Origin of the sequence: Pseudomonas sp. LjRoot277 (assembly GCF_964253845.1) — a bacterium.
Lineage (GTDB): Bacteria > Pseudomonadota > Gammaproteobacteria > Pseudomonadales > Pseudomonadaceae > Aquipseudomonas.
The window spans coordinates 4,364,543-4,419,593 of record NZ_CAXURI020000001.1 but is presented as its reverse complement, the minus strand read 5'-3'; the positions used below and the strand labels follow the sequence as shown (position 1 = coordinate 4,419,593).

54 protein-coding genes and 2 pseudogenes (2 of these 56 cut by a window edge) are annotated in these 55,051 nt (G+C 56.1%); 26 read left to right on the top strand and 30 right to left on the bottom strand.

The annotated features are described in order from the left end of the window. Nucleotides 1–275: the final stretch of an HlyD family secretion protein gene (locus tag ACSQ87_RS20805; protein ID WP_436274283.1), read on the top strand. Its footprint begins 823 nt before the window's first position; only the last 275 of its 1,098 coding nucleotides appear in the window; its start codon lies off the left edge, out of view; the stop codon is at nt 273–275. Then, nucleotides 272–1,867, top strand: a complete 1,596-nt coding sequence (locus ACSQ87_RS20800) for an MFS transporter (RefSeq protein WP_436274282.1) — start codon at nt 272–274, stop codon at nt 1,865–1,867. Before ACSQ87_RS20805 ends, ACSQ87_RS20800 begins: the two co-directional genes overlap by 4 nt. 8 nt (nt 1,868–1,875) lie before the next feature. On the opposite strand, the gene ACSQ87_RS20795 is transcribed toward ACSQ87_RS20800, so the two are convergent. Continuing rightward, complete coding sequence (locus tag ACSQ87_RS20795; protein ID WP_436274281.1) at nt 1,876–2,730, bottom strand: LysR substrate-binding domain-containing protein; 855 nt, start codon at nt 2,728–2,730, stop codon at nt 1,876–1,878. 147 nt (nt 2,731–2,877) lie between these two features. On the opposite strand from ACSQ87_RS20795, the gene ACSQ87_RS20790 reads away from it, so the two are divergent. From ACSQ87_RS20790 to ACSQ87_RS20775, 4 genes are read left to right on the top strand one after another with little or no spacing between them, the layout of a single operon-like run. Beyond that, nucleotides 2,878–3,930 carry an agmatine deiminase family protein gene (locus ACSQ87_RS20790; protein WP_436274280.1) on the top strand — a complete coding sequence of 351 codons (1,053 nt, stop codon included), beginning with the start codon at nt 2,878–2,880 and terminating at the stop codon, nt 3,928–3,930. Nucleotides 3,931–3,934: 4 nt separating this feature from the next. Beyond that, nucleotides 3,935–4,843, top strand: coding sequence for an N-carbamoylputrescine amidase (gene aguB, locus ACSQ87_RS20785; RefSeq protein ID WP_436274279.1), 909 nt, complete (start codon nt 3,935–3,937; stop codon nt 4,841–4,843). A gap of 1 nt (nt 4,844) precedes the next feature. Beyond that, the gene (locus tag ACSQ87_RS20780) at nt 4,845–5,948 is read left to right on the top strand and encodes an extracellular solute-binding protein (RefSeq protein WP_436274278.1); all 1,104 of its coding nucleotides are present in this window, start codon (nt 4,845–4,847) and stop codon (nt 5,946–5,948) included. A gap of 29 nt (nt 5,949–5,977) precedes the next feature. Next, nucleotides 5,978–7,099 (top strand): agmatine deiminase family protein, encoded by a 1,122-nt coding sequence (locus ACSQ87_RS20775; RefSeq protein ID WP_436274277.1) that lies wholly within the window; start codon nt 5,978–5,980, stop codon nt 7,097–7,099. 38 nt (nt 7,100–7,137) lie between these two features. On the opposite strand, the gene phnE is transcribed toward ACSQ87_RS20775, so the two are convergent. The 4 genes from phnE to ACSQ87_RS20755 are packed head-to-tail and all read right to left on the bottom strand — an operon-like array spanning nt 7,138 to nt 10,368. Beyond that, the gene (gene phnE / locus ACSQ87_RS20770) at nt 7,138–7,905 is read right to left on the bottom strand and encodes a phosphonate ABC transporter, permease protein PhnE (protein ID WP_436274276.1); all 768 of its coding nucleotides are present in this window, start codon (nt 7,903–7,905) and stop codon (nt 7,138–7,140) included. Continuing rightward, entirely contained in the window at nt 7,902–8,729 is an 828-nt protein-coding gene (locus ACSQ87_RS20765; protein WP_436274275.1) for a PhnE/PtxC family ABC transporter permease, read from the bottom strand. Before ACSQ87_RS20765 ends, phnE begins: the two co-directional genes overlap by 4 nt. After that, entirely contained in the window at nt 8,723–9,520 is a 798-nt protein-coding gene (locus ACSQ87_RS20760) for a phosphonate ABC transporter ATP-binding protein (RefSeq protein WP_223430459.1), read from the bottom strand. The genes ACSQ87_RS20765 and ACSQ87_RS20760 overlap by 7 nt, the downstream gene beginning before the upstream one ends. Continuing rightward, nucleotides 9,517–10,368, bottom strand: coding sequence for a putative selenate ABC transporter substrate-binding protein (locus ACSQ87_RS20755; RefSeq protein WP_223430458.1), 852 nt, complete (start codon nt 10,366–10,368; stop codon nt 9,517–9,519). The genes ACSQ87_RS20760 and ACSQ87_RS20755 overlap by 4 nt, the downstream gene beginning before the upstream one ends. Nucleotides 10,369–10,659: 291 nt before the next feature. On the opposite strand from ACSQ87_RS20755, the gene ACSQ87_RS20750 reads away from it, so the two are divergent. Next, the gene (locus ACSQ87_RS20750) at nt 10,660–10,968 is read left to right on the top strand and encodes a panthothenate synthetase (protein ID WP_223430457.1); all 309 of its coding nucleotides are present in this window, start codon (nt 10,660–10,662) and stop codon (nt 10,966–10,968) included. A 45-nt stretch (nt 10,969–11,013) separates the two neighbouring features. On the opposite strand, the gene ACSQ87_RS20745 is transcribed toward ACSQ87_RS20750, so the two are convergent. From ACSQ87_RS20745 to ACSQ87_RS20735, 3 genes are all read right to left on the bottom strand, one after another. Further along, nucleotides 11,014–11,265 carry a hypothetical protein gene (locus tag ACSQ87_RS20745; RefSeq protein WP_436274274.1) on the bottom strand — a complete coding sequence of 84 codons (252 nt, stop codon included), beginning with the start codon at nt 11,263–11,265 and terminating at the stop codon, nt 11,014–11,016. 62 nt (nt 11,266–11,327) lie between these two features. Next, nucleotides 11,328–12,131 (bottom strand): 2OG-Fe(II) oxygenase, encoded by an 804-nt coding sequence (locus tag ACSQ87_RS20740; protein ID WP_223430455.1) that lies wholly within the window; start codon nt 12,129–12,131, stop codon nt 11,328–11,330. Between the two features lie 84 nt (nt 12,132–12,215). Next, nucleotides 12,216–13,025 (bottom strand): glycosyltransferase family 2 protein, encoded by an 810-nt coding sequence (locus tag ACSQ87_RS20735; RefSeq protein WP_223430454.1) that lies wholly within the window; start codon nt 13,023–13,025, stop codon nt 12,216–12,218. 1,124 nt (nt 13,026–14,149) lie between these two features. Here ACSQ87_RS20735 and ACSQ87_RS20730 point away from each other — a divergent pair. After that, the gene (locus ACSQ87_RS20730) at nt 14,150–14,611 is read left to right on the top strand and encodes an anti-virulence regulator CigR family protein (RefSeq protein WP_150656189.1); all 462 of its coding nucleotides are present in this window, start codon (nt 14,150–14,152) and stop codon (nt 14,609–14,611) included. A gap of 50 nt (nt 14,612–14,661) precedes the next feature. On the opposite strand, the gene ACSQ87_RS20725 is transcribed toward ACSQ87_RS20730, so the two are convergent. Beyond that, a complete protein-coding gene (locus ACSQ87_RS20725; protein WP_223430453.1) occupies nt 14,662–15,096 on the bottom strand; it encodes a GFA family protein in 435 nt (144 codons plus the stop codon). Between the two features lie 42 nt (nt 15,097–15,138). Further along, nucleotides 15,139–16,080, bottom strand: a complete 942-nt coding sequence (locus ACSQ87_RS20720) for a carbon-nitrogen hydrolase family protein (RefSeq protein WP_436274273.1) — start codon at nt 16,078–16,080, stop codon at nt 15,139–15,141. A gap of 103 nt (nt 16,081–16,183) precedes the next feature. Here ACSQ87_RS20720 and ACSQ87_RS20715 point away from each other — a divergent pair, with 103 nt between their 5' ends. Further along, the gene (locus ACSQ87_RS20715; RefSeq protein ID WP_436274272.1) at nt 16,184–16,867 is read left to right on the top strand and encodes a winged helix-turn-helix transcriptional regulator; all 684 of its coding nucleotides are present in this window, start codon (nt 16,184–16,186) and stop codon (nt 16,865–16,867) included. 93 nt (nt 16,868–16,960) lie between these two features. After that, nucleotides 16,961–17,494, top strand: a complete 534-nt coding sequence (locus tag ACSQ87_RS20710; protein WP_436274271.1) for a hypothetical protein — start codon at nt 16,961–16,963, stop codon at nt 17,492–17,494. Nucleotides 17,495–17,913: 419 nt separating this feature from the next. Here ACSQ87_RS20710 and chrA read toward each other — a convergent pair whose 3' ends face one another. The 8 genes from chrA to ACSQ87_RS20670 form a co-directional block, all read right to left on the bottom strand. Beyond that, a complete protein-coding gene (gene chrA, locus ACSQ87_RS20705; RefSeq protein ID WP_223430449.1) occupies nt 17,914–19,272 on the bottom strand; it encodes a chromate efflux transporter in 1,359 nt (452 codons plus the stop codon). Next, nucleotides 19,265–20,209, bottom strand: coding sequence for a chromate resistance protein ChrB domain-containing protein (locus ACSQ87_RS20700; RefSeq protein WP_223430448.1), 945 nt, complete (start codon nt 20,207–20,209; stop codon nt 19,265–19,267). The genes chrA and ACSQ87_RS20700 overlap by 8 nt, the downstream gene beginning before the upstream one ends. Before the next feature lie 351 nt (nt 20,210–20,560). Continuing rightward, complete coding sequence (locus ACSQ87_RS20695) at nt 20,561–22,276, bottom strand: arylsulfatase (protein WP_223430447.1); 1,716 nt, start codon at nt 22,274–22,276, stop codon at nt 20,561–20,563. Between the two features lie 211 nt (nt 22,277–22,487). Beyond that, a complete protein-coding gene (locus tag ACSQ87_RS20690; RefSeq protein WP_436274270.1) occupies nt 22,488–23,147 on the bottom strand; it encodes a MarC family protein in 660 nt (219 codons plus the stop codon). Nucleotides 23,148–23,274: 127 nt separating this feature from the next. Further along, a complete protein-coding gene (locus ACSQ87_RS20685) occupies nt 23,275–23,733 on the bottom strand; it encodes a glycine zipper 2TM domain-containing protein (protein ID WP_223430445.1) in 459 nt (152 codons plus the stop codon). A gap of 14 nt (nt 23,734–23,747) precedes the next feature. Further along, nucleotides 23,748–24,176 (bottom strand): hypothetical protein, encoded by a 429-nt coding sequence (locus ACSQ87_RS20680; protein ID WP_436274269.1) that lies wholly within the window; start codon nt 24,174–24,176, stop codon nt 23,748–23,750. 63 nt (nt 24,177–24,239) lie between these two features. Next, on the bottom strand, nt 24,240–24,917 hold the full coding sequence (locus ACSQ87_RS20675; RefSeq protein WP_223430443.1) for a DUF3313 domain-containing protein: 678 nt from the start codon (nt 24,915–24,917) through the stop codon (nt 24,240–24,242). Nucleotides 24,918–24,966: 49 nt separating this feature from the next. After that, nucleotides 24,967–26,235, bottom strand: coding sequence for an OmpP1/FadL family transporter (locus ACSQ87_RS20670; RefSeq protein ID WP_436274268.1), 1,269 nt, complete (start codon nt 26,233–26,235; stop codon nt 24,967–24,969). A gap of 253 nt (nt 26,236–26,488) precedes the next feature. On the opposite strand from ACSQ87_RS20670, the pseudogene ACSQ87_RS20665 reads away from it, so the two are divergent. Both ACSQ87_RS20665 and ACSQ87_RS20660 read left to right on the top strand, forming a co-directional pair. Continuing rightward, a pseudogene (locus tag ACSQ87_RS20665) lies at nt 26,489–27,061 on the top strand (transporter); the annotation flags it as partial. Nucleotides 27,062–27,079: 18 nt separating this feature from the next. After that, nucleotides 27,080–27,362: pseudogene (locus ACSQ87_RS20660) on the top strand (methyl-accepting chemotaxis protein); the annotation flags it as partial. Nucleotides 27,363–27,382: 20 nt separating this feature from the next. Here ACSQ87_RS20660 and ACSQ87_RS20655 read toward each other — a convergent pair. The 3 genes from ACSQ87_RS20655 to gfa all read right to left on the bottom strand — a co-directional run bounded on the left by ACSQ87_RS20655 (nt 27,383) and on the right by gfa (nt 30,123). Continuing rightward, nucleotides 27,383–28,123, bottom strand: coding sequence for a Mut7-C ubiquitin/RNAse domain-containing protein (locus tag ACSQ87_RS20655; protein WP_223430440.1), 741 nt, complete (start codon nt 28,121–28,123; stop codon nt 27,383–27,385). Between the two features lie 70 nt (nt 28,124–28,193). Continuing rightward, nucleotides 28,194–29,210: an acyltransferase family protein gene (locus ACSQ87_RS20650; protein ID WP_436274267.1), complete on the bottom strand. Its 1,017-nt coding sequence runs from the start codon at nt 29,208–29,210 to the stop codon at nt 28,194–28,196. A gap of 334 nt (nt 29,211–29,544) precedes the next feature. After that, nucleotides 29,545–30,123, bottom strand: coding sequence for an S-(hydroxymethyl)glutathione synthase (gene gfa / locus ACSQ87_RS20645; RefSeq protein ID WP_436274266.1), 579 nt, complete (start codon nt 30,121–30,123; stop codon nt 29,545–29,547). Nucleotides 30,124–30,474: 351 nt separating this feature from the next. Between gfa and ACSQ87_RS20640 the strand changes: the two genes are divergently transcribed. Continuing rightward, a complete protein-coding gene (locus tag ACSQ87_RS20640; protein WP_150656170.1) occupies nt 30,475–30,819 on the top strand; it encodes a cupin domain-containing protein in 345 nt (114 codons plus the stop codon). 11 nt (nt 30,820–30,830) lie between these two features. Here the strand turns inward: ACSQ87_RS20640 and ACSQ87_RS20635 are convergent, their stop codons facing one another. Continuing rightward, entirely contained in the window at nt 30,831–31,469 is a 639-nt protein-coding gene (locus tag ACSQ87_RS20635) for an FMN-dependent NADH-azoreductase (RefSeq protein ID WP_436274265.1), read from the bottom strand. A 106-nt stretch (nt 31,470–31,575) separates the two neighbouring features. Here ACSQ87_RS20635 and ACSQ87_RS20630 point away from each other — a divergent pair, with 106 nt between their 5' ends. Beyond that, a complete protein-coding gene (locus tag ACSQ87_RS20630; RefSeq protein ID WP_436274264.1) occupies nt 31,576–32,430 on the top strand; it encodes a LysR substrate-binding domain-containing protein in 855 nt (284 codons plus the stop codon). Nucleotides 32,431–32,847: 417 nt separating this feature from the next. Here ACSQ87_RS20630 and ACSQ87_RS20625 read toward each other — a convergent pair whose 3' ends face one another. After that, on the bottom strand, nt 32,848–33,120 hold the full coding sequence (locus ACSQ87_RS20625; protein ID WP_436274263.1) for a hypothetical protein: 273 nt from the start codon (nt 33,118–33,120) through the stop codon (nt 32,848–32,850). Between the two features lie 823 nt (nt 33,121–33,943). Here ACSQ87_RS20625 and ACSQ87_RS20620 point away from each other — a divergent pair. From ACSQ87_RS20620 to ACSQ87_RS20610, 3 genes are read left to right on the top strand one after another with little or no spacing between them, the layout of a single operon-like run. Further along, nucleotides 33,944–35,119 carry a nucleoid-associated protein gene (locus tag ACSQ87_RS20620; RefSeq protein WP_436275110.1) on the top strand — a complete coding sequence of 392 codons (1,176 nt, stop codon included), beginning with the start codon at nt 33,944–33,946 and terminating at the stop codon, nt 35,117–35,119. Nucleotides 35,120–35,152: 33 nt separating this feature from the next. Next, nucleotides 35,153–36,826 (top strand): AAA family ATPase, encoded by a 1,674-nt coding sequence (locus ACSQ87_RS20615; protein WP_436274262.1) that lies wholly within the window; start codon nt 35,153–35,155, stop codon nt 36,824–36,826. Further along, nucleotides 36,819–37,982: a hypothetical protein gene (locus ACSQ87_RS20610; RefSeq protein ID WP_436274261.1), complete on the top strand. Its 1,164-nt coding sequence runs from the start codon at nt 36,819–36,821 to the stop codon at nt 37,980–37,982. The genes ACSQ87_RS20615 and ACSQ87_RS20610 overlap by 8 nt, the downstream gene beginning before the upstream one ends. A 400-nt stretch (nt 37,983–38,382) precedes the next feature. On the opposite strand, the gene ACSQ87_RS20605 is transcribed toward ACSQ87_RS20610, so the two are convergent. Further along, nucleotides 38,383–40,218 carry a retron Ec67 family RNA-directed DNA polymerase/endonuclease gene (locus ACSQ87_RS20605; RefSeq protein ID WP_436274260.1) on the bottom strand — a complete coding sequence of 612 codons (1,836 nt, stop codon included), beginning with the start codon at nt 40,216–40,218 and terminating at the stop codon, nt 38,383–38,385. A 350-nt stretch (nt 40,219–40,568) separates the two neighbouring features. Here ACSQ87_RS20605 and ACSQ87_RS20600 point away from each other — a divergent pair, with 350 nt between their 5' ends. The 4 genes from ACSQ87_RS20600 to ACSQ87_RS20585 all read left to right on the top strand — a co-directional run bounded on the left by ACSQ87_RS20600 (nt 40,569) and on the right by ACSQ87_RS20585 (nt 44,668). Further along, the gene (locus tag ACSQ87_RS20600) at nt 40,569–41,927 is read left to right on the top strand and encodes an MATE family efflux transporter (protein WP_046046668.1); all 1,359 of its coding nucleotides are present in this window, start codon (nt 40,569–40,571) and stop codon (nt 41,925–41,927) included. A 95-nt stretch (nt 41,928–42,022) separates the two neighbouring features. Then, nucleotides 42,023–42,718 carry a phosphoribosyltransferase gene (locus ACSQ87_RS20595; protein WP_436274259.1) on the top strand — a complete coding sequence of 232 codons (696 nt, stop codon included), beginning with the start codon at nt 42,023–42,025 and terminating at the stop codon, nt 42,716–42,718. Nucleotides 42,719–42,798: 80 nt separating this feature from the next. Then, nucleotides 42,799–43,539, top strand: coding sequence for a transporter substrate-binding domain-containing protein (locus tag ACSQ87_RS20590; RefSeq protein ID WP_436274258.1), 741 nt, complete (start codon nt 42,799–42,801; stop codon nt 43,537–43,539). An 88-nt stretch (nt 43,540–43,627) separates the two neighbouring features. Then, a complete protein-coding gene (locus tag ACSQ87_RS20585; RefSeq protein WP_436274257.1) occupies nt 43,628–44,668 on the top strand; it encodes an NAD-dependent epimerase/dehydratase family protein in 1,041 nt (346 codons plus the stop codon). Here ACSQ87_RS20585 and ACSQ87_RS20580 read toward each other — a convergent pair. The 5 genes from ACSQ87_RS20580 to ACSQ87_RS20560 all read right to left on the bottom strand — a co-directional run bounded on the left by ACSQ87_RS20580 (nt 44,595) and on the right by ACSQ87_RS20560 (nt 48,043). After that, the gene (locus ACSQ87_RS20580; protein ID WP_436275109.1) at nt 44,595–45,002 is read right to left on the bottom strand and encodes a MerR family transcriptional regulator; all 408 of its coding nucleotides are present in this window, start codon (nt 45,000–45,002) and stop codon (nt 44,595–44,597) included. The two genes, ACSQ87_RS20585 and ACSQ87_RS20580, sit on opposite strands and share 74 nt — an antisense overlap. A gap of 63 nt (nt 45,003–45,065) precedes the next feature. Next, nucleotides 45,066–45,617, bottom strand: coding sequence for an NADPH-dependent FMN reductase (locus tag ACSQ87_RS20575; RefSeq protein ID WP_436274256.1), 552 nt, complete (start codon nt 45,615–45,617; stop codon nt 45,066–45,068). Between the two features lie 37 nt (nt 45,618–45,654). Then, a complete protein-coding gene (locus tag ACSQ87_RS20570; protein WP_436274255.1) occupies nt 45,655–46,206 on the bottom strand; it encodes a cupin domain-containing protein in 552 nt (183 codons plus the stop codon). A 69-nt stretch (nt 46,207–46,275) separates the two neighbouring features. Continuing rightward, on the bottom strand, nt 46,276–47,391 hold the full coding sequence (locus ACSQ87_RS20565; protein ID WP_436274254.1) for an alcohol dehydrogenase catalytic domain-containing protein: 1,116 nt from the start codon (nt 47,389–47,391) through the stop codon (nt 46,276–46,278). A gap of 70 nt (nt 47,392–47,461) precedes the next feature. Further along, nucleotides 47,462–48,043, bottom strand: coding sequence for an amino acid synthesis family protein (locus ACSQ87_RS20560; RefSeq protein ID WP_436274253.1), 582 nt, complete (start codon nt 48,041–48,043; stop codon nt 47,462–47,464). 128 nt (nt 48,044–48,171) lie between these two features. Here ACSQ87_RS20560 and ACSQ87_RS20555 point away from each other — a divergent pair, with 128 nt between their 5' ends. The 3 genes from ACSQ87_RS20555 (at nt 48,172) to ACSQ87_RS20545 (ending at nt 51,374) form a co-directional block, all read left to right on the top strand. Next, nucleotides 48,172–49,023: a fumarylacetoacetate hydrolase family protein gene (locus ACSQ87_RS20555; RefSeq protein ID WP_436274252.1), complete on the top strand. Its 852-nt coding sequence runs from the start codon at nt 48,172–48,174 to the stop codon at nt 49,021–49,023. Nucleotides 49,024–49,063: 40 nt separating this feature from the next. Beyond that, a complete protein-coding gene (locus tag ACSQ87_RS20550; protein WP_436274251.1) occupies nt 49,064–49,624 on the top strand; it encodes a VOC family protein in 561 nt (186 codons plus the stop codon). 103 nt (nt 49,625–49,727) lie between these two features. Next, entirely contained in the window at nt 49,728–51,374 is a 1,647-nt protein-coding gene (locus ACSQ87_RS20545; RefSeq protein ID WP_436274250.1) for a bifunctional 3-(3-hydroxy-phenyl)propionate/3-hydroxycinnamic acid hydroxylase, read from the top strand. Between the two features lie 80 nt (nt 51,375–51,454). On the opposite strand, the gene ACSQ87_RS20540 is transcribed toward ACSQ87_RS20545, so the two are convergent. Continuing rightward, nucleotides 51,455–52,144 carry a GntR family transcriptional regulator gene (locus tag ACSQ87_RS20540; protein WP_046056764.1) on the bottom strand — a complete coding sequence of 230 codons (690 nt, stop codon included), beginning with the start codon at nt 52,142–52,144 and terminating at the stop codon, nt 51,455–51,457. Between the two features lie 465 nt (nt 52,145–52,609). On the opposite strand from ACSQ87_RS20540, the gene ACSQ87_RS20535 reads away from it, so the two are divergent. Continuing rightward, on the top strand, nt 52,610–54,262 hold the full coding sequence (locus ACSQ87_RS20535) for a DUF1302 domain-containing protein (RefSeq protein ID WP_436274249.1): 1,653 nt from the start codon (nt 52,610–52,612) through the stop codon (nt 54,260–54,262). Between the two features lie 24 nt (nt 54,263–54,286). After that, on the top strand, nt 54,287–55,051 hold the 5' portion of the coding sequence (locus tag ACSQ87_RS20530; protein ID WP_223433281.1) for a DUF1329 domain-containing protein. The gene runs 588 nt beyond the window's last position; the window shows 765 of its 1,353 coding nt (coding positions 1–765); the start codon lies at nt 54,287–54,289; the stop codon falls past the right edge of the window.

Below are 55,051 nucleotides of genomic sequence, written 5' to 3'. Positions count from 1 at the left end.
AGGAAACCCAGCTCGAACAAATCCGCCCCGGTCAGCGCGTGCGAGTCACGGTCGACGGCTACCCCAGCGGGGCACTTGAAGGCGTGGTCGACAGCTTTGCACCGGGTAGCGGGTCGGCGTTCAGCTTGCTCCCCACCGACAACGCGACCGGCAACTTTGTGCGTGTCGTGCAGCGCGTTCCGGTGAAGATCCGGCTTGTCCACAACCCGTTGCCGGGCCGCATCGTGCCGGGCTTGTCCGCCCGTGTCGAGGTTGCGCATGGGGAGGGATCATGAACGCGGATGCCAGCGCGACGCGGAGCAACACCAGCGCTACGACCGGTGTCTTGCTCATGGTGGGCATCGTGCTTGCCACGCTGACGGAAGCGATCGCCAGCACCGTTCTGTCGCTCGGACGCGGCGACATCATCGGCGATACCTATGCAACGCCTGATGAGTTCGCCTGGCTGGATATCGGCTACACCGCGCTCAAGCTGATCGGGTTCATGACCGCGCCTTGGCTGCTGACGCGTTTTAATCCGCGGCACGTGTTCATCGGCTCAACCCTGGCCATGGGCATGGCATGCGGCATTGCCGCCATCACCGCTCGGCTGGACCTGCTGATCGCGCTTCGAATTATTCAGGGCTTCGCTGGCGGCACCCTGCTGGTCGGGGGGCAGACGATCATATTTCGTGCCTTTGCGCGATCCCGCCAACCCATCCTTCAAGCCCTGTTTGCCATGGGCGCCGTTGTCGCGTCCGCAACGCTCGCCCCGGCCCTTCAAGGGTGGTTGATCGATAGCCAGTCCTGGACATGGATTTTCTTCAGCGTTGTTCCGGTGGCCCTGGCGGCGACCGGATTTCTGCTGATCGCAGACGGTCCGATGCCAGCCAAGGTCCGGCACCGTCCATTTGACTGGGTCGGCTTCGCGCTGATCGCTGCCACGCTGTTCTGCTTCACCTACGTTCTTAGCCAGGGCAGTCGATGGGACTGGTTCGAAGAGCCTCGCATCCTCTGGCTGAGCGTGATCGGCTCAGCCGCGCTGCTGGCATTTCTCGGCCAACAAGTGTTGGCCAAAGGCCAAGGTCTGTTCGACTTCACCCTGTTCGAATCGAGTGATTTTTGCTTCGCCTTTATCGTCAGTTTTGTCGCCGGCGCCGCCTTGTTTGGCAGCGCGTTTTTGATCCCGGCATTCGCCCTGTCGGTCCTCGCGTTCACGCCTACCGATGCCGGCCTGCTCCTGTTGCCCAGTGGCGGGTTTTTTATCGGCGGACTCCTCATATCGGCTTATCTCATGCAGGTCCGCCGCGTTCCGCCGGTCGCCACCGTGCCCTTTGGAATCCTGATGATCATGGTTGCGATGTGGATGCTGTCCGGTTCGACCAGCGAAAGCGGCACGGACGACATGATGGCGGCCATCCTGTTGCGCGGTCTGGGCCTTGGCTTCCTCTTTCTGTCGATCACGCTGATCGCGTTCAGCGACCTCAACAGCCGCAACCTCGCCTGCGGAATAGGCCTCTTCAATACGGGGCGCCAGTTGGGCGGTCTTATGGGTGTCGCAGGACTTCAGACACTGATCGACCATAACGTCGTCGCCAATGCCGTGGTCCTCGGCGCCAATGTCACTCCGGGAGGGGCCGCGGTCATCGAACGGCTGACGACCACGACAGCCATGCTGTCGGTGAAAGGGATGGATGCAGCGGCTGCTGGCCGGGCAGCGGTGAGTCTCCTGGGCCGGGTCGTGTCAGGTCAGGCCACTGTGATTGCCTTCGACACAGCGTTCATCGCTGTTGCCCTGCTTTTTGTAGTCGCCGCGCCCATGCTGGTTGGCATCAAGATCGGACTCTCGAAATACGCGAAAGTACGCGCTGCGCGAACCGTAGTGTGAGGCTTCACTCAGTCCAGGTTACCCAGCAGCCACTCACTGAAGCTTCGCGCCAGCACATTATTCTCACTGTCACGATGGGTCAGCATGGCCCAGTTCGGGCCGCGAATGGTTTGCTCCACCAAGGGTTGCAACAATCCTTGGGTGCGCGCCTGCCGACTCAATAACTGGCTGACCAGGGCGATACCGAGCCCCGCGCACGCGGCGTCCAGCAGCAGGCCGGGGTCGGAGAAATTCAGCCCCTGATCCTTCTGGCCGACATCGATGCCAGCTTCCACCGCCCAGTGACTCCAATCCATTTCCCGCTCGCCATGAAGGGTTGTGCGCTGTTCCCGTGGCAGTGCCAACAAGCTTGGGTGACACGCCGGGTAGAGGCGGTCGGCGTGCAGCACCTTGAAGCTGCACTCGGCTTGGGAACTGATGTCATCGCGCACTGCGAGGTCGATGGTCTGGGTGGTCATGTCCGGGACTTCATCGGTACTGAAAATCCACAGGTCAACGTCCGGATGCTCGCGGCGAAAATCCCCCAAGCGTGGCAGCAGCCAGTGACGGGCGAACGCCGGGGTGGTGTTGAGGACCAGTTGGTTGGGTTTCTGGTATTGCCCAAGACGGCGAATGCCGACGGCCAGTTGTTGCAGCAACGCCTGGGTGGTGCTGAGCAGGTCATGACCGGCATCGGTCAGGCTGACGCTGCGTCCACTGCGAAAGAACAAGGGTTGTTCGAGGTACGCCTCAAGGCTGCGGATCTGCTGACTGATCGCCGATTGGGTGAGGTGCAACTCGGCGGCCGCCTTGTGGAAACTGCCCAGCCGGGCGGCGGCTTCAAAGCCGCGAAGGGTGCTGAGTGGCGGCCAGTGTTTGAGCATATTGATAAGTTCCTCTAATCATTTGTCCGCTAAATCCATCGTTTGTTTGCCTGATTTTACGGCCGTAGCATGCATGCCAGGAACACCCAAGCAGTTTTGTTGAACACAATGGCTTAACTAAAAGGGCTTTTTATCATGCAGCATGTCATGCAGCAGAATGAAATTCGAAACAGCGGTTGGATGATGCCGGCCGAGTGGGTCAGGCACGCCGCCACCTGGATGGTCTGGCCGCACAACACAGCACTCTGGGAGTCCGGTTGGGGCGTGACATTGCCTCTGGTGCAAGAGGACTTCGCTCGCGTGGCCAACGCCATCGCTCGTTTCGAACCGGTGAAACTGGTCGTCGACCCTTCTGCTATCGCCAGTGCCAAAGCGTTATGTGGGCCGAACATCGAATTGATCGAGCTGGCGGTGAACGACAGCTGGTGCCGGGACTCCGGTCCGAGCTTCGTCTGCCATCCGCAACATGGCCTGGCCGGGGTGAGCTGGCGTTTCAACGCGTGGGGCGGCAAGTCGGCCCATGATCTGGACGAAAGCCTGGCTCGTCGTGCACTCAATCATTTGGGCGTGGAGTGCTTTGGTACCGCGCTGAGCAATGAAGGCGGAGCCATCCATGTGGACGGCGAGGGCACGCTGATCACCACCGAGTCGGTGTTGCTCAACCCCAATCGCAACCCGGGCATGAACAAGGCGGAGATGGAGGAAATCTTCACGCGTCTGCTGGGTGTGAAGAAGACGATCTGGCTGCCGGGTGATCCGGACTACGTGACCGGCGATATGACTGACGGCCATGTCGATGGCGTATGCGCGTTCGCTCGCCCCGGGGTTTTGCTGGTGGACGCCACCCGCGACCAGCACTCGGTGTATGCCGAAGTAGCCCGCGAAAACCGTCGTGCCCTGGAGCTGGCCACCGATGCCCAAGGCCGACAGTTCGAGCTGATCGAATTGTATGAAGCCAGCGATGCCGTGGACACCGAAGCTGAAGTGTTCTGTGCCTCCTACACCAACTTCTACATCGCCAACGACGCCATCATCATGCCGGCCTACGGCATTGATGCCGACAACGTCGCGGCCACCGTACTGCGGCAGGCATTCCCGGGACGCGAAGTGGTGCCGGTGCGGATCAATCACCTGGCCCACGGTGGTGGCGGTGTGCATTGCATCACCCAGCAACAGCCCGCCTGGCCGGTGGAGGGTTGATACCATGACGCTTCTGACCATCGCCACCACCCAGATGCCCTGCACCTGGGACCTGCAACACAACCTCGATCAGGCCGAGCTACTGGTGCGCGAAGCCGCGGCCAAAGGCGCCCAGGTCATCCTGTTGCAGGAGCTGTTTGCCACGCCGTATTTCTGCATCGAGCAAAGCCACAAGCACCTGGAGCTGGCCGCCGAATATCGATACAGCCCTGTACTCAAGCGCTTTGCCGCATTGGCCCAAGAGTTGGGTGTGGTGCTGCCGCTGAGTTGGTTCGAGAAGGCCGGCAATGCCTACTTCAATTCCTTGAGCGTGGCCGATGCCGATGGGCGATTGCTGGGTGTGTATCGCAAGACCCACATTCCCAACGCCATCGGCTATCAGGAGAAGGAATACTTCAGCCCCGGCGATACCGGTTTTCGTGTCTGGGACACGGCGTTCGGGCGCCTGGGTGTGGGGATCTGCTGGGATCAGTGGTTCCCCGAAACCGCGCGCTGCCTGGCGTTGATGGGCGCTGAAGTCCTGCTGTTTCCCACCGCCATCGGTTCTGAGCCTGGCTGCGCGGCGCTGGATTCCCGTGACCACTGGCAGATGACCATGCGCGGCCACGCCGCCGCCAACCTGCTGCCGGTGGTGGCGGCCAATCGCGTCGGCCGAGAGGCGGCGACCACCGATCCGACCTTGCAGATGAGCTTCTACGGCTCATCCTTTATCTGCAATCACAAGGGCAAGTTGCTCGCCGAGGCCGACCGTGACAGCACCGGCGTGCTGGTGCAAAGCCTGGACCTGGCCGCGATGCGCGAAGAGCGCTTGAGCTGGGGCATTTACCGCGATCGCCGTCCGGACATGTACGGCGCGCTGTTGACTCAGGACGGTCGTCACACCCATGCACGCTGGAAGACTCAAGAGGTTTGATATGCACTCGATCAAAAAGCTGTTGAGCGGTGCCTTGGGCCTGGCGCTGGGCTGTGCCTTGCCGGCGCTGCACGCGGAAGAGAAAACCCTCCGGCTGTACAACTGGGCCGACTATTTTGCCGAGGACACGCTGGCCAAATTCACCGCCGAAACCGGGATCAAAGTGATCTACGACGTCATGGACGGCAGTGAGACGCTGGAAGCCAAAATGCTCGCCGGCGGCAGCGGTTATGACCTGATCTTCCCGGGCGACACCGTCGCCGAACGCTTGATGCGCGCCGGCAGCCTGCAACCGCTGGACCGGTCAAAAATCACGGCCCTGGATGACATCGAACCTGGCTTGCAGAAGCTGCGAACGCATTACGAGTATTCGCGCCAGGCCACCGTCCCTTACACTTGGGGCACCATCGGCATGACCTACAATGCCGAGCAGATCAAACAGCGTTTGCCGGATGCTCCGGTCAACAGCCTCGACATGTTGTTCAAACCGGAGCTGGCTGCCAAATTTGCCGACTGCGGCATTTCGATGATCGACTCGCCGGACGAAGTGCTGGCAGTGGTGCTCAATTATCTGGGCCGCGAGCCACGCAGCGCCAAGCCTGAAGATCTGGCAGCGGCGAGTGAGCTGCTGCTGAAACTTCGGCCGTACATCCGCAAGTTCCAGTCGCAGCCGGTCACCGATCTGGTGAACGGCAACCTGTGCCTGTCCCTCGGTTACAGCGGGGACATGACGCAGGCACAACGGACGGCGGATTCCGCCGGCAAGAACGCCATGTTTCAATACCGTGTTCCCCGTGAAGGCACCACGGTGTGGATGGACGCCATGGCGATTCCGGTCGACGCCAAACATCCGGAATACGCCTATGCCTTCATCAACTTCGTCATGCGCCCGGACAACATGGCCGACATCAGTAACTTCACCGGCTACCCCACCTCCAATGCCAAGGCACGTCCGAGCGTCGATGCGACCATGCGCAACAACCCGGATATTTACCTCGATGAGGCCACTTACGCACGGCTGATCCCCGGCAAGGACATTCCCCAACCCGATATGCGGGCGCGCATGCGCACCTGGACCAAATTCAAGACGGCCACCGCGAAATGACTTCAGACAAACATTCCAGGGATCAACACATGCCGACGCGTCGTGAGTTCATCAAACAGGTATCGGTCGTCGCCGGTTTGGGCGCGGCAGCGTCTATCGGGCTTGGCCTGACGCCCCTGCGCGCGCAAGCGGCTCCCTCCGGTTGGCGAATGCCGGATGAGGGCGACAGGCATCAGCGGGCCTTCATCGCCTTTGGCGCACAGGAAGCGATCTGGGAAGATTTCACCCCCGACGTACAAGCCGCCGTTGGCCTGATCGCTCGCACCCTCGCGCGATATGAACCAGTGACCGTGTTCTGTCGTGAGCGTGAACGGGAACTGGCCGAAGAACACTGCGGCACGGCTAACATCAGCTACGTCACCAGCGAACTCGACGACATCTGGATGCGCGATATCGGCGCCAACTTCGTCATCGATGGGAAAGGCGAGCTCGGCGCCGTGGATTTCAACTTCAACGGCTGGGGCAACAAACAGCAGCACGGCGAGGATGCGCAGGTTGCCGCACTTGTGGCTGACATTGTGGAAGCCCGTCATTTGCGCAGCGAGTTGGTGGGCGAGGGCGGTGGTATCGAAGTGGATGGTCACGGCACGGGGATCATGACCGAAAGCAGCTGGATCAATGCCAACCGCAATCCCGATTGGAGCAAGGCCGAGATCGAGCAAGAGCTGAAAGCGCGCTTGGGCTTGCGCAAGATCATCTGGCTGCCAGGGATCAAAGGTAAGGACATCACGGATGCCCACGTCGATTTCTACGCCCGATTCGTCAAACCAGGCGTGGTGATCGCCAACCTCGACAACGATCCTCAGTCATACGATTACAGCGTCACGCGGGCCCATTTGGACATTCTCAAAAATGCCACGGATGCCGATGGCCGCAAGCTGCAAGTGCATACCGTGTCGCCACCGCTCAACCCACGAAAGAGCAAGTTCAGCCGCAACAATCCAGACTTTGCGGCAGGCTACATCAACTACTTCGTGATCAACGGGGCGGTCGTTGCGCCCGAGTTTGGTGACCGGGCGGCAGACTCCAAAGCCTTTGATTTGTTGTCCGAACTCTACCCGGACCGTGAGGTGGTGCAGCTCAACATCGACGCGATCTCTGCCGGTGGCGGCGGTATCCACTGTGTGACCAGTCACCAACCGTTGGCTTAGTCTGGAACAACTCTTTGCCATCGGGTGCTGCGAAGCCGTCAGGCCTTGACCCAGCGTTGACGGCTCCAGCTGCTTAATGTGTCGACGGCAAATACCAGCAGCAGCATGGCCAGAATGACCGTGCTGGCTTGAGCTTCCTGGAACAGGCTGAGGCTGACATAGAGCATTTGCCCCAAACCACCGGCACCGACGAAGCCGAGCACACTGGCCATGCGGATATTGTTTTCCCAGCGGTACAGGATGTAGGCCAGTAGCTGTGGCACCAGGTTGGGCAGTGATCCGTAGCAGAACGCGCATACGGCATTGCCGCCCTGCAAGCGGATGGCTTCGGCCGGTTCGGGTGGGGTGTTTTCCAGCGCTTCGGCGAACAGCCGGCCGAGCACGCCGGTGGTGTGCAAGGCCAAGGCCAGGGTGCCAGCATTGGGGCCGAGCCCGGCGGCGAGGACCATCAGCGCAGCCCACACCAGTTCCGGAACCGCGCGCAAGGCGTTGAGCACCAGGCGCGACGGGCTCTGCAATGGCCAGCCGAAGCGCCCGGCCGCGGGCAATGCCAATAGCAGACCGAATACCGCCGCGAGCAGGGTGCCAAGGGCGGACATGGCGATGGTTTCCAGGGCGCCGTGGCCGATGGCTTGCAGGTGGCCCGCGCTCAGGTCCGGGCTGAGAAAACGCTGCGCATAAGCGCCCATCTGCTTCAGGTTGCCGCTGCCACCGAGCTCGCCGAGGTCGATGCCCAAGTAGATGAACGAGGCGACCACCGCTGCGCCGATGCACAGGAGCAGCACCAGGTTGATCAGGCGATTCATGCCAGCCTCCAGCGCAGCAGGCGGCTGAGTTGATCGGCGAGCAGTACCAATACGAGAAACGTCAGTAACAAACTGGCCACTTCGCCTCCGGCGAACATGCGCAACGACAGGTCCATTTGCTGGCCCAGACCGCCGGCACCGACGAAGCCCATCACCACCGAGGCGCGAATGGCGCATTCCCAGCGGTACACCGTGTACGACAACAGTTCCGCAGCGACATTGGGCAGGATCCCGTAGAAAAAGGCTGCGAGCCGACCGCTGCCAGCCTGCAGCAGTGCGTGCGCCGGGCGCTGGTCGACCGACTCGAAAATTTCCGCGTAGACCTTGCCCAGCATGCCGCTGTAGGTAATGGCGATGGCCAGTACCCCGGCCGTCGGGCCCAGTCCGACGGCGCGCACGAACAAAAGCGCCCAGACGATTTCCGGCACGCTGCGCAGGAAGATCAATAAACCGCGTACCGGCCAACGCAGCAGCTGACCCCAATAGCTCGGGTGACCGGCACGGGAGGCAGCAGACAGCGACAGAGCCCGACTGGCCAGCAGGCTGGCGGGGACGGCCAACAACAACGCCAGGGCCATGCCGGCCGTGGCGATGGCCAGGGTCTGCAGAGTGGCTTGTACTAACAGCTCAACGAATTCCTCGCCATGGGCCGGTGGCCAGAAGGCTGAGACAAACCGGCCCATCTCGCTCTGACTGTCACTCGCCACCAGAACACTGAGGTCCAATTCGCTGAAGTGGATGCCCGGCCACAGCAAGGCAAGGGCCAGTAAGGTGAACAGCAGGCGGGGCCGGGTGGCCGGATCTCGGGTATCACGGGTCAGCATCGGGGAATCTGCACACTCAAGGGCGCCGGAGTAATCGGTGGGGATTGCAGTTGTTCGTTGGCGTAGAGCTTGTCGAGCAGCCCGCGGTCGACGTCGCTGGCAGCAAGGTCGAACATGACCTGCCCATCACGCAAGCCGATGATCCGCGAAAAGTGCGCCAGGGCCAGCTCCACCGCATGCAGGCTGGCGACCAGGGTGACGTTGTGCTGCCGGGCATGGCGACAGAGCACCGAAAGCGTGTGCTCGGCCAACACCGGGTCCATGGCCGAAACCGGCTCATCGGCCAGCAACACCTCGGGCGCTTGATACAACACGCGGGCAATGCCCACGCGCTGTAACTGTCCACCGGACAGTTGCTGACATTGCGCGAACAACTTGTCGCTGAGGTCGAGCCTGGCCAATGCCGCGCGTGCGCCCGGAATATCCACCGGATGCAGCAAGTTCAGCAGACTTTTGCCCAGGCCCCACTGGCCCAGCTTTCCAGCCAGAACCGCGGTGACCACGCGCTGGCGCGGTGGCAGCGGGGGCGCTTGATGGATCAGACCGATGCGCGCGCGCAGACGCTGACGCTGACGGGCAGAAAGCTGCCAGGCTCGCTCGCCGAGTACCTGCAGCTCACCGTCGTCCGGTCGCAGGGCGGTGGCCAGCAAGTTGAGCAGGCTCGACTTGCCCGCGCCGGACGGACCGATGATGGCGACCTGTTCGCTGGCACCGATGTGCAGGTCCACCCCACGCAACGCATGGACGCCGTTAACGTGGGTAAGGCTGACCTGGGTCAGATGCAACGTCATTTGAGCAGTTCGGCAGCGCGTGCGGCTTCCTCGATGCCCTTGTAGTTCTCGGGTTTGGTTTCGATGAATCGGCTGGCGGCCTGCAGATCCAGAATCTCCTTGTCTTTCGGGTTCGCTGGATCGAGCGCCAGGAAGGCGGCCTTTATCTTGGCCGCCAGCGCCGGGTCGAGGGTCCCGCGTACCGTCCAGTTGTAGTCGTAGTAGGCCGGGGTGGTCGCAAACACTCTGACCTTGGTGGTGTCGACCTTGCCGGCGGCGACCAGTTTTTCCCACACGCTGGCGTTAAGTACCCCGGCGTCCACCTTGCCGGCCTGGACCCAGGCGACAGTGGCGTCATGCGCGCCGGAATAGCCCACGCGGCTAAAGTAGGTTTCCGGCTTGATGCCGTCCTTGAGCATGAAATAGCGCGGCATGAGACTGCCAGACGTGGAGGACACCGAACCGAAGGCGAAGGTCTTGCCCTTGAGGTCGGCGAGGGATTTGACGGCCGGGTCGGCGGTGATGAATTTGCTGGTGAACTGGGCGTCCTGTTCGCGCTGTACCAGCGGAATGGCATTGCCGGTTTTCAGGCGTGCCTGCACGAACGTGAAGCCGCCCAGCCAGGCCATATCGATTCGGTCGGTGGCCAGCGCCTCGACCACGGCCGGATAGTCGCTCACGGGAACGAACTCGACCTTCATGCCCAATTGCTGCTCTAGGTAGGTGCCCAGCGGCTTGAACTTGCGCAGCAGTTCGGTGGGGGCTTCATCGGGAATCGCGCTGACTTTCAGGGTGTCGGCGGCCTGCGCCAACAGGGTGCAAAAAGACAGGGTCAAGCCGACAGCCAATGCCAGGGTACGGTTGAGCATGAAAATTCTCCGGTGCATTAAGGCAAAAATGTCGATACGCCAAGCGCAAGCTGGTTGCTGCATGGCGCTTTGTGAGGGTAGACGAAATGGAGCGAAATTGACCGCTTTTGGCCCGATTGTCAGTGCGAAAAGCCTGAAGCCGATCCGGCCAGGATGATCCTTGGGTTAACGCTTTTAGCAGCCCGAAATCGCCATGTTTCATGACCGCCCGTAACCCGGCCCGAGGGTTGGCTCACGCTTCGCTATTCTTCATGACACTACCGGGTTGCAAGTGGAACAGAGGATTGAATGATGAAGATGTTACTGATGGTCGAGTGCCCTAACGAACCCTTCAACTCCCTTGTCAAAGCGGGGACGGTGGGCGAGGTTATTGAGCGCATCCTGAACAGCATCAAACCGGAGGCGGTGTACTTTACTGAACAAGATGGCATGCGTGCTGGGATTTTTGTGGTCGACGTACAAGACCCCTCCGACATCCCCGCTTTTGCGGAACCTTTTTTTCTCAACTTCAATGCTACCTGCAAGTTCCGTGTTGTGATGAGCGCACAGGATTTGCAAAAGGCCGGTCTGGAGACACTCGGGAAAACGTGGGCGTGCTGAGAGGCCATTTGGGGTCGGTACTGACGACCCCGATCCGCCTGTTCGTCAGTTCCGTACAGTCCACAGCATGGTCTGAACCCTGATATGCGGATGACTGACCAAAGGTTCCCATTCATCGATGAAAGAGAAACCCTGCTTTAGATAGAAGTTCGAGGCTCGCTCTTTCCACTGCTCGTCACTGTATTGAACGGCCGTTTGGTAACTCACACCAAACGCTGTCGGCGTGTCCAAAAGCGCAGCGAGACGGACTTGCTTCAAAAGCATCCAGTCTTTGGCTTCCGTCAATCGAATGGCCATGATCTTCCTTGAAGATGGCGAAACTTTAGACTGGCTAAATCTTTCAGCGGGTGTTCCGTAGTCTAGTTTTTCTTCTTGATTAGTTTACCCATGTAGTACTTCAGGCTGAAACGATCTTTGGGCCTTGGCTTGTAGTGGGTTTTGTTTCTTTGCGCGGGATCGATCACCATGGTTCCTGCGGTGTAGTAATAAAGCGCTATAGACCTGCGCGTGATGTGCTCTGGCGTTGTTAAAGGCTCTGGATGCCCATGATTGCTGTCTTTGTCTGTGTTGAAAATGACACAGCGATTGTAAATGGGCAGGACTTTTTTAAGACAGGTCTTCATGTCGACATCCCAAAGTTCAAGGTTGCCGCCGTATTCCTCTCGCCAGTCTTCATTCAGATAAATGATGATATTCAGTCTGCGCTCAACATTAAGCTTTTTGTTGAGTCTGAAGTCCGAGTGCACCCCCAGGAAACCGCCGCTTTTCGTTTCATGCAGACCGCCACCGGCAAAGTAGGGGTCGGGTATCAGACCTTCGATGCCTGTGAGCTTTTCAAGAAACTGCAACATGGGGGCAGAGTTAAAGGCGTTGAAAACAGTCTTCAAATAGGGGGGGCATTCGTTGGGGCTGATTTGACGTTTTAGTTGACCTTTATAGCCGCGCTCATAGAGCATTTCGTTGTTGGTGGGTTCGGTTGGGAAGTGCGAGCAGATACTCGCAATCAGCTCTTCATCCAGGAAATTATCGATGACGATGTGCGGAAATGGCGTAGCCTGAATATAGCGACTTGCCAATGAGGAACCCAAGGCGCTGGCGGCGTTCTGGTCGAAATCAAGCGCCGGGGAGAGGGTCATAGGTAGTGCTTGAGTGATGGGTGCCATTACCGCTCCAATAACTTCATATAAAGACTTGTGGGTGACTTCAAGCAGCGTTCAGCGCACTGCTCGTTGCGTCTCTATCGTAGCTTAACTTTTTCTGTCGTCTTTCTTCAGGCGCTTAAGGATATTATTGTACATTTTGGTTCGTCTATGAGTCTTTCCATAGCTGCCAGCCGCTGCGACAGTGCCGGACTGCATGTGATCCAGATAACTGAAAATTTTACGCGGTGATAACATTTCAACGACATAGCCAAGCTCGGTCATGCGGTCTTGGAGGGTGTAGCCAGGCACGCGATCATCCATCGAAAAATGCATGTTGTGCTGTTTGATAAGTTTGCAGTTCCACAATGTGCAGAAACTTTTCAAGTAGACTTCTCTGTACGGTTTTGGATCTCTGGAACGCAAACCCATGGAGATTTTCAGGCGTCTGAAATGGTGTTGGAATAGGCGTGAGCTAAAGCGCCAAAGTGTTCTGGCAGTACCGCGATTTATTTGCTCGACACAACCGACAGCTACGGTTTTTTGATTTTTTAAACATTTATTTAGCATCATCGGGAAAACATTTTTATCAAAAACAAATGTATCGGTGTGCATTAGAAATAAATAATCAGTTTCAACTCGATCCAAAACCAGGTCAAGTGCTTTGCCATGCGCGATATGCCCGGCTTCTGGTTCAGAAACAGAGCGCTCGATTAAATTTATCCAGTCAAGCGTTCGTAAGTACTCAGTGCTTTCATCGGCGGAATAGTTGTCAACTACCCATATTGGGACATTGTGGTTGCCCACGTGCTGGTGCAATAAGTCTAAGCATATCTTGGTGATTTCTGGTGTTTTGTAATTGACTATAACGATGCTGAAAGTTTTAGAGTCGTCAGCCAGGAAACTAGTGTTATTCATCGTTCAGGCGCCCAATGATATTGCATGTTATTGTAGGAGTAATTGAATCTTTATACAGCTTTCGCTTATTTGTCTGCGCAAAATTTTGCGTGACTATAAAGCGTAATTTGTTAAGCCGCTTTGCGATACATAATAACCATAGCTTACTCGGGCCTGATGGATAGCAGTATGTGCGGGCTTCATCGTATAAGGATCTGCTCTGTAGGTAAACATCCGTGACTTAATTCGTTACACGTTCTCCCGCTAGCCGTCTCCCGTACACGCAGCTTGGTTAAGTCGCGGGCACGTAGGCTTTCTGCTCGAGCTGGCTCAGTGAACATCGTTGTGCCCTGACAGCCTTGCGAGCGGTCTCAACGTGATTCGACAAGGTCTGTCGACTGCCATTGCCTAACGATTGGATTTACGGATGAAACCAACGATGTCTCTCCAGTTCCACACAAAGATAGTCACTGCCATAACCGCCATGTCCCTGTCTCTCACTGGCTGTGTCGGGGTAGTGGTTTCCGTACCGGAACCGGAAAGTGAACGCATTCCCTTGACCTACCAGCAAACAGATAGCGACCTGACCACGCGGGCGTGGTGTGGTGTAACGCTTTGGGCCGTGATCGTACCGATCCCCTTGAAATTGCCCGTCTGCAAACTTCACCAGGGGCAATCTTTAACATCACCGTTTTATGCCTGCGGCCCTCTGATGACCCTGGGACCTATCTTTCATGGTTATGCGGGAAATGCACTGTGTGGAAAATTTACCGGGTTGTTTTGACCGAGGCGGCGCCATAAAAAAACAACCGTTGATGCAGATGCCGTGGCACTAACAGCTACTGCGCATTGAGCATTACTGATGAAACGTGCGGCCCATTGTTTCCTGTGTTCGACGTCGAACACGGGAGGCGTGATGGCAAACGGCTACGCTCTTCACGATTTCTCATGTATGCCTCGACATGCTGGAATGACCTGCCTTATTCAGAAATAGAGGCAAGTAATGCTGAAGTGACGCGCAGTTCGATAGGCTCCATTGCAAACCGGCCGTGGGGGCTTGGGTGTCGATGGGAGAACATGGAACCCACATCGTCGATAGCGTCTAAATTACAGAGAGATGTCCCGCCACGCTGAAGGAACGACTCATGCTCAGATCTCGCTCATTGATTGCAGCTATTACATGCCTTGCGCTGGTTTCCGGTTCAGTGACTGCATTGGCCGATCCTGGTAATGGAAAGGGCCAGGGAAACGGCAAGGGGCATCCGCAAAACAGTCAGGTTCATGGCAACCAGGGAGGCAAGGGCAAAAACGCCGGAGGCGGCGATTGGGATAATGGCCCAAGCATCAATCACGCAAGCGTTCTTGGAATTGTTGGTGGGTATCGGGACTACTGGAGCCCCGGACCTGCATTGCCACCCGGCATTCAAAAGAACCTCGCGCGAGGTAAGCCGCTTCCCCCCGGGATTGCCAAAAAACTGGACGGCCGGTTGATCGGCAGGCTTCCTCATTATGATGGGTATGAATGGCAGCAAGTTGGCACCGACTTGATATTGGTCGCGCTGGCAACCGGGCTCATCTACGAAGTGCTCAACGGTGCATTTGATTAATGGGCATGATCCATATGCCCATTTGAAGGTGGCAACCGGTGTAAACAGCGCTATTCGCCCACGCTGATGCCCGATCCCCCTAATTCGTTGGGGACATCCTTCAGCTTGGGCAATCCATCTTTGATGCGCAGCACGGTCTCCTGATAGTGGACGTGAACGCCTGGCGAATACGCAAGATCCGGGATGACCGCGGCATATACATCGATGAGCCCCATCCCCGGGTGCTCAGTGAAGATGTGCCCGCCGCACGTCTTGCACCACTTGCGATAACTCTGCGGTGTCTTGTTGTAGGTGCCGATATTGTCAGCACCCCGAGTCACTTGCACCGCCTCGGGTTTCCACAGCGTGAAGGCATTGACCGGCCCTGCTGACCAATGCCGACATGACTCGCAATGGCAGTAGCCCATCGCGGCCGGCTCGCCACTGACGGTGAACTCGACTGCGCCGCAAAAACAACTGCCCTTGTAAGACTGTTCAATGCTCATGGCATGACTCCTTGATCAATTGCCAGGCGATACCGCCGGACGTCATTCGTCAATGTAGTGCACCGCAGTCGCCGGCGTGCGCCGCACCTGCAGTTCGAAAATGTCAGGGCGCGCGTAATGCCCGGTGACGTCGAGCGCCCGCCGCGCTGGCGCCACGAGTGCGACGTCGATGTCCGCATACAGAATGCCGGCCTCTCGGTGTAATGGACCGGCCACGATCCGGCCTTGAGGACTGACCACCACCGAGTCGCCGTCGTTGATCCATTCGTCCGGATCGGGAAACAGTTGCGCACGAGACGGGAAGTCGTCGGGGATGTCACTGCCGCGCAGCACGGTGCCGCTGCCGAGCACCCAACAGCGGCCTTCGAGAGCAATGTGACGCATCGTGCTGATCCAGCCATCTCCCGTGTCGTACGTGGGGGCGATGTAGATTTCCACCCCTTGGGCATACAGAGAGTAGCGTGCCAGCGGCATGTAGTTTTCCCAGCAGATGAGCGTGCCCACGCGGCCGACGGGTGTATCCACCGTACGCAACCCGCAGGCATCACCGAAGCCATGCACCATGCGCTCGGGATTGGTTGGCATCAGCTTGCGGTGGCGGTTGAGCACTGCGCCGTTCGCGCCGATAACGACTACGCTGTTGTAGAGCGTGCCGCCACCATTGCGCTGGTCGCATTCACTGATGCCGCACACGATCGTCACCGCGTGGACCCGGGCGGCCTCGCACAATTCGCTCAGGTCACCGTTCGCGATATCGACGGCGTTGGCCAGCAGCCGCGTGTGCAACTGGCCCATTACAGCCCCGTCTCTTCCCGCCGCCAGCCGCCAGATCCACGACGGGTAACCTGGAATGAACGATTCGGGCAAAACGATCAGCGAGGCTCCCGCCGTCGCTGCCTCGGCGACCGATTGCACGGCCCGGGCGATTGTCGCGCTGCGCTCGAGCAGCACGGGCGGACGCTGAATGATGGCTACCTTGGTCATGGCGTGCTCCTTTGGTATTTGGCTTTCGAGGTTTCAGCGTGCGCGTGGCGAAGTGGCGGGGCTAGTTCAGAATCTGAAGCGTTGTAATTGCGGAGCCAAGGCAATGGACGAAAGCTACGGTCAGTTCTGCACGGTCGCGCGCGGTGCTGAAGCACTGTGCGAGCGCTGGACACCCTTGGTCGTGCGCGAATTGCTGTGCGGCAGCAAGCGCTTCAATGAACTGCACCGCGGCGTGCCCCGGATGTCCACCAACCTGCTGGCACAGCGGCTGCGCCATTTGGAAGAAATTGGCGTCGTGCACCGCACGGCCACCGGCAAAGTCTGGGAGTACAGCCTGACCGAGGCGGGCGAGGAATTGCGCCCCATCATCATGGCGCTAGGGCATTGGGGCGCGCGCTGGATCGGCAGTCGCCTTCGCGATGACGAACTCGACGCGGGCCTGCTCATGTGGGACGTGCGCCGGTTCGTGCGCGTCGAGACGTTCCCGTCCCGACCGGTGGTCATCCACTTCAGATTCCGTGACGCGCGACCCGGCGAGCAAGCGTGGTGGCTCGTGGTTGAACAGGGCGTGGCAGACCTCTGTCGCGACGACCCCGGCCGCGAACTGACGCTCGTCGTGGACTCCAGCGTGCGTGCGTTGACCGAGGTGTGGACGGGCGACCGCACACCGCGGGAGGTTCTGCAGTCGCGAGAGCTGCGTGTAGATGGCGCGGTGAAGGATGCGGAAAGTTTGTGGCGCTGGCTTGGCACAAGCGCGTTCGCGGGTACCCGGAGCGCTGCACACTAGCGCTGGCAGCATCCGTCGGTCGCAGGACTTGAACTGTCTGGGGCTTAATGCGTCATAAGACTCGTGATATCAACCAACCCTACGGAAGCAATCATGCTTTTAAAGAATAAGAGTCTCGTTGCTGTAATGTCCTGCGCCCTGATGCTTGCGGCCGCCCCATTACTCCCTGCTGACCTGTCCATCATGAACTCCGCCTATGCGAAAGACGGTGGTAATGGTGGTGGTGGTGGTGGTGGTGGTGGTGGTGGTGGTGGTGGTGGCGGTAACGGTGGTGGTAATGGGGGCGGAAACGGAGGTGGTGGTAATGGCGGTGGCCACGGCGGCGGTATAGGCGGCGGCCACAGTGGTTCGGATCACTCCGGCGGTGCCAACAGTAACGGCCGCGGCAATGGACTGAGCAGCGATCATGCCGGCAAGGCTGTTCGCGACCATGGTGAAAGCGGAAACCACTATGGCAGTGATCGCAATAGTGATCGCGGTCATGGCCCAACGACTTCAGGCATCGCCCATTCCAAAGATACTCGCGGCGTGGCCAAAGCCAGAGCAATCTCGACCACGACACCAGGCGATCACAACACGAAAGGGTTGAGCAAAGCCGGGACATCGGTATCGAAAAGAACGCACTGATCAGCCATAAGGGCTGGTAGGGAAGTACAACAGGCTCAACTGCAAAGTCTGCCGCACGCTTGAGCTCAATTGGACTTCTTCGGCGGGTAGTTACTGCGCAACCCCCCGGACTGGGTGCCTGTCTTACTGGGCAGGGCAGGCACTACCGGGCGAGATCTGGGTTGGGGGTTGGAGCGGCTCCGGGGTTGAGGTTGTTTGCTCATTGTTTGCCTCCAGACTTTTCAAGGTTTCGCGAAGGTCTTCTGATAAAGCTTAGCTGCTTGCTGCGATGGCCTACGTCGTTCGGCAGTGGGTGAATAGGCTGCAAGCGACCAAAACCCGCAGCACGTAACCCTAAACAAAACGGGCGCCCCGACAAGGCGCCCGTTTTCGTTTGTTCCGCTGCTTGAGTCCGTAAACGTCGACCGATCACATCCTCTCTAGCGCAGCAGATGCACCGCCAAGCCGACAAGCGCGCAAGCCATCAGCACCTGAATGACACCCCGTTTGAAGCGGAACAAGGCAATCGCCGCGGCAATGGCAATCAGTGCAGAGGGCCAGTCGAGGTTGCCGCTGAAGCCCTTCGGCCACAGCACGTGATAGCCGAAGAAACATGCCAGATTGAGGATCACTCCAACCACCGCCGCTGTGATTGCGGTGAGCGGTGCGGTGAACTTGAGTTCATTGTGGGTCGATTCCACCAGCGGGCCACCGGCGAGGATGAACAGAAACGAGGGCAGGAAGGTGAACCATGTCACCAGGGTGGCTGCGACAGCCCCGGCCAGAAATACATGATCGGCGCCGAACACTTGTGAGACGTACGCTCCAACAAAGCCGACGAAGGCCACCACCATGATCAGCGGCCCTGGTGTGGTTTCTCCCAGTGCCAAACCGTCGATCATCTGGGTCGGGGTAAGCCAGCCATAGTGACCGACCGCACCTTGATAGACATACGGGAGGACTGCATAGGCCCCGCCAAAAGTCAGCAACGCGGCCTTGGTAAAGAACCAGCCCATCTGGGTCAAGGTGCCTTCCCAACCAAAGAGGACGATCAAAATACCCATCGGCAAAGCCCACAACACGGTGCCAGTCAGGGCGAGCGACGCCAGCTTGAACCAGCTGAAACGGGCATGTTCCGGGGGCGGGGTGTCGTCATCGATCAAGGCTGGGCCGAAGGACTTTTTGGCAGCGCCATGGCCCCCGGTTCTGAACTTCTCAGGCGCCAGACGCCCTCCGACATAGCCGATTAACGCTGCCCCCAATACGATCAGCGGGAAAGGAACATTGAACGCGAAGATCGCGGTAAATGAAGCTGCTGCTATCGCCCACAGCCAATTATTCTTCAGCGCCCGAGTGCCGATCCTGTGTGCTGCCTGCACCACGATGGCCGTCACGGCAGGCTTGATCCCATAGAAGAGGCCGGCCACCACAGGCACTTCGCCGAACGCGATGTACATCCACGACAACGCGATGAGGATGAACAGTGAGGGCAGCACAAACAACACTCCGGCGATCACTCCGCCCCAGGTTCGATGCATCAGCCAGCCGATGTAGGTCGCCAATTGCTGAGCCTCTGGCCCAGGTAGCAACATGCAATAGTTGAGCGCATGGAGAAAGCGTCGTTCGGAGATCCAGCGCCGACGTTCTACCAGTTCCTGGTGCATGATCGAAATCTGTCCTGCTGGCCCGCCGAAACTGATGAAGCCGAGCTTCAACCAGAACCGGAATGCCTCACACAAGCTGATCGCCTCCGGCCTCGATAGATCCTCTTCAGCCGTTGATGCCAACACCTTACTCATTGGGTTGTTCCTCTTTCGCAAACTCGGCGAGCAGGCCGTCGAAGATGGCGCTGGCAGCAGCCAGCAAGTGGTCGTCATGGGTAATGGTTTCGCGCAACCCTGCCAGCACTCGTTCGATGCCGGCCGCCTCCAAAGGCTGAATGCCGCCGATATCGAGGTAGTGCACCATGGCCGCGATGCGGTTCAGGCCGGGCTCTTGAAGCTCAAAACTGGCTTGCAGGGTTTCGAAGGTCACGCGATTTCCGACATGACTGAAGGTCGCATTATCGAAGTCGAAGCCCAGCGCGTCTGCCGGACAGTCATGTGGAGTATTCAGCCAGAGGATCCGGGCTTGAGGATCAATGAAGCGCCGAATCAACCAGGCACATGCCAGACGGTCAACCCACGGACGCTTACGTGTTGCCCAGACACGACGTTGATAATCACCACGGTTGAGTGCCGTGATGGGCTCGTCGCGGCTATGGGGTTCATCGGCAGACAACGCTCTGCTGACAGCCGTCTCAAGCTCCTGCAAGGCTGAATCAATCTGCTCCTTGGGCTTGCCTGGGAAATAATCGATGCTGGTGAGCTGATCGTAGTTTTTGCGCAGCTTGCGAATTTGTTTGGTGGTGGCCACTGCGTTTTCAGGGTTGAGCTGCCCACGGCACTCTTCAATCTCTGCGCGTAGCTTGCTGTAGTCATCGCTACGGTCGAACAACTCGACAAAGCGCTCACCCTCCGGATCGACCACGGGCAGGATGTAAACAGTGCCATTGATAGAAAGGATGTCGCGCTCGACAGACGCCAGAGCATCGCGACAGACACCGGTATCAGGCAACAGATAGGCACCATCGCGCAAAACCGCCGCACCTGAGGCTTTCAGAGCACGCCAGGCTCGCATGCGCTCGGTGGCATTCGCGGTGGGTAAAGCGAGAATCAGTGTCAGCCAGTTGTTCATGTAGAGAGCGCTATTTATTTTGTAGTTCTTATTACGTTATCGGTGTTTTTGGCGTTTGGAAAGCCATCCTTAAAATCTGCATTAAATGGGGATTAATGTTGAAGTGAAGGCCGTTGATTAGTGGTCAGCAACGGGCTGCAATCGACCCAGGCTGCCGGTCAGCATCGGCAGAAGTTGGCCGGTAGCTGCCTGTTTTGAGGGGCTGCAATCGATCGGGTGCGTGAATTTTGGCCAACAAATCCCTGCATCCCCGCTAATGCCATCACTTCCCCAACACAACCGGGATGGATTTGATCAGGTACAGCGAAGAAAGCCAGGGTTAGCGCGCCCTGGCTTTCTCACTTCACACTCCTACTGGCCTGGAACCTTCTTGCTCATCGCCTTGACTTGCTCCAGGACCTGCGTGAGGTTGTAGGATTCCGGCGACTGCAGAGGTGGGAACGCTGCAAAGGACTCAAGTTCCTGCAGCCACAGTTGCTGGCCTACCGGTAACACGTTCCAGTTATAGAGATAGGCCGTACTTGCCCCAGCCAATGCTCCGCCGACCGACAGCACCGACTTCTGATCTTCCCCTACGGCCTGCTCGAACGGGTCCCTACGGATGTTTTGCACCTGCGCCCAGCCATATGTCTGTGGACCCATCAACGCTGAAACGCCAGAGGAGCCTTCCATGGTGAAGTAGATCTTCCAGTTCTTGTAGCGTACGGCCGACGGTGTAGCCCCGGTGTAATACAAGAACGTGTCACGCGCAGACTTGTTCGACTTGCCCGTCAGGTAGTCGAGTTGATTAACACCCTGCAACTTGGTCTTGAGGATGCCAGGGTACTTGCCCGCCATGATCTGCTCGTTGAGTGCATTGCCTTTCGGACCACCCGCGACTTCAACCAGTGTTGGCAACCAATCGTACGAGGCAAAGATGTCTTCATATACCGTGCCCGGCTTGATTTGACCTGGCCAGCGGATCAGCGCCGGAACACGCATACCGCCTTCCCAGGTCGTCAGTTTGTTAGCCTTGAAGGGCGTCATGCCGCCATCGGGGAATGTCTGGCTTTCCGCGCCGTTATCCGTGGTGAACACCACGATGGTGTTGTCCAGTTGCCCCATGCTTTCGAGCTTTTTCAATACCAGGCCGATATTGTCGTCCATCTGCTTCATGCCGACTTCCTGGATGCCCCAGTCGTTACCCCCTCGTTCACCCAGCATGGCCTCATACTTGGGCGAGAAAACGGTGGTTATGTGCATGCGCGCCGGGTTGTACCAGACAAAAAACGGCTTGTTGGTCGTCTTCGGATCGTTGCGGTCGAGGAAATCGATCACCTTGGCGGAAATTTCTTCATCCACGGTTTTCGAGCGTTCCAGCGTCAGCGGCCCCTCATCCTTGCACGTCTGGTTCTGCGCCGAACCATCCTTGGACGTACAGGCCAGGACCGGCCGCGGTGGCGTCAAACAAACGGTGGTCTTGGGATCGACTGCGCCTGGTACTGGCGGCACCCCTGGAATGAGTTCCGCCTGGCACGGTGGGGCAAAGCCCTGCTCGGTAGGGCTCTTGTTGATGTCTGGAAAGCTCACCTGCTGCATGGCATCCAGGTGATAGAGGTACCCCCAGAATTCCTGGAAGCCGTGTGCCGTGGGCAGTGCGTCCGGGTGATCACCTAGGTGATTCTTGCCAAACTCGCCAGTGTTGTAGCCTTGGTCGAGCAGGAACTTGGAGATCGCCGGTGTGCCAGGTCGAAGGTAGGAGGGGCTGCCGGGTAGTTGCGGCGGGATCATGCCGGTTCGCAAGGGAGTCATGCCTGTGAAGAAGGCATTACGACCCGCCGTGCAACTTTGCTCGGCGTAGTAAGTCATGAACTTGGCGCCTTCATTGGCAATCCGGTCCAGGCTGGGGGTTGTGTCAAAACCCAGCCCGTTCTGATAAGCCCCGACCTGCATCCAACCGATGTCATCTCCCATGATGAACAGAATGTTGGGTTTTTTGTCGGCCGCCTGGGTGAGCGTGGGCACAGATGCCCCCAGCATCATGCCACCGGTGGCCAGCCCCACCAGCACCATCTGTTTAAGTCTCATAGCGTGTTCCTCTATCGATAGATATAGGCGTACAGCTACATCTGACTACCGCTGCACTTCGTTCGAAATGCGAGAATTGGTAATGATGACCCTCCAGCCTTGCGGTGCTGCAAACGTCAGTTCGTGGATGGATAAGTCTAGACGATGGGGATGTCTGAAGAGATCAAGAGTACTTATTTGGCACAGGAAAATTCGGCGGTCATTGCAGTTCCTACTTTGTCACCCCATTGAGTAGCACTCCGTACGACTGTAGGAACTCCACCGTGCCGTGGAAAATGAGGCCCACGCCCATGGCCGAGACAAAAAAGCCGACGATGCGGGTCGCGGCGTCTATGCCTTGCGGGCCGATCTTCTTCAATATGCCCTTGGCGTAGACCAGTGACAGGTAGGTGGTGAACATCGTGGCGCAGATGGCCAGGGCCACTACGGCGAACGACAGCGCAGCGCGTTGGGAATCCTTGATGGTGCTGGTCAAGCCGATCACGGTGGCGATGGCGCCAGGGCCAAACATGATCGGCATGGCCATGGGGATGAAGGCAATATCCTGGTCGCCCTTGGCGCCGCTGGGAATCAGGCTACTATTGGGCGAGGGGGCGAAAAGCTCGAAGCCGATACGCATCAGGATCAGCCCGCCAACTACCCGAATCATGCTGAGGGGCACCTCGAACAGGCGCAGTAGCAGGTTGCCGAAGATCAGAAAGAAGAACATCAGCAGCAGCGCGTAGAGGCACGCTTTGCGTGCCACTCGGCGCAGTTCGGCGGCGTCCTTGTCTTGTAGCAGGCCCAAGAAAACAGGGATCGCCTCCAATGGATTGATGATTGCCAGTAGGGTGGTGAACATTCCGAAGAACAGCGTGAAGTACGAGTTCATGGGGGGCTACCGAAGATGGGTCTACCGATTCACCCTGGCTGATCGGGAAGCAACTCATCCCAAACCGTGCCGCAAAAAAATTCAGGGTTTCGGAAAGAAGGTTTACAGAGAGGCATGCCCCAGCCGTTTAACCGCCTTGCGGTACCACTCGGGCATCATTACCTGAGCCTTGGATATAAACGTTCATACCTTTACCCAGGGATGGATTGATCGGTTGTGTAACCGATACCAACACGCCACTTCTTACCCGCACGATGATCTGTTGCGCCTCGATCGGTTGGTCGTATTTTTTCTTCTCTGCGTAATTACCGCCAACAGCACCGGCGAGAGCACCCGCAACCATGGCGACATCGCGCCCGGTGCCATGACCGATCAGGCTGCCGATACCGAGTCCGCCAAGGCCTCCGAGTACGGCGCCGACGCCACTGTCGTGATTGGTCTGCATCTGCGTCAGCGATATCTGCTCGATCTTCCCTGAGCGAATCTCGATTTCACCGGCACCGCCATCGGTTGATCCCACGGCGGAGCAGGCACTGATCAACACAGTGGCCAACGTTAGCGACAGCCAGGACAGGACAGTTTTCATTGTTGTGCACCTCGTTATTGGTATTTGATGGCAATGCCTTTTAGCTTGCGTCCCTGGATCGTTTCTATGTCACGGCTCCACAACAGACCTGTCACGTAAGCGGCGACGGGCTGAATGTGGTCGTAAACGACGACTACCGCGTCTGCGCCAAGTTTGGCGGCTTCTTCACGCAACTTTTGTTCAACTTGGGTGATCGGCGGCGCAGGATCGACAGTGGCATCGATCAGGATTTCGCCCAACCGCACATTGGGGCGCGTCGGTTCTGCGCGTAATACCTGGACTTCGCTGGGCAGGGTCGGCGCGGGATGCTCGACCCCGACGTAAGCGGTCGTCTGCGCATCTACCGATGCGCAAGCGCTCAGCCCAAGCACACTGGTGATGAGGGCTGCGATGAGTAACGGTCTGTGCAATCTTGAGAGTCGAAGCGATGAAGGGGTCCACATGTCAGCTACCCTTTGCTTGAGGTTTATTCAACCGCCAACGTTTGTTGGCGGTTGAAACAGGAGTCAACTGCGGATGAAGGCCCAGAGATCGGCGTTCAATTTGTCGATCGCGGCCTTGAAGTCCTTGGTGGTGATTTTCTCGCTCTCGTTCGACAGCTGGCTGCCAAATACCTTGCGTACGACTTTGGCCACGGTCTGATTGGTTTTCGCGTCGATAAACTCGGCTTCGATGAACAGGTTAGTGTCCTGATCCCGGTGACCGGTAGCTGCCTGCGTCGCCCCGACCACGGCCGCGATCGGCACCACTTCATACCACTTCATGCCTTCGTTGGAGGCGCTCACCCCGGTGATCGCTGCGCGCAGGATCAGGGGTTTTGAGCCGCCCGGTGCAGCGGATGTTTTGGACACTACCCGGTATTTCTGGCCCAGCACGCCTTTGGCCTTGCTGGTCATGTAGTTCTGCAATTCGTCCAGCGTCTGCTGGTTGACCCGCTCGTTGGGTTTGGGCGCCGGATAGAGTTCCAGCTTGTTGAACACTACCGTGTCGTACGCATTCGGATTCCATGACGGGCTCACCCAGCGCATGGCTTTCTCGCCACTGGTGGTCGTCACTTCTTCCAGGTTGTTGTAGTTAGGCAGGAAGCCGGAGTATTGGTTTTGTTCGGTGACTTTTGAGGTACAACCACCAAGCAACAGACCGGCCAGTGTGGCGCCGACGAGCAATTTTCGGGGCAAGTTCATAGCGGTAGGTGCTCCTGGGTTAAAGTCGTCTTATTTCGTTGGCTGGAGATCAGAATCGCCAGGTCATGTTTCCGGTCAAGGCTTGAATCCAGGCACTGTCAAACTGACCGGAAGTTCGAGTGCCCGATACGGATTTGGTCTGGTCCACCGGCATGTCGCCAAGCCAGACCATGGCCCAGCTGACGTTGACATCAGTGTCCTTGTTCAGAGCATAGGTGGCTCCTGTCGCAATGCGCCAGGATTCGCCCATAGGCACGGTGAAGGTGCGGTTGCTGTCCGAGACGGCGCTGCTGTCATACGCCACGCCGACATTCCACAACAGTTGCTCGGTGGCCTGGTATTGCGCGCCAAGGGAGAGGTGCCAGGTATCCTTGAAGTCGGCGTCGACAGTTCTCGATTGCGATCCGAACGCCGTGGTGTCGACCTGCACGGCGATGTCACCGAACTCCGACCAATCCTGCCAGTTGACCGACGCCAGTAACGCCCATTGCCGGTCGAGTTGCTGGAACAGGCTCAAGGTGACGGTTTGCGGCACCGTCATATCCAGTTGGGTGTTAGTGCCATTGACTCGCTCCAGCAACCGGCCATCGCCCTTGACGTCCAGCCCGTCTTCGAACTCCAGGTCGACCTTGCTGGTGTAAGTCAGACCGATGCGCGTGCCCGGTTGCGGGGCGTAAATCACGCCCACGTTGGCACCAAAACCCCAATCCTTGTCCTTGTACTTGAACTGGCCATCGCCACGGTCGGTGAAGCCGAAAGGCGAGCGGTCGATGGCGGTTTGCGCTTGCAACATGCCGTACATGGCTCTTACGCCAACGCCCACCGACCACTGCTCGTTGAAGCGGTAAGCCACGCTGGGCACCAGGGACAAACCGAGGAGGCTGGCGTTCTGCGCGAAGTAGCGCCCGGACCAGTCATTGTCGTAATTGACCGCCAGCCCGAAGTCGCCGTACTGGCCGAAACCCACACTCCAGTGGTCATCCAGTTCATGGCTGATGAAGAAACTGCCACCGGGAATCGGGTCCAGCGCATTGCCACTGCCGCTGCCCGGGACATTGGTGCCGGCGTCGCGATCGAAGCTCAGGTCGCCGTAGAGCACCTGCAAGCCGCCGGTGATTTGTGTGCCCGGCAGGTAACTCATGCCCGCCGGGTTACTGGCGATGGTCGACGGGCCTTGAGCGCGGGCGGCGGCGCCGGCGTTGGCGAGGCCGGCGTTATCGGTGCCGATTTCGTAGAGCATGATGCCGCCCGCATACGCCTGCTGGCAGCACAAGGTAAACAGCGTAAAGGCAGGCAGGGCAGCTGTTTTGACTTGCATCTGATTAACCTCGGCAAATATCCACTTTCGACTAAGGGTAGCTGGAGGTCATAGGGCATGGGTCATTCACGGCGCACCACGCACCCTCTCAGGTCGAACTAACCATAGTCGAGAAAACCTGAACTAAGCTGACGGGGACCGATTCGGTCACACATAAGTGGTAGTCCATATTCTCAATATCGGGAAGGAGCTACTGATGAGTAAACGCCTTCAATTCCTGTCTGTGATTGCTTTGGCAATTATTTGACCCGAAGTCGGGCTAACCATCTTGCCGATCATCGATCAGCATGGCCTGGTACCTGGCGGGCAGGCAGACAAATCCGGTATCGGTGACGTGACCCAGAGTTTCTTCTTTTCACCCAAACACCCGACCGCAAGCGGCTGGATTTGGGGGGCTGGGCCGGCGATTCTGGTGCCGATTGGCAGCGACGAGCTGTTGAGCGGTGAACAATGGGGGGCGGGGCCCACCGTGGTTGCCCTCAAACAAAGTAATGGCTGGACCCGCGGTATTCTGGCCAACCACATCTGGTCGCTGGGCAACAGCCCGCCCGATGACAAAAACAAAATCAACCAAACCTTTCTGCAACCTTTCTTCAGCTACACCACCCATACCTATACAACCTACGGCATCAACACCGAATCCACCTACGACTGGCAAACCCGCGAATGGTCAGTGCCGATTAACCTGTTCGTCACCCAGTTGTTTAAAGTGGGCCACCAACCCATGAGCCTGCAAGCAGGGCCGCGCTACTGGGTTGACAGCCCGAAAGATGGCGCTGAGGGCTGGGGTTTTCGGGTGGCGTTTACGCTATTGTTTCCCAAGTAATTTCAACCCTGCTTATCTTCGTCCGACTCCACCGGGTAAATCGACCAGTTGCTCAACACGCTCGGCAGCAAGACCCAGGAAGTTTCGCAGAAGATGGAAAGTTGCCTGGACCTGTCGCGAGCCAGTGTGTCTTCGATCGAGAGCGCACGTGACAGCTTTGAAGGCATCCAGTTGTCCGTCAATGAAATCAGGGATCAGAACCTGCAGATATCGGCAGCAGCAGAAGAGCAGCACAGACTCAGGCCGGCGTTAGCACCTCTCGAATGAACTGAACGGGCTGGTGGGGCGCTTCAAGTCGTAGAGGCGGCCCGATGCGCTCGGCTATCGGTACAGCAGAGGTGCCAGCAGTGCACACATGCCGCGCCAGTGCGAACCCTCCCAGTAAACCCGTTGGCAGGCGTCGCAGCGCAGGAAGTGCGAATAGAGGGCGCCAACGCGTGGCGGCACCTGCGACCGGGCCAGTTCCGCGCTGATCTCGTGCAGCGGCAGGTTGCAATGAAGGCACAGGCTGAATGGCCGCGCGCTACGCGCCAGGTCGAGGCGCTCGTACAATTCGCGCAGCTGCAGCGACGGTTTCAGGGCATGCACGTAACAGCCGTGGCTGATGATCCGTCGCTTGAGCAGTTCGCGGTCACGGGTTAGCACGATGCGTCCTTGCTGCGCAGCGATCTCGGCGATTTCGCCATCCTCGAAGCCATTGTCGTAGAGGGTGTCGAAGCCGCTCATGCGCAGCAGGTTGGCCAGCCCGCCAAGGTGCGCATCAGCGACGAAGCGCAGCACCCGTAAAGGTTGCGCACGAACCTTGAGCAGCGGGCTGATGTCCAGCGCTTCGAACTTGGGATACACCGCCAGCCGGTCACCGTCGAAAATCACCCGCTCCAAGCCCACCGACTCGCCGTTGAGCAGCACCAGCTCGACCTCCGTGTGCGGTATCCCGAGCGCCTCGATCATGTGCTTGACCGTCGCCGCTCGCGCGCACTCGCAAGTGAAGGACTGCCGCCGCCGTTCGGCCGGCAGGAAATCGTTGAGCTCCTCGTAGAAGCGGAAGGTTGCTCTGGTCATGTTGAACAGTATGGCAGGGCTGCAAGGATGAGCGAGTCTAGTCCGGACATCTTCTCCGGCAGACCACAAACTACGAAACACCCGATGCAACAGATTGGCTAGCTACTTTCTTGGCAAATCTCTTACCAAAAGCAATCCACCATTTTTCATAATAGAAGGTCGAGATATGCGCGGTGAGAAAAATGGCGGCGAACAACAAAGGGCGCTTCAAATATTTTATGGCGGTGTCTCCGCTACCCAGCCAAGTATGTATTAGCAGCGGATGAACAACGTAGAGAGCGTACGAGATGGTGGCGATATAAAATAGAGCGCGATTATTCAGAAGCTGGGCAACTCGTGTCCGGCTATTGAGTAACGTGCTCCCCACCATTGCTGCGGCAAGATAGGGGCGGAAGTAGTTCATGAAGCCCGCATCGGGATGGCAGGACAAGACAAACAGGAGGAATAAAGATATTTGCGTAATCCCCGTTTGTGTCGGAAGTTTGTCAAGGATGTTACCCAGTCTGTTGTTGTAGATCAGTGCAAGTATGCATCCGGAAAGTATTTCATCAATGCGGTAATAAGTATTGATTGCAACATGGACATCATTCATGACTCGGTACATCGTGACGGCGATGCAGAGACAAGGGATTAGCACTACCCACTTGTTTCTCATCAGAACTACCAGCAAAGCGATGGCGAAATAAAACTGGACCTCCATGCACAAACTCCATAGGTGGCCGTTTACACTGCCAAGCCACATAGGCGGCCAGTTGGCAACGAACAGAAAGTTTGCGATGTAGAAATCCGAAGTGCTGTTCATGACAGGTAAAGCAATGAGCATGTACAACCAGGCGAGCGGTACAACCCGAAAGATTCTGCGGATTAAAAAATCAACGACGCTGCTGCTGTTGAGCAGAAAATTTGTTATCAGGAAACCCGATAACGTAAAGAATATAGCCATTCCCATAACGCCTGCGGCGGCATTAAATTGCCAAGCCTTTGGGCTAAGTGGTAGCAGGTGGCATGCCAAGACAAGCAAGATGCTTATGCCGCGCCATCCATCAAGTACGCTGAATCGAGAGCCCGCTACGGAACTACTGTTCATATTCGCATCCCGCTCTTGGGTCGATAGAGGGCATTCTATAAAGGCAGTGCTGCGTCTGAAGGCTGTCTGAATTCATATAAAAATCCAGTAGTTTCAGCGGTGAAAAAATCATGAAATCAGACCATTTAAGCCTGTAGTCTAGGACACCTTTTGCACTTTACACTTCACGCCATGAAAAAATTCCAGTCGCGAGGAGTTCGCTAAATGATTGGGTTTTTGACGTTGCTTGTTTGACGTTGCTTGATAGCATGGCGCTAAGTTAATTATGTCGGGCGCACAACATCAAAGGTGAATCGGAGCCGCGGTCCGGAAAAAAACCGCGGCGACCGATCAATCACGCGGCGGGGAGCAGGCCTTTCTGTTTGGCGACATGAGTCGCCAGTGCGTCCATCAAGTCCGGGGACAGGCAGTCATAGGGTTCCAGGCCGATCGAGCGCAGGCGCTCACGGATGGCCTTCATTTGCGCTGGCGGTGTGCCGGTTTCGATGATGGAGGACACGAACGCCGCGAATCCCGGCGCAGCCCATCCGCTCTGTGGCGAAAGCTCGGTGTGGACGAAGTCCAGGCCATAAAACGCATGGTCCTTGTTCTCGATACGCCCAAAGAGATGGGCGTGACACTGCTTGCAGGCGTGCCGCTGGATGGTGGCGGTTTCGTCGACAATCGCCAGTTTTTCGCTGTGGGCAATGACGCTGACCTTATCTCGAGGCACCACCGCGATGACGGCGAATGTCGCGCCTTGCGGTTTCCAGCATTTGCTGCAGCCGCACGCGTGGTTATGCAGAGTTTGTGCGTCGATCTTGACCTCGACCTTGTCGGTCGCACACTGGCATTGCAGGGTGCCACCTGTGAAATTCGCGGCGGCGGGTTGGATACCATTGTCCAGTGCAGGGTGAAGTTGCAAGGTGCTCATGCTGGCGTCTCCGTTTCAGGGGGTTAGACAAAAGTGCCTGGGGCCGTGCCCCAGACCGGTAGTTCATCGGAACTCGATGACGGCGCGGATCGATTTGCCTTCATGCATCAGATCGAACCGCGGCGGATTTCGAAAAGGACACAGTGCATAAACGAGTGACCTCCTTCGGTGCGACCGGTCGGTTACCCAGATCAAGAATAGTCTGCGATGACGCCTCGAGCGCGGCTCGGGCTGCCGAATTTCAGCCTGTCGCGACCGACTGAAAACGACCCTTTGTCGCCTCCCGACTGATCACACCTTTTAGCGTCTCTACTTCTAGTTAGGCCCTGTACGTACAGAGGGGAGCGCGCGATGAGCAACGAACAGGCTGCACCCGAGACGAAAGGCGTTACGGTGACGTTACTTGCAACGATTGACCTGGGGCCTGAGATCGAGGGTATGGCGGGGCGCCAACTTAGAATGCGCAAGGTGACCATCGAGCCTGGAGGCGTCTTCGGGCCGATTCACAACCATATAGACAGACCCGGCACCGTCTACATTCTGCAAGGAACGATCACCGACCATCGAAATGGAGTCGCCACGGATTACGGGCCGGGAGTGGGCTGGCCCGAGGACAGGAACACCACACACTGGCTTGAGAACAGAGGCACGATTGCGGCGGTGGAGATCTCGGTCGATATTGTCCGGCAAGAGTAAGTTCATTTACTTCACTTGAACCTGTCTGCCAGGTTCCTGGCCTGCTGAGTCGCGTCCTCACGCGCGCGCCGGTCAACGTCTTCCCCCAGGATGGTTTTCTCCACAATCACCGAATGCACATCCGTGACGCCGATAAATTTCAGCCAGGCTTCCACATAGGGCTTCTGGAAGTCGAAGTGCTCCGCCGGTGTGCTCGACTGCGCCGAAAAATCCAGGCCGCGGGCGTACATCACCACGGCGAGTTTGTTGTGCAGCATGCCTTCCAGACCGCGTTCCGGGTCAACGCTGAACAGAATGTCTTTCTGCGATACCAGGTCGATGAAATGCTTGAGTTTGTACGGGATGCTGAAATTCCACAGCGGTACGGACATCACGAGTACATCCGCGCGATGCAGGTGACTGGCCAACTCTTTTAACGTGTTCCAGGCGTCTTGTTGTGCGGCGGTCAACGGCGCGCCATTGAGCCCGGCGTATTTGGCCTCCATGGCCAGATCATCGAATTCCGGCAGCGCCATGTTCCAGAGGTCGAGGGTGATGATTTCGGTGTCCGGAGTGTTTGCTTGATAACGCGCAATGAAGCTGCGGGCGACTTCAAGGGAAGCCGAACGCTGCTTGCGTGGCGAACACTGAATATGGAGAAGAGTCGTCATGGCACACCTTGGATGATGGGGAAGCAGGGCAGGTGAGAGCATTGCAACATAGTTGTATTTGAAATATAAATCGTAAATTCCTGTTCAATTGATCACGTATAAAACTATGTTCGATGCTCTGCTGCTCAAGACATTTGTCACCGTCGTCGATGAAGACGGCTTCAGTCGTGCAGCCCAGAAGCTGCACCTCACTCAGTCTGCGGTCAGTGGCCATGTGCGGCGATTGGAAGAACAGATTGGTAAACCCCTGTTGACGCGCACCACCCGTTCCCAGCAACTGACGGCCGATGGCGAGCGCCTGGTCTCTTATGCGCGCACGATCCTCGCGCTGAACCGTGATGCCTGGACAGACCTGACACGCACGCCGTTTCACGGGCGACTGCGGATCGGCGTGTCCGAAGATTTTGTCGAGTCTCGATTACTGCGCACTATTCAGGATTTCGCAGCGCAGTACCCCGGGATGAAGATCGAGGTGCAGGTGAACATTCCGGGCACGTTACTGGCGCTGATGAAGCAAGGGCATCTGGAAGTGGTCATCGGTTCGCTGTGCGAAACCAGCGAAGCGGGGCTGTTGCTATGGCAAGAACCGCTGGTGTGGGCCTGGTCGGCGCAACCCGTCGCCCGGTTGCCCACGCCGTTGCCGCTGGCCCTGTTCCCCGAACCGTGCCCTTATCGCGAGGCCGCACTGACGAGGCTGGCGCAGGCGGGGATCGCCCAACGCACGGCAATGTTGTGCAGCAGCACTGCCGGGTTGCGGGCGGCGGCCCTGTCAGGCTTCGCGGTAGCGCCCATGCCACTCAGTCAGTTGGGGCAAGGATTGGCGGTTGTTGGAGTAGAACAAGGGTTGCCGGATTTGCCGGATGCGCAATGTCGGCTGTTCACCTCGCCTGAAGCGGATCAGGCGATTGTGGCGGCGGTTACTCAGCTGATTGTGGAGTATTGCTCGACGCGGAGGGCTTGATTGTGATTTCAAGGGGCTGCTTGAACGGCTTGGGTATGCGGTCTTTGCCTTCCTGAGGGAAGGTCAGCCGTCTGTTGGGTGCTGGTGAACCACTTTGATCATGGACACAAAAAACGGGCGCCTTGATGGCGCCCGTTTCCATTTAATCCAACGCCCTGGCCGACCGCACATAGCGGTTTCTACCGTATGAAAGTCTTCACATTTTATTTCACATACTGACTTGATGAGGAAGCGCTAATTTACTGGCCTCCAGAGGTTTTGTAGGCTCTTAAAACAAGAATCATCTTCACATTTTATTTCACATATTTTTTGTGAAATGACTTCGGTCAATGGGCTCACGAAAGGATCCGTCAGCCGCGTTTACGCACAGATCGCAATTGCAGAAAAACGGGCGCCCATTGAGGCGCCCGTTTTTACTTACTCCTGCACCTGCGCTCGTAAGCGTCGACCGATCACGTCCATCAAGTCACAGCCGTCGCGTAACGGAATGACTAACAGCTGAGAAAAGTCTTTCAACACCACCGTGTCGCAACCGAGTTCGGCGCGGTAGGCGATGTTTTCCAGCACCTGCGTGACCGTTCGAATGCGGTAATCGGCCATGGCTTGCAGGACGTCGAGTGGGGCTTGGGTGTCGATGAGCAGGGAAGCCGGGATCAGGTCGATTCCGGTGAGGGGCATGTATCTTTCCATAGGGGAGATCTCGTTCAGTTAGATGAGACCGCCAACAGATCGTCGCCAAACGAATAGGGTGGCAGTTGCGCGCAGGTTGGCGAACCGGGAACGAGTAACCGGCAGACCCGAAGGTCTCCCGCGCGCAACCGCCATAGTACAGCGGTTTTGCAGTTGCGACGACGCCTGCAAATGAGCAGGCGGCCCTCGCATTCGTATCTCGGGTCGCCAAACCCGAATCGCCATTTTGGGCGACGAGATGGACTATAGGCCTCATCAGAACGGCGGGAAAGGTGAGGGATTCCGAGGTTTGTGTAGGAATTTTTATGGTGGTCCTAGGATCGTTATGCCCCTTCCGTGAGTGACTGCTATCGGCCCAGAGTGTGTAAAAACGCTTCGCCAAAATTGCAGTGTGCGCGTCTACGTTAAATCTGAAATTTATCGGCACATCAGCAGATGTGGATTTTGCGTAGACGCGCGATTTCCAGCCCGGTTTTGAGTACCTGTCGCGCTGAAAATTGTTTTTACACAGCCTCGGCCAAATGGTGGAAAACTCGCATGCCTGAATGCCACACTGCTGCCCATCGATGATCAGAATGGGAATGATCGTGGCTTCCAGCAGAGCGGGCTCACTCGACCACAGTACCGAGAAGGTAGAGCACCTTTGGTCGTAGAACCAATCCCTCGCTGAATCTCGGGGCAGGTAATTGGCTTGATGGTGGCGATAGGCTATTCTCGATCCGGTGTCGCGATCATAAGCATCCGTTTTAAGACCTCTACTATTAGCTTTCTCCCGGCGATGAGGTCTGCCGTCCAAAGACTTTAAAAGGAATTTACCTTGAATATGCCCGAAGAGAATATGATTCCTGAGAGTTCTGCTCAATCATCTCAACATCAGATGATTGTATTGAATGCGATTACGGCGGATCTTTTTAAAACCCAAAACAAGGGGTTGACCTATTACGATGCCAAGACGGGCAAAAGCTGGGATCTGACCAAAGATACCGCCATTGAATTCGTTAATGTTATCGAAAGAAAGTTCGCGAAAAACAACAAATTTCACGGTTATTTCTCACCTCATAATATGCACATAGCTCCAAAAGTCTTGCTGGAGTTTTTAGGCGGGGAATTAAGCTTCGAACAGCTCGTTGAGGCATTTGTTAACAATGCCTGCAATGAGGCTAATTTGCCAGCTCGCGGCACTTTGACTTTGGGGCACCTGGTAATGGTGCATTATAAGACTCAAAACGATCCCGATGACGTTGGTAGGTTTCTAGCGGTGTTGGTAGGCAAGCAAGATGGTTTCGACTTCGATTCAGATCTTCAGCCAGTTGATCTCACGAGTATTAATACTAGTGAACTTCGTCATGCGGCAATGTTTGATTTAACACTTTTTAAAGAAACCTTCCCCCTAAACGATGGGGATGCATATCTGAAATTTATTACCGGAAAGTCGAAGAGTGCCTTTTTAAAGGATGCCTTCGGATGCGCCGATCACATACCCAATCGAGATAGCGTGGAGCAGGTTCGCGCTGCCGTGCTGGACTTCCTAGCTGATCCAGCTATACCCGAACTGCGCCGGTTGAAAATTGTGGAAGGTGTAACTGCGCATCTTGTGGTCGCCGCGAAGAAAAACCTTTCTGTATCAATTAAAGATATTCAAAAAGTTATAAATGACTCACTGCCTTTGGGGTCAAATAAAATTGATGGCTTCAGTGGTTTTGTAAATGAGGGTGACTACACAATTAGCGAAAGATTCCAACCTACTCGTGTTAGTGCTCAGCTTTTGCAAAATGTTGAGATCACTGACCCTCAAGGCGGCTTCAAGTGCAGTGTTAATCTAGAAGCAATAAGCTACGCTGACGCAAACAACAAGAAGCGTATTACAGTTGATGGAGACCTAACAAGTATAAATATTCCGCTTACTCCGCAGGCCAGAGAGGTGATCAAGAAAATCCTCGGAGAAAAGGGCGACCCTGGACAGCCGAATTTAGATCCGGGTGATATGGCTGACCTCTAATGGGGAAAGCGTATACGCGATGTAGGTCATAGCATGAAATTAATTCACATATACATTAAAGAACATAAGGCTGTCCGGAATCTGAACATTTCCGTGGGCGGCGAGATTGTGTGCAATGTTCAGGATCAGAATGTTGACGCAGAATATAGAGTAGACACTTGTGGTTATTACAAAGGATATCACTGCTCTGCAATAATCGGTGCCAATGGAGTTGGAAAAAGTTCGATCCTGGATTTTCTTGAGACTGTGTACTTCCCTACGGACTCTAGCGGTGTTCTTGTATTCTTGGATTGCGAATCAAGAATACATATTTGCCAGATAAACTATGACGTTTTATATTGCCCGCTCCCATTTAACAAGCACGATAACTACGAGGTATTCGCCAAATCTCACAAAGTTTCTCTGGTTAAAATAAACAATGTTTCTGCTGCCCAGTCAAAGTTAGGATATGCAAAAAAATTCAAGCATTCACTGATACAGGAAAGATCGCTGGAGCAATATACTGCGAGTAATCGCCTACGAAAGAAATATTTCGACAATCTGATTGACTATCTACGCTGGAATCAAGCGGATCAGAACGCCATTCACGATGTCGGGTTCGAATTTAAAATTCAGAGTTCATTCAGAAAGCTGGAGGCGTTGGTTCGACCTGATGTATATGATGAAAACTGTCGTCGCGACTTGATGACTGCCAATGGCGTTGTTCTTGAAAAGATGCAGTCTAGAATTCAATCTGGAAGGAATAGTATTTATGATTATTTGATTGAGGCGCTTTGTACATCAATTATCGTCGAGCTAGCCGCAATCTCTGGTGGCAAGCGGTCGTTAATGCTCGCCGTAATGCATGTATACTTTATGAAGGCACTCTCTACCGATGATCTAAATTTTTCTCGAAGTATTTCGCATGCTTTAGAAGCTTTGAGATACGAAGAGAACTGGCAGATATTTAGCGAAACTAGTAAAAATGGACGGCATCCTCGCTTTAGCTCAATTGATGTAGATGTGGATAAAATCCAAGCGACTTATTCCGAATATTTACAGATTCTTCGTGATATTGCAGAGTGCTTGTGTTTGGGCCGCATATCTATCGAGGAAAATGGAGCGCTAGTGGTTCTGATAGATGACTTCACTCCTGCAAGTAAAGTTGTTTATTTGGCTTCGAGGCTTCCGCGAAATATTCTATCGAATATAAACTGGGGGTGGAGAGGCATCAGCACGGGGGAAATGGCTTATGCACATCTCTTCTCAGAAACCTACAACTGTTCAAAAAAATCAGGGCGTGCAAGCCATATCATACTGATTGATGAAGCGGATCTTTATCTTCATCCGGAATGGCAGAGGAGCTTTCTAAATTCATACCTTGAATTGTTAGATCGTTTAGATTGGGGTAGATCAAGTCCGCAGATAGTGATCACTACGCACTCACCAATTATTGTAAGTGACTTTCTTCCTCAAGACATTACATCACTTGCAAAAAATAATAAAGGCAAGGTTGAGGTGAAAAAATCGCTTGGATTTGGAACCAATATAACCAGCTTATTTATTGATGGAATGCACTTAACTGCTACGGTTGGCGAGCACTCTCGAAAAGTCATCGTATCTCTTGTTAAAAAAGCTGAATCACAAAATTTGAGCAGCCTTGATAAGGAGCTAATCAAGAAGATGGGCAATAAGTTTGTACGGGAGTATTTGTTAAAAAATGATTAAGTTTGAGTTTTCACCCAGCGCTCCCTTGCTAGATAGTTACAATCTTAAAATTGTAACTCCTACGCAGCGGCAAATGATTGCATATACTCAAACACTGCCTGCTGCGCATCGCGATGAGTTCCAGCAGTTTTTCACTCCTGCAAAGGTCGCCGATCTTTTGACCTGCCGGCCAGAGGATCTCTTGGGTCATATAGATGATGTCTATGATAGATTTCCGTTGATTGCTGATAGATATTGGCCCGCCAGGCTTCTAAATGGCGTGCCTATCCCTGATGATATTCATGCTTACGAAATACGCTCCGCTGAGAGTAAAGCCGTTATAGATTTAATTTGCGCAGAGGCAATTGAATTTCTGCTGCCTATTGCGGCTCCTGAAATGACACATATGACAAGCTTACTGACTCAATTGCAAGGCGCCAATACGGCTGCTAAGAAGCGGGCGGCACTGAAAATTATAAAGAAAACCGAGCAAGGAAATACACTTGCAACGGAAAATCACAAAGAAATATTTCCGGACTGGGTTAATTCATTCGAAAGTGTATTTAACTATTCGGCGCTCTCGGCAAATATAGGCCATGACATTGTAGATGAATGGAAAATTTATGTCTGTTTGTATTGCAATGATGAACCCATACAGACAAAAGGGAAGCGGACTAAGATTCGGACGGATTTAGATCATTTTTATCCTCGCACAAAATTTCCGTTCCTGGCCGTAACGTTGTCGAATTTGATCCCGTCGGGAAAAACCTGCAATCAGTCATATAAAAAAAATAAAGACATGACTGAGCATGAGCATCCCTTTGTGAGGGGGGTGGGCCAGCATCGCGTTTTCCATCTGATGACCTCAATTGGCGAGGTGGTTACAGAGGATAATTTCTCTGTAAGTATCATGGAGCAAGGTGGAAAGTTGGACCTAAATTTGTCAGAGTTTGAGATTGCTCATAACTATGGGATCAGTGATGAGATAAAAAGCTGGGTTGTTGATGCATTTGGGGCGGTTGAGATGATAGTTGGGTATAACGATCCGGTTGTTAAAGCCAAGCTCCTGAGTGGTTTGATAAAGACTGATAAGCCTGCTCATCGAGAGCGTCATAAGAAGTTTAAGGCTGATTCGATAAATCAGTTTGCTGAAAAAGAAATTGTTTCGTTCCCCTGACTTATAGAGAGCCTACATGTGCAGGGTCAGGAGGCGATACCCCCAGGTACGAAAGGCGTCACCTCTATCCTCGCAGTGAATTGAACAACCGCGCTGGTGAGCTGCTTGGCTCAGCTGCATCCGGGCATTACGGTGCCTGCATCTGGCCGAATTCTGCCACTGCTGACCGGCAGCTATTGGCCGAGGCTGTGTAAAAACGGTTTAGAGCAGGTTTGACAGTCAGAACCAGAACGAAAATCGCGTTCCTACGCAAATTTCAGCTCCGCTGATACACCAATCATTGGCAGATTTTACGTAGCGACGCAGGCTTCAAAACAGTGTCTGCGTTTTTACACAGCCTGGGCCGAAAGTGGTCTATCGGGGAAATTTACATTGGTAATCGCTAGGCCTGCTAAGGCTTCTACTTGATCGAGTCGTAATGCTCTATGCATTGCACAATCCTATTCAGGAGCACTCTAAAGCCAGAAAAATCCACGCTGCCTTTTTTAGCTAAAATTACCTTTTTAGCAAAAATCTCTTTACCGTATTCTTTTGTGATATCAATTTTGTTTGTATGGTTGAATGTTTTTCCAGAAACCACTTCCTCCCGTACCTTCTGACTGAATAATTCTTCAATCGCTGTGTGTTTGTCTGGAACTCCCCGGGGGGTCAGTACAATGTACAAATTTTCGAGGACGTGAATAAATTCAGCGCCACGATACTCATTTTTACCTAGTGTGCTTGGGTAGCATGTCGCTCGAGTCTTGTCGCCACTCAGTAGCGCATTGATAGAATCAAATCCACCATCATTGTCCAATATTATGATCACAGGATTATTGGGCTTTGGTGCCTTATAGAATTTATAGTGCATTGCAAATGTTTCAATAAAATCTTTAAGGTAAGACGTCCCCCCATACAGCTGCAGTAAAAATCGCGTCCGCTCGTTATATTTAAACAGTGAGATTAGGAGTTGATATGGAGATGTGGCTGACTTCGATTTTGCTAGCTTTGGATAGTCAGTCGCAAGACTACTTATAGCTGATTTTATATATATATTATCAGTTTTTCCCTCGCATAGAATTGTAGGTTTGTCATTTGCGTAGAATGAGCGATAATACAGGAATCGACTAAACGTTCGTTCCCTGCCGCTAAGAAGTTGTCGCGTGTTCAACCCATGTTTAGAGAGGGCGTATTCTGGGTTCAAGTGCGGCTTTTGACGCAAGCGATTATAAAAATCAACTTGATCTATGAAATTCAGACGGCCTTCCAGCTCTAATATATTACCTTCGAGAATTTCTTCGCCTTTTTTTGTAGTGAATTGACCGCTTTTGAAAAGTAAGTGGCACTGAGATTTTACCGTACGCCAATATTCGCTTTTTACATTCGGTTTTTTGTTAACGACCAAGCCAGTGACATCTTGACGAGAACATTGATACTGAATTCTAGTCTTCTTCGCATTCAACTCAAAACCTGCTCGTTGAATCTCCCCCTTCAGCTCGTTGCCGGCAATGTATGCCCCGCCTTCTTGACTCATGAGCTGTGTAGGGAAAAGTTTTTCTCGGGTAGAGAAAGTGATATCGTCAGCGTAACGCGAGTACGTACAGGAGTTCGCCTGTGCTAATGCCGCTAACCTGATATCCAAAATGTGAGTTATTAAGTTTGTGATGACCGGTGAACACGGGCTTCCTTGTGGGAGCTTATTGTCATAACAGGCGATTTGCGCGATGACCGTTGCGATATTCGGGTCAAGACGAAAATGGCAGTTTGTTATGAAGAAACCTCTAACGCGACCGAAGTTGAAACTGTCGAAAAAGTCTTTTATATCCACGTTAAGGACATTTTTTCTGTTTAAGTGCATCATGGCGTTTGTGATGATCGAGCGCTTACGTACAAAGCCATGCGAAAGTGTAGACATAAAAGTGTATTCGATAAACTTAGATTTTTTGCTGTCAGAAACTTTATCTTTTTTTGTTGTTATAAATTTGGTTTTGTTTGCGCGCGCAGGTTTATCTTTGTTGATTTCTTCAATGCAGTCTTGCAGAAGAATAGATAGAGAAGACTGTAAGGATTTAAGTCGCTCAGACGGCGAATGAATCGTACGAGTACCACCGCTTTTTTTTGGGATTTCAAAACTAGAATATTGTGTCGACGGCTTTAATACATATAGTAGATGTGTAAGCGATGAAGCTTTAATGCCTAAAAGCAGCGCAAGTTCAGGCTTCGTTCGTACTGCTCGAAGAGCGTCGATCTTTTTCATATTAGGCACTGAGCTGAAGGGAAAAGATGGCTTATGGGCACTCCTACGCAAACGGAGGGACCGTCAAGTGTCGACAAGTCTCATAAGGCAATCCTTTCGGACGTTTTTCCCACTGATCGCGATCCGCGATCCATAAATCTGCCCATAAGCCGAGGCGAACGCTATCAAAATGATATCGCGACTGCAACGTGTGACTGCAAAATTTTCATCCTCACGCACCCCAAAACTGACCGCTTTTGGCTGTGGACTCAACCGGTCGATGCAACAGATTGGCTAAATCGAACGGGTGGTCCCCAGCCCCCTAGCGTAGAATTTCCAAAACACGAGCCCACACCCGAGACGGACCCTCAATGCAAACCCCCGCCACCCAACACCCCCTCTGGAAAACCTACCTCCTTTTCCTCGCCCCCATGGTCCTCTCCAATTTCCTCCAATCCATGTCGGGCACCATCAACAGCATCTACATCGGCCAAATGCTCGGCACCCAAGCGCTGGCTGCCGTCTCCGGCATGTTCCCCATCGTCTTCTTCTTCATCGCCCTGGTCATCGGCCTCGGCGCGGGTGCGGGCGTGCTCATCGGCCAAGCCTGGGGCGCGCGTGAGCCGCATCTGGTAAAAACCATCGCCGGCACAACCTTGCTGTTAGGCGCAATGATCGGCCTGACAGCGGCAGTACTCGGCAGCGTGTTCGCAAGGCCAGCCCTGGAAGGCTTGGGCACACCGGCCGACGTTATCGACGACGCCGTGTCTTACGCCCACGTGATGATGTGGATCATGCCGTCGCTCCTGGTCTACGTGCTGTTCACTCAACTGCTGCGCGGGGTGAGCGATACGGTGTCGCCGCTGATTGCGTTGGTGGTGTCGACGTGTATCGGGTTGGCGCTGACGCCGGCGTTGATTCGGGGGTGGTTCGGGTTGCCGATGATGGGGATTCAGAGTGCGGCGTATGCGGGGTTGGCGGGTAATTTGTCGGCGATGGGGTGGCTGGCGTGGCGGTTGATTCGCAAGGGGCATCCGTTGGCGCCGGATCGGGAGATGTTTGCGGCGATGCGGCTGGATCTGGTGATTCTCGGCAAGGTGTTGCGCATCGGGTTGCCGACCGGGTTGCAGATGGTGGTGTTGTCGGTGTCGGAGCTGGTGATTCTGGCGCTGGTGAATCAGCACGGTTCGCAGGCGACAGCGGCGTATGGGGCGGTGACGCAGATCGTCAATTACGTGCAGTTTCCGGCGCTGTCGATTGCGATCACGGCGTCGATCCTCGGTGCTCAGGCGATTGGGGCAGGGCGGCTTGAGCGCATGGGGCCGATTCTGCGCACGGGGCTGTTGATCAATGTGTGCCTGACCGGTGGCCTGGTGGTGTTGGGTTATCTGTTGTCGCACTGGTTGCTGGGGTTGTTCCTCACGGATGATTCCACCCGGGCGAAGGCGGAGCATCTGTTGCACATCATGTTGTGGAGTCTGTTGGTGTTCGGCTTCCAGGCGATTGTCGGCGGCATCATGCGCGCCAGCGGCTCGGTGCTGGTGCCGATGGCGATTTCGATTTTTTGCGTGGTCGGTGTGCAGTTGCCGGTGGCGTATGTGCTGGACGGGCACTTCGGGTTGCAGGGTGTGTGGATGGCGTTTCCGGTGGCGTATCTGGGGATGCTGGTGTTGCAGACGGCGTATTACAAAATGGTCTGGCAGCATCAGAAGATCGAGCGGTTGGTGTAGGCGGGCGGACTTGCTGTCAGCCACCTTCAGACTGACAATTCAGAGTGACCGTGTGATGCGAACCGACAGGCGTGATCGCCTGAGGAGGTTTTCAAATGAGTCCCTCATCGCCCACCATCCTGCAGGACCGGGCCGCTGCCGGGCGCCGTCTGGTGGAACCGTTGCTCAAATACGCGCATCGCCCCGATGTCATCATCCTCGCCTTGCCCCGTGGCGGTGTGCCGGTGGCCTATGAAGTGGCCGCTGCACTGGACGTTCGTCTGGACCTGATGCTGGTCCGCAAGCTGGGCGTTCCTTCTCATGAAGAGTTCGCCATGGGCGCCATCGCCAGCGGCGGCATCCAAATCCTCAATGAACACGCGCTGCGGGTTCACCCGATTGACCCGGCCACGTTTGATGACGTGGTCGCACGGGAAACCCGGGAGCTGTTACGCCGCGAGAAGGTTTACCGGGGAACGCGCGCGCCTGTGCAACTCAAGGATCAGGTGGTGATCCTGATCGACGACGGCCTGGCGACAGGCGCCTCGATGATGGCGGCGATCCACGCGGTGCGTGCGCAAGCGCCGTCTCTTATCGTCGTCGCCGTGCCGGTGGCGCCGATTGAGACGGCGGAGGCGCTGCGCAGCGAAGTGGATGAGCTGATATGCCCGATCATTCCCGACTGGCTGATGTCGATCAGTCGTTGGTACATGGACTTTACCCAGACCTCGGATGCAGAGGTCATCAAGCTGTTGCAGCGGGCGTGGCAGCGAGAGTCCAGCGCCGCGCAGCAGCGCTCCGGTCATCGTTGACAAAGATCAGAGCCCTCACTGGATAACGCGTTGCCCGGCGTGCTTCACTCAGCGTTCTCGAGACAAGGATTCTTAGAATGATGAGTGCTATCACCCCCGCAGTTCTTGAAGATCTCGCCCCGCAAGGCGTCCTTCGCGCCGCGATCAATTTCGGTAATCCGGTACTGGCTCAGCAGGGCCAGGATGGATCGCCACAAGGCGTCTCCGTCGCATTGGCCAAGGCACTGGCGCAAGAGCTTGGCGTGCGTCTGGAGATGGTGACGTTCGATGCCGCCGGTAAAGTGTTTGCTGCGCTGGAGGAGGGGGCCTGGAACCTTGCGTTCCTTGCCATCGAGCCCGTGCGCGAGCAACAGATCGCGTTCAGTGCGCCCTACGTGATCATTGAAGGCACTTACCTGGTAGCGGCCGATTCGCCCTTTGTGGCCGTCGAAGATCTCGATCAGCCAGGATTGCGGCTGGCGGTCGGCAAGGGCGCGGCCTATGACCTGTTCCTCGCGCGCACCTTGAAACACGCGCAACTGGCGCGGGCGGAAACCTCCGCCGCTGCGGTCGACTTGTTCTTCGACGAGGACCTGGATGCCGCGGCGGGCGTGCGCCAACCGTTGCAGAAAGTAGCCGATGCGGACCCACGCTATCGCGTGCTTGAAGGGGCGTTCACGGCCATTCGCCAGGCGATGGCTGTGCCTCGAAATCGAGAGGCAGGTGCTGCGTATGTGAGGGCCTTTGTGGAGCGCAAAAAAGCCGAAGGCTTCGTGCACGCGGCGCTGAAGGCCAGCGGTCAGGCGGATGTCACGGTGGCACCGCAGGCTGCGATCTTTTGATCCGCTGATATTGACTCTGTCCCAAGGGACAGAGACTAAGGTCGTCCTCGCCAAAACGGATGTTTGTTCAAGCGAGGGGGACAGTTGTATGAGTCAGTTATGTCTGGTCACAGGCGCCAATGGGCATTTGGGCAATACCTTGGTCAGAGCCTTGCTCGATCAGGGTTACCGAGTCCGCGCCGGGGTTCGTGATGTGAACGATTCGGCAGCGTTCGAGGGGCTGGACTGCGAAAGGGTGTATGCCGAACTGCTCGACGAAGCGGCCATGCTCGAGGCGTTGAACGGGGTGGACGTGTTGTTTCAGGTTGCGGCGGTGTTCAAGCACTGGGCGAGGCATCCGTACGCCGAGATTATCCAACCGAACGTGGAAGGAACACGTCGCGTTTTGCAGGCCGCGGCGAAGGCCGGGGTCAAGCGCGTGGTGTATGTCAGTTCCGTTGCGGCCATCGGTCAGAACGGGCAGAACGGGCAGAAGCTCGATGAAGAGCACTGGAATGACGAGGATGAGAATGCCTATTACGCGTCCAAGATCCTGTCGGAGCAAATGGCCTGGCACACGGCTCAGGCGCTGAATCTTTGGATGGTCGCGGTGTTGCCCTCGGCGATGATCGGCCCCAACGCGGCCAAGCTGACTGACACCATGAAGTTTGTCGATTCGGTCAGGCAGCGGCAAATGACTCTGGACCCGGGCTTTCATTTCAATTTTGTCGACGTGCGAGATGTCGCCCTGGGGATGATCCTCGCGGCAGAAAAAGGCCGTTCAGGGCAGCGCTACATACTGGCGAATGAGCGGTCCTCTTCACTGGCCGAAATCATTGATGCCGCGAACGGGGTTTCACCGGGCTATCGGCTACCACCGCCGGTACCCAAATGGTTGTTGGTCGCTGTGGCGTGGATGCAGGAGCGTTGGGCCGGGTTGAGCGGTCGGCCAGCCCAACTGTTGCTCAGTCAGGTGAGGATGTTCCACGGCGTCAAGCAGGAATACGCCATCACCAAGGCCAGGACCGAATTGGGCTTCCGTCCACGAGCACCGGAAGTCGCCCTGCAATCGACGTTTATCTATCTAGGCCAGCGCTCGACGCATCGCTATGAGGCGTTATCACTGCGCCCGGTTCAAAGAGTGAATTGATCTCGCTTTTGAGTTCGCTGAGGTGATCAGCCAAGGCCAGCAAGTCGGCTATTTTCCAGAAGATCTGTTGGCGCTTGAGGTCGATCGCCTCGTTGGCCAGTTCCACAGGAAAGGCGTTCAAAGTGTTCTTGGCAGCGATGAGCGGCACCATCTCGGCGAGCTTGAAACCGGCGACCTGTGCCCGGCGGATCAGGCGCACGAGCGTGAGGTGATGTGAGGTGTAGACGCGATATCGGCCCTGACGATCCGGTTCCGGGATCAACCCCATCTGTTCGTAAAGTCGAATGGCTTTCGGGGTGCAGCCGGTGAGCCCGGCGAGTCTTCCAATGAACATCAGCAATCCTTCTCGTCACGCGAGTCGCTATCGAAAATCCGGGCGTCATCCTATCGCAGCCGGCTAAGACAACAGTTTGATTTCAGCGATCAATTGATCGACACCCGCCAGCATGAACTCGATCGTTGTTTCGTCGACGAAGTGGCCGTTCTGGATTTTTTGATTGACCCCGGGAATCACTATTTGGGGGCCGGAGATGACCCTGGACAGCGTGGCCGACAGCGTTTCACGCAGTTGAGACTGGGCACGCACCCCGCCGAGCACGCCGGGTGAAGAGGTCATGATCAGCACGGGTTTGTTTTTCAGCGGTGAATTGAAGCCCGGGCGGGAGGCCCAATCCAGCGCATTTTTCAGCACGCCGGAGGTGCCGTAGTTGTATTCCGGCGAACAGATGATCAAACCGTCGGCTTGTGCGATGGCCTCTTTCAACGCTGCCACGGATGCTGGCAGCGCCTCCATTTCGAGATCTGCGTTGTACAGGGGGATGTCATTCAGCGCGAAGAGACTCATTTCTGCCTGATCGCCCAATCGAGCGCCAAGGGACTTGAGTACCGCAGTATTCGTTGACTGTGAACGCAGGCTGCCTGAAATGCCGAGTAGACGAGGGGTGGCCATAAAAATCCTTCAATCCGAGAGATGAATAATCAAACAACTACACAGCCTGTTTCTCTGCGGGTGACACCCCGATCATCACAAACAGTGCCCGGGCAATCCGCTCACTTTTGTTGCGCCACGCGTGTCGCGTGCCATTTTGAACAACGATGTCGCCGGCCTTTACCAGACGGCTCTGACCGTTATCCAGCTCCAGCCACATTTCACCTTCCAGAATGATTCCGTAATCAATGGTGGCGGTGGTGTGCATGCCGGGATGGTCCGGCTCGAAGCTTTCGATCAAGCCCGGCAGTGCAGCGCTCAGTTCGCCAAAAGCCTGGACGCCATCGACCGGGTTCTGCATGACGGTGTCGGGTGGGAAATCAAACATGGCGATGCTGGTGCCGCCCTGAGGAGGAATCAGCGAGGCGCGATCAAGCGTCGGGTCGCGTTCGTTTTCGAGGCGTGTTGGCTGGGCGGGCGTCGTCCACAACTGTGCCATCGCGTGCCCCGGGATCGAGGCAAAGGATTGTGCCCTTGGGGCAAAGTCATCTGAAACGAACACGGAATTGCCCTGTTCGTCGTGGCCGGTCACGATTCTTCTTATCTTCATAGGGATTACTCAACGAGCAGTCAAAGTGGCAGCGAGGGGCGGTTGAACCGCTCCGCTCGCTGCGTTTAATCAAGGGCAGATGACGTAGTTGCTGAAGCCGCCATGGCGGTTTTCGATACCGGTAATCGCGCTGTTGACGTCCTCCAGATTGAACGCCGTGTTTTCGAAGAACGAAAGATCAAGAACCCCGGATTCAACCATGTCCGCCATGGCTTGACCTTGCCCGGTGGTGAACCAGGCCGATCCGCTGATCTGGATGTCGTTGTCCATGATCCAGTGCAGGTCGATAGGGACTTCCCCGGCGATGGCGCCGACGTTGACCAGATGCCCACCGCGGTGGAGGGATTTAAGCGCCTGAGTCAGGCTCTCGTGCGGTGCCCCCGGACCCAGGGCATCAATGACCACATCGACCCCTTCGCCGTGGGTGACTTGATAGGCCCATTCGTGGGTGGGAATCGTGCCGAGGGTATGGATTTCGATCCGGCCTGGGGCGGCGAGGTCTTTCACCTTCTGGAACAGGTCCTGGTTTCGGGCTGTGCCGAGGATTTTACGAACACCCATGGCCAGCGCCAGGGCGACGGCGCCCAGGCCGAGCGTCCCGCTGATCCCGTTGATCAATACCGTGCTGCCAGGGCCGGCGTTGGCCTTGAGCAATGCTTTGTAGGCGGTGCCCAGATAACCCAGGCGCGCGGCGGTTTCGAAGCTGATGTTGTCTGGCAGTTTGACCAGGCTGTATTGCGGGGCAGGGATGTACTCGCAAAGACCACCGTAGGGGTAGTCTTCGAACATGCGCGGGCTTTTCGGTGTGAACCCGAAATAACCGTTGAACGTATAGGCGGTACACGCAATGGTGTTGCCCGCGCGGCAGGCCCGGCATGAACCGCAGTGCCTGCCCGGGTTGACGTAAACCCGGTCGCCGACCTTGAAGTCGTAGACCTGGGCGCCGACGGCTTCGACGACACCAGAAGGGTCCAGTCCGAAAATGGCAGGGAGCTTCGGTAGGGGGTTCTGCGGGAACCATTTGACCCAGTTGGTGAGGATGTTGTGCAGGTTCGGCACGATCCCGCAGGCCTTGATCTTGACCAGCACCTCGGTCGGACGAATCTCGGGGACGGGCACTTGCTCGATGACCATGGGTTTACCGCCTTCATACAGACGTGCGGCGCGCATAGTTTTTGCAGTCATGATGTTCTCCAACACACATATTGTTTTTGTAGTGGTATGTAACCCTGCAGCACGCTTCAAATCTTCGGTCCTAACGCAGCCCGTCTTCGCCCTTCACCTCGCTGGCAGCCAGCCCGCCGAGTCGCGCATGAATCCGCCCGCCGGTGGCCATGGCCAGGCCAAAAGCGATTTCGCCGCGACGTGGGCCGTCCCATACAGTCATTTCAGCCACGCCGAAGTGGCTGCGAACATAGGCCGCCTGGATGTGCCCGAGCGGGATCATCACCCGGCAACCGGGGCCACCGATGGTCTTCGCCGCTGGCACGATCGCCTTCGGATTGCCGAGGGCTTCGCGCATGGCCCAGCCACCGGCTTCGTGCCAGACCGCACCGTGTTCCAACTCGCCGTCTTCGCCGACGATTGCACCCTTGCCATAGGCTTGTACATGCCTGGCGCCGCCCAGTGCATGAATCAGTTGCTCGGAAAGCTGCGCCCCTAACCCTCTCAGTTCCTGCATGAACGGCAGAAGATCCTCTACATATAGACCTGCGTAGGGGTTGGCGACCACGGCGGTGGCGACCGCAATCCTGAGCGGGACCGACGAGCGAGGCCCGCCTTCGTGGAACACTTCTTCGATGTCCAGTTTTACCTTACGAACCATCACAAGCGACATGCCTAACCTCCAGAACCGAGAGCCTCAAGCGGCTCGTTATTTTTTTTAAAACCGGCCTTTTGCATTATGCATTTTATGATGTATGGTGCAAGAAATTAGTTTTTGTGCATAAAAAACAGGAGAAGAACATGAAGCTGATTTCGTACCGCAAAGAGGGGAAGGCCCATTTCGGCGCCGTGTCCGGTGACGGGGTTGTCGAGTTGACCCGGCGTTTTACCCAGGTTGCGGACCTTGCATCGTTTCTGGCCGACCCGGCCTTGATGCAGCAGGCTCGGCAGATCGTAGACGCCGCGCACCCCGACTACCTGTTTTCAAGCGTTGAACTGGAAGCCGTCATCCCTAACCCCGGAAAGGTGATTTGCGTCGGCATTAACTATGTGGCCCACGCCGAAGAAGCTGGCAGAAAGGTCGGGGAATTCCCGGTGATTTTCCAGCGCTTCGCCGAAACCCTTTTGCCCCACGGAGAACCGCTGGTAAGGCCTCAGGTATCAGAGCAATTTGATTTCGAAGCCGAGTTGGCCGTGGTAATCGGCAAAGGAGGGGCGCATATCGATCCGGCCGATGCGATGGATCACGTCGCGGGTTACACCTGCTTCAACGACGCCAGCGTTCGCGACTGGCAGTTCCATACGCACCAGTACGGCATGGGCAAGACCTTCAGAAAAACCGGTGCGCTGGGCCCATGGCTCATTCCAGCTTCGGAAATTTCCGATTACCGTAAGCTGGTGGTACGAGGAGTACTCAATGGCGAGCAGTTGCAGGAAGGCAGTCTTTCAGAGTTGGCCTTCGACATTCCGCATTTGATTTCGTACGTGTCGAAGGCACTGGCGTGGAACCCGGGCGACATTCTGGCCACCGGTACGCCGAGCGGGATCGGCTTCAAGAGGAATCCACCGATTTTCCTTAAACCCGGTGATGTTTTCGAAGTGGTCATCACGGAGATCGGGACGCTATCGAACGGCGTTATTGACGAAGCCTAAGCGTTGTCCTCTACACAATCATAAAAACTGGAGGTTCCAAATGCCCGCCTTACCGACTATCAATTTCACCCACTCCGGCGTGTTTTGCGCAGACCTCGATCGCATGGTCGATTTCTACTGCCGCACCTTAGGCTTTATCGTCAGCGACAAAGGTGTCGCCTCAACGGGTCATCGGCTGTTTTTCATGACGCAGAACCCTGAATTGCATCACCAGGTCGTGCTCTTCGACGGCAAACCCGTCGACCTGCCTTTCAACCCGATCAATCAGCTGTCGTTCCTGCTGAACTCGCTGGATGACTTGAAGACTTACTACCAATTCGCCAAGAGCAGCGGTGTTGAAGGGATCGCTCAGGTGGATCACGGCAACGCTTGGTCGATGTACTTCAAAGACCCTGAAGGCAACCCCATCGAAATGTATGTCGATGCACCGTTCTACACCGCACAACCGTGCAAGGAACCTCTCGATCTGGAGCTGCCGACCGAGGTTATCCTGGCCCAGACCGAAGCCATGTGTAAGCGTCGCCCTGGCTTCCAGACGCGAGAAGAGTGGAAGAACTCCATCCGCGCGAAGATCGAAGAACAGCGGGTTCGAATCGGCTGACAACGCGCCGATCTGTGGATGTTGAAGCCTGGTTGATGGGCACGCACACGCCTGTTCATCAACCAGACGTCGCACTGGATAAAAACAAAAAGCGGAGTAGACGATGGACTACGATGTCATCATTGTTGGAATGGGTCCGGTGGGTGCTCTGTGCGCAAATCTGGCTGGCATGTGGGGGCTGAAGGCCCTCGTCGTGGACAAGTCTGAAACGGTGTACACCAACCCCAGGGCCATGGGTTTTGACCACGAAGTGATGCGTGTTTTCGGCAACATTGGCCTGGCCAATGAGATCGCCGAACATGTCATGCCTTATCGCCCCTCGGAGTACCGAACCACCGGCTCTGCGCTGATCAAGCGCATTGATGCCGCCAAGCCTCCTTTTCCGCTGGGATGGGCACCGAACTATGTGTTCTCGCAGCCGCCCGTCGAGCGTGCGTTACGCGGCAAAATTGCCGATTTGAAGTCGGTCACCGTGGAACTCGGTTCGGAGGTTCTGTCGGTCGATTCCACGGGCTCGCAAGCGGAAGTGCGCATTCAGGCCAAAGACGGAACCGAACGCACGGTGACAGCGGACTATGTGTTGGCGTGTGATGGCGGCACCAGCCCGATCCGCACCCGACTGGGCCTGAAGATGGAGGATCTGGCTTTCGATGAGCCGTGGCTCGTGGTCGATGTGATTCTCAATGAAGGGGCGGGCGAGCATCTGCCGAAGACCAACGTGCAGTTTTGCGAACTGGCCAGGCCTTGCACCTTTGTCGTCGGACCGGGCCTGCATCGGCGCTGGGAGTTCATGATCAATCCTGACGAACAGCCGACGGAAATCTCACACCCCGAAGCTATCAAGAAGCTGATCTCCCGCTGGTTGCCGGAGGGCGACTATCAGCTATGGCGGGCGTCCGCTTATCGATTCCATGCACTGATTCTGGAGCAATGGCAGTCCGACCGGGTGTTCTTTCTCGGGGACGCGGCGCACATGACTCCGCCCTTCCTGGCGCAAGGGATGTGCCAGGGGATTCGCGATGCATTGAACCTGGTCTGGAAGCTCGCACTGGTGAAAGAGGGGTTGGCAGCTCCGGCGTTCCTGAATACCTACGAGACCGAACGCGTGCCTCATGTCCGACAAACGACGATGGCGGCCAAGGAGTTCGGTGGCGTGATTTGCGAACGCGACGGTGAGAAAGCCGCAATCCGCGATGCGCGGTTGATCCGGCAGATGACGGAGAACCCGGCAGGGACCATCAGGCAATCGCTGATTCCGGGGTTGTCTCAAGGATTTGTCGCGCAGGTCGCGCCTGCCGGTGAGCTGTTTCCGCAACCGATGGTCATCAACCACGCCGGCAAGACGGCGCTGCTGGATGAGTTCACCGGCCAGTCCTTCCGAGTGGTCATTGCCCCCGGTTTTGACGCCAGCGCTTTACTGCGATGTCTGCGCAGCAGTCAATCGCTCAAAGGCCTTCCCATTCATGTCGTGCGATTGGTCGACCCTCAACAGACAGGTCCACGCACCGCGGATGATTACCAGGAAGTCGATGGGGTGTTGGCGCAATGGCTGGAGAGCCGAGGCTGCAATGTCGTCATCGTGCGGCCGGATCACTACGTGTACGGCGGGGCGGTCACGGTTGCCTGGGCGATGGAGTTGCTGGAGGGAATGGAGCTTGCGCTGTGGTGCAAGAAGCCTGAACAGACTGCACAGAGTGATGGTGACGCCAGCGACCCGATGATCAGGTTTGCCCAAGGCCTAAGCCAGTAGAAAACAGAAAGCCCTTCGCTTTGCACTGCCCACGAAAGCAGTTGCATGGCGAAGGGCTTTTTTCTGCAGTACCGATTGATCTATTGAAGCGTGGCCTGTTGCCGCTCGATCGCTTCAATGGTTCGCTCCAGGGTGTCCTGAATGTGATTGCGCAGCAGCGTCACCGCTTTATCGGAGTCCCGTGCCAGCGCAGCATCCATCAGATCCTGATGCTCATTGCCCTTGTGACGCTGCCTGATTCGCTGCTTGGCAGAGAAGCGTCTGTAACGCTCGGCCCGGTCAAACAGGGAATCGATCATCTTCAGCATCAACGGGGATGGGCACGCCGCGAACAGCGCGAAGTGGAACGCCTTATGCCGGGTAGACCAATCATCGTCGAGTACCAGCACGCCAGTTCCGAGCTTTTTCTCAACCAGATTCAAGCGGTGAAACGCGCCCAGTACATCGGCTTCCCAGGCGTCATCGCCAAATTTGATGGCGTCGCCTAGCGCCTCGCATTCCAGCAAACAGCGCATCCGCGTGATGTCGCGAAAATCCGTGGTGGAAATCGGGGCAACCCTGAACCCTTTGTTATCGCTGGCTTCGACGACGCCGTCCTGCGTCAGGCGATTGAGTGCCTCACGAATGGGCGAACTGCTGAGCCCGTAGGTCTTGGACAGTTCGGCGACTTTGAGTTTTTCGCCGGGGGCCAGCTCGCAACAAACAATCGCTTTTTTCATCTTCGTCAATGCGACTTCGATCAGCGGACTGTTGGGGGAGGAGGGGATCATGATGGGTCATCCTGAAATTTGCACTAAACGGATTTTATGCGCAAAAAGTTGTTTGGTGCAAAGGATGAATGGCGCATTGCGCATAAATTTTCCTGCGTCGCAAGGGGAAAATTCAAGAGCAGTCTTTCGGACGCTCTAGACCGGCCCTTTGTCCCTAACCACCTTCCCGCCATCCATTTCAACGCTCATGCCTCTGCTGTCCTCATGAACGTCCCGCCTGCCGCAACTCCCCGCCCCAGCTACCCGAATGAGCGCCCGAATGTTCTTGACATTGAATTTGTGCAGGATTACGTTTTGTGCACAAAGTGATATTGAATGCAATAAAACACGTTTTACGCATAAGTGGTCAGGCTCGTAGATCTGACCAGAACGGACAGGGAAGGAACGCCGCAGCACCCGTGGTATTCGCAGCCAATGCTGCGAGTGGATGACCTTTTACAAAAACAAAAAAACAGGAACATCTTCATGAAAACAGCCAACCAGCGGCTCTGCCCGTTGCCGGTTTCCAGCATCGCCTGCGCGGTCAGCGCAACGGTGCTGCTGAGCCTCTCAACGCCCTCGCACGCCTTCCAGATCGACACCGGTAATCCCGATCTTTCGGCGACCTGGGACAACACGATCAAGTACAGCAACGCCTGGCGCGTGAACAAACTCGATCACAAGGTCGCGGTCGGCCCCGGTACGTCCAACAGCAATCCCAACCTGGATGACGGCGATCGAAACTTTGATCGCGGGCTCATTTCCAATCGCCTGGATGTCTTGTCCGAATTCGACATCAAGTACAAAGACGTCGGTGCTCGTCTCAGCGCGGCCTCCTGGTACGACGATGTCTACAGCCACGACAACGATAACGACTCTCCCGGCACCGCCAACTCGTTGAGTGTCGAGCACGATGAGTTCACCAGCGACACCCGCCGCATCCACGAACAGCACACCGAAATCCTCGATGCGTTTGTTTATGGCTCGAAGGAAATCGGCACTACGTCGCTGTCCGGGCGACTCGGCCAGTTCACGCAAATCTATGGTGAAAGCCTGTTCTTCGGGGCCAATGGCATCGCCAATGCTCAGTCCACCGTTGACCTGGTGAAGCTTCAGTCCGTCCCGAGCTCGCAGTTCAAGGAAATCCTGATGCCCACCAAACAGGTGTCAGGCAACTGGCAGCTGAACGACACGGTCAGCGTCGGCGCCTACTACCAATTCGAGTGGAACAAGACGCGCCTGCCCGCAGCGGGCAGCTACTTCAGCGGCGCGGATTTTGTCGGCGAAGGCGGGGAGCGGGTGTTCTTTCCTACCGGCGAGCTACGCCACGGCAAAGACATCGATGCCAAGGATTCCGGGCAGTTTGGTGCGCAACTGAAGTTCGCCGTCGAGGACTGGGAATTCGGTCTGTACGCCGCGAAATACCACGAAAAGACCCCGGTGTTTTACTTCCGTCCGGCCGCGCTGGTCCCCGGTGCTGATGACACGTTCGTCAACGTTTATCCCGAGGACGTCAAAGTGTTCGGGGCGAGTTTCAGCACCCTGGTCGGCGAAGCCAACATCGCCGGTGAAACCTCGATTCGGCTCGACACGCCGTTGGCAGGCGTCGGCGGAACGATCATCACCGGTCTGGATTCCGACAACGATTCCAACCCGGCGTACCCCATCGGCAAGTCGTGGCATGCCCAGGTGTCGATGGTCAATGTCTACGGCGGATCCGCGCTGTGGGACGGTGCTTCGCTCGTCGGTGAACTGGCATTCAACCGTCGTCTGAGCGTTAGCAAAAATGCCGATCAGCTGGACCCCAACACCACTCGCGATGCCTTCGCGCTGCGTTTCACCTTCGAACCTCAGTATTTCCAGGTCTTCCCCGGCATCGACGTTCAAGCCCCGATCACCATTGGTTACAACCCTTCCGGGCGCTCTTCCGTCACGCCTCAGGCATTTGGCCCGGAACATGGCGGGGACCTGACGTTGGGCCTCAAGGCTGATTACAAGAAACAGTGGTACGCCTCGCTGAGCTACACCAACTTTTTCGGTGAGGCCGGGCCAGTCATCAACTCCTCCAACTCGTTCACCTATCAGCAAAACATGAAAGACCGGGATTTTGTGGCGTTCTCGATCCAGCGAACCTTTTAAGCAAAGAACAGGCGGGCCCTGATAATGACAAAAATTAAACTGCTGTTGCTTTCCACCCTGTCGATCTCAATCTGCGCCAGCACTGCATTCGCGGCGGTGAGTCCTGACGAGGCGGCGAAGCTCAAAACCACCTTGACCCCCATGGGCGCCGAAAAGGCCGGCAATGCCGACGGCTCCATTCCGGCCTGGACAGGCGGACTGACCAAGGAAGTGGCCGGGGCAAAATCCGGCGATATGCCGGCCGATCCGTTCCCCGGTGAGAAGCCGCTGTTGCAGATCACCGCGAAGAACGCTGCGCAGTACGCGGATAAGTTGAACGAAGGGACGAAAGCCTTGCTGGCCAAGTATCCCGACACCTTCCATCTCGATGTGTACCCGACTCATCGAACCGCCGCGGCCCCCGACAGCGTTTATCAAAACACCTTTACCAACGCGACCCAGTGCAAGACCACCAGCAATGGGTTGTCGGTGGAGGGCTGTTACGGCGGCATTCCGTTCCCGATCCCGAAAACCGGCAACGAGGTCATCTGGAATTTCCTGCTGCGGGTCGAGGCGGAATCCATTCAGATGGGCTATGCCAACATCATCGGCAATGCTGACGGCACCCGAACACTGGCCAGCCGTGGCGTCGAGAACTGGCAGTACCCGTATTACTTCAAGGATGGCGGCGTGGATAAGTGGTCAGGGCAATATGCGCTGCTGCGTTTCTTGACTAACGAACCCCCGTTCAAGGCCGGCGAGTCGCTGGTGACGCACGACAGCATCAACGCCCAGGAACCGCGGGAAGCC

Excerpts from the sequence above, each read along its gene's own strand:
- ACSQ87_RS20800 (WP_436274282.1), top strand. The coding sequence starts at position 272 with ATGAACGCGGATGCCAGCGCGACGCGGAGCAACACCAGCGCTACGACC.
- ACSQ87_RS20795 (WP_436274281.1), bottom strand. The coding sequence starts at position 2,730 with ATGCTCAAACACTGGCCGCCACTCAGCACCCTTCGCGGCTTTGAAGCC.
- ACSQ87_RS20790 (WP_436274280.1), top strand. The coding sequence starts at position 2,878 with ATGCAGCAGAATGAAATTCGAAACAGCGGTTGGATGATGCCGGCCGAG.
- aguB (WP_436274279.1), top strand. The coding sequence starts at position 3,935 with ATGACGCTTCTGACCATCGCCACCACCCAGATGCCCTGCACCTGGGAC.
- ACSQ87_RS20780 (WP_436274278.1), top strand. The coding sequence starts at position 4,845 with ATGCACTCGATCAAAAAGCTGTTGAGCGGTGCCTTGGGCCTGGCGCTG.
- ACSQ87_RS20775 (WP_436274277.1), top strand. The coding sequence starts at position 5,978 with ATGCCGACGCGTCGTGAGTTCATCAAACAGGTATCGGTCGTCGCCGGT.
- phnE (WP_436274276.1), bottom strand. The coding sequence starts at position 7,905 with ATGAATCGCCTGATCAACCTGGTGCTGCTCCTGTGCATCGGCGCAGCG.
- ACSQ87_RS20765 (WP_436274275.1), bottom strand. The coding sequence starts at position 8,729 with ATGCTGACCCGTGATACCCGAGATCCGGCCACCCGGCCCCGCCTGCTG.
- ACSQ87_RS20760 (WP_223430459.1), bottom strand. The coding sequence starts at position 9,520 with ATGACGTTGCATCTGACCCAGGTCAGCCTTACCCACGTTAACGGCGTC.
- ACSQ87_RS20755 (WP_223430458.1), bottom strand. The coding sequence starts at position 10,368 with ATGCTCAACCGTACCCTGGCATTGGCTGTCGGCTTGACCCTGTCTTTT.
- ACSQ87_RS20750 (WP_223430457.1), top strand. The coding sequence starts at position 10,660 with ATGAAGATGTTACTGATGGTCGAGTGCCCTAACGAACCCTTCAACTCC.
- ACSQ87_RS20745 (WP_436274274.1), bottom strand. The coding sequence starts at position 11,265 with ATGGCCATTCGATTGACGGAAGCCAAAGACTGGATGCTTTTGAAGCAA.
- ACSQ87_RS20740 (WP_223430455.1), bottom strand. The coding sequence starts at position 12,131 with ATGGCACCCATCACTCAAGCACTACCTATGACCCTCTCCCCGGCGCTT.
- ACSQ87_RS20735 (WP_223430454.1), bottom strand. The coding sequence starts at position 13,025 with ATGAATAACACTAGTTTCCTGGCTGACGACTCTAAAACTTTCAGCATC.
- ACSQ87_RS20730 (WP_150656189.1), top strand. The coding sequence starts at position 14,150 with ATGCTCAGATCTCGCTCATTGATTGCAGCTATTACATGCCTTGCGCTG.
- ACSQ87_RS20725 (WP_223430453.1), bottom strand. The coding sequence starts at position 15,096 with ATGAGCATTGAACAGTCTTACAAGGGCAGTTGTTTTTGCGGCGCAGTC.
- ACSQ87_RS20720 (WP_436274273.1), bottom strand. The coding sequence starts at position 16,080 with ATGACCAAGGTAGCCATCATTCAGCGTCCGCCCGTGCTGCTCGAGCGC.
- ACSQ87_RS20715 (WP_436274272.1), top strand. The coding sequence starts at position 16,184 with ATGGACGAAAGCTACGGTCAGTTCTGCACGGTCGCGCGCGGTGCTGAA.
- ACSQ87_RS20710 (WP_436274271.1), top strand. The coding sequence starts at position 16,961 with ATGCTTTTAAAGAATAAGAGTCTCGTTGCTGTAATGTCCTGCGCCCTG.
- chrA (WP_223430449.1), bottom strand. The coding sequence starts at position 19,272 with ATGAGTAAGGTGTTGGCATCAACGGCTGAAGAGGATCTATCGAGGCCG.
- ACSQ87_RS20700 (WP_223430448.1), bottom strand. The coding sequence starts at position 20,209 with ATGAACAACTGGCTGACACTGATTCTCGCTTTACCCACCGCGAATGCC.
- ACSQ87_RS20695 (WP_223430447.1), bottom strand. The coding sequence starts at position 22,276 with ATGAGACTTAAACAGATGGTGCTGGTGGGGCTGGCCACCGGTGGCATG.
- ACSQ87_RS20690 (WP_436274270.1), bottom strand. The coding sequence starts at position 23,147 with ATGAACTCGTACTTCACGCTGTTCTTCGGAATGTTCACCACCCTACTG.
- ACSQ87_RS20685 (WP_223430445.1), bottom strand. The coding sequence starts at position 23,733 with ATGAAAACTGTCCTGTCCTGGCTGTCGCTAACGTTGGCCACTGTGTTG.
- ACSQ87_RS20680 (WP_436274269.1), bottom strand. The coding sequence starts at position 24,176 with ATGTGGACCCCTTCATCGCTTCGACTCTCAAGATTGCACAGACCGTTA.
- ACSQ87_RS20675 (WP_223430443.1), bottom strand. The coding sequence starts at position 24,917 with ATGAACTTGCCCCGAAAATTGCTCGTCGGCGCCACACTGGCCGGTCTG.
- ACSQ87_RS20670 (WP_436274268.1), bottom strand. The coding sequence starts at position 26,235 with ATGCAAGTCAAAACAGCTGCCCTGCCTGCCTTTACGCTGTTTACCTTG.
- ACSQ87_RS20655 (WP_223430440.1), bottom strand. The coding sequence starts at position 28,123 with ATGACCAGAGCAACCTTCCGCTTCTACGAGGAGCTCAACGATTTCCTG.
- ACSQ87_RS20650 (WP_436274267.1), bottom strand. The coding sequence starts at position 29,210 with ATGAACAGTAGTTCCGTAGCGGGCTCTCGATTCAGCGTACTTGATGGA.
- gfa (WP_436274266.1), bottom strand. The coding sequence starts at position 30,123 with ATGAGCACCTTGCAACTTCACCCTGCACTGGACAATGGTATCCAACCC.
- ACSQ87_RS20640 (WP_150656170.1), top strand. The coding sequence starts at position 30,475 with ATGAGCAACGAACAGGCTGCACCCGAGACGAAAGGCGTTACGGTGACG.
- ACSQ87_RS20635 (WP_436274265.1), bottom strand. The coding sequence starts at position 31,469 with ATGACGACTCTTCTCCATATTCAGTGTTCGCCACGCAAGCAGCGTTCG.
- ACSQ87_RS20630 (WP_436274264.1), top strand. The coding sequence starts at position 31,576 with ATGTTCGATGCTCTGCTGCTCAAGACATTTGTCACCGTCGTCGATGAA.
- ACSQ87_RS20625 (WP_436274263.1), bottom strand. The coding sequence starts at position 33,120 with ATGGAAAGATACATGCCCCTCACCGGAATCGACCTGATCCCGGCTTCC.
- ACSQ87_RS20620 (WP_436275110.1), top strand. The coding sequence starts at position 33,944 with ATGCCCGAAGAGAATATGATTCCTGAGAGTTCTGCTCAATCATCTCAA.
- ACSQ87_RS20615 (WP_436274262.1), top strand. The coding sequence starts at position 35,153 with ATGAAATTAATTCACATATACATTAAAGAACATAAGGCTGTCCGGAAT.
- ACSQ87_RS20610 (WP_436274261.1), top strand. The coding sequence starts at position 36,819 with ATGATTAAGTTTGAGTTTTCACCCAGCGCTCCCTTGCTAGATAGTTAC.
- ACSQ87_RS20605 (WP_436274260.1), bottom strand. The coding sequence starts at position 40,218 with ATGAAAAAGATCGACGCTCTTCGAGCAGTACGAACGAAGCCTGAACTT.
- ACSQ87_RS20600 (WP_046046668.1), top strand. The coding sequence starts at position 40,569 with ATGCAAACCCCCGCCACCCAACACCCCCTCTGGAAAACCTACCTCCTT.
- ACSQ87_RS20595 (WP_436274259.1), top strand. The coding sequence starts at position 42,023 with ATGAGTCCCTCATCGCCCACCATCCTGCAGGACCGGGCCGCTGCCGGG.
- ACSQ87_RS20590 (WP_436274258.1), top strand. The coding sequence starts at position 42,799 with ATGAGTGCTATCACCCCCGCAGTTCTTGAAGATCTCGCCCCGCAAGGC.
- ACSQ87_RS20585 (WP_436274257.1), top strand. The coding sequence starts at position 43,628 with ATGAGTCAGTTATGTCTGGTCACAGGCGCCAATGGGCATTTGGGCAAT.
- ACSQ87_RS20580 (WP_436275109.1), bottom strand. The coding sequence starts at position 45,002 with ATGTTCATTGGAAGACTCGCCGGGCTCACCGGCTGCACCCCGAAAGCC.
- ACSQ87_RS20575 (WP_436274256.1), bottom strand. The coding sequence starts at position 45,617 with ATGGCCACCCCTCGTCTACTCGGCATTTCAGGCAGCCTGCGTTCACAG.
- ACSQ87_RS20570 (WP_436274255.1), bottom strand. The coding sequence starts at position 46,206 with ATGAAGATAAGAAGAATCGTGACCGGCCACGACGAACAGGGCAATTCC.
- ACSQ87_RS20565 (WP_436274254.1), bottom strand. The coding sequence starts at position 47,391 with ATGACTGCAAAAACTATGCGCGCCGCACGTCTGTATGAAGGCGGTAAA.
- ACSQ87_RS20560 (WP_436274253.1), bottom strand. The coding sequence starts at position 48,043 with ATGTCGCTTGTGATGGTTCGTAAGGTAAAACTGGACATCGAAGAAGTG.
- ACSQ87_RS20555 (WP_436274252.1), top strand. The coding sequence starts at position 48,172 with ATGAAGCTGATTTCGTACCGCAAAGAGGGGAAGGCCCATTTCGGCGCC.
- ACSQ87_RS20550 (WP_436274251.1), top strand. The coding sequence starts at position 49,064 with ATGCCCGCCTTACCGACTATCAATTTCACCCACTCCGGCGTGTTTTGC.
- ACSQ87_RS20545 (WP_436274250.1), top strand. The coding sequence starts at position 49,728 with ATGGACTACGATGTCATCATTGTTGGAATGGGTCCGGTGGGTGCTCTG.
- ACSQ87_RS20540 (WP_046056764.1), bottom strand. The coding sequence starts at position 52,144 with ATGATCCCCTCCTCCCCCAACAGTCCGCTGATCGAAGTCGCATTGACG.
- ACSQ87_RS20535 (WP_436274249.1), top strand. The coding sequence starts at position 52,610 with ATGAAAACAGCCAACCAGCGGCTCTGCCCGTTGCCGGTTTCCAGCATC.